Source organism: Azospirillum brasilense (genome assembly GCF_003349955.1).
Lineage (GTDB): Bacteria > Pseudomonadota > Alphaproteobacteria > Azospirillales > Azospirillaceae > Azospirillum > Azospirillum brasilense_B.
In genome coordinates this window covers 56,397-114,067 of the sequence record NZ_QLKQ01000009.1, presented here as the reverse complement: position 1 = coordinate 114,067, position 57,671 = coordinate 56,397, and the positions used below count along the sequence as shown (strand labels likewise).

46 protein-coding genes (2 of these 46 cut by a window edge) are annotated in these 57,671 nt (G+C 70.8%); 29 read left to right on the top strand and 17 right to left on the bottom strand.

Translation table 11 applies throughout. The features are described 5' to 3' along the window. The 6 genes from DXK32_RS06485 to DXK32_RS06460 all read right to left on the bottom strand — a co-directional run. Window positions 1–1,244, bottom strand: the 5' portion of a protein-coding gene (locus tag DXK32_RS06485; RefSeq protein WP_114857760.1) for a methyl-accepting chemotaxis protein. It extends 451 nt beyond the left edge of the window; only the first 1,244 of its 1,695 coding nucleotides appear in the window; its start codon is at window positions 1,242–1,244; its stop codon lies off the left edge, out of view. A 28-nt stretch (window positions 1,245–1,272) separates the two neighbouring features. After that, a complete protein-coding gene (locus tag DXK32_RS06480) occupies window positions 1,273–2,256 on the bottom strand; it encodes an ornithine cyclodeaminase family protein (protein ID WP_114857759.1) in 984 nt (327 codons plus the stop codon). Next, the gene (locus DXK32_RS06475) at window positions 2,253–3,119 is read right to left on the bottom strand and encodes an alpha/beta hydrolase (RefSeq protein ID WP_114857758.1); all 867 of its coding nucleotides are present in this window, start codon (window positions 3,117–3,119) and stop codon (window positions 2,253–2,255) included. The genes DXK32_RS06480 and DXK32_RS06475 overlap by 4 nt, the downstream gene beginning before the upstream one ends. 49 nt (window positions 3,120–3,168) lie before the next feature. Then, on the bottom strand, window positions 3,169–3,939 hold the full coding sequence (locus tag DXK32_RS06470) for an ABC transporter ATP-binding protein (RefSeq protein WP_114857757.1): 771 nt from the start codon (window positions 3,937–3,939) through the stop codon (window positions 3,169–3,171). A 287-nt stretch (window positions 3,940–4,226) separates the two neighbouring features. Further along, on the bottom strand, window positions 4,227–5,231 hold the full coding sequence (locus DXK32_RS06465) for an ABC transporter substrate-binding protein (RefSeq protein WP_114857756.1): 1,005 nt from the start codon (window positions 5,229–5,231) through the stop codon (window positions 4,227–4,229). Between the two features lie 64 nt (window positions 5,232–5,295). Next, window positions 5,296–6,117, bottom strand: coding sequence for an ABC transporter permease (locus DXK32_RS06460; protein WP_114857755.1), 822 nt, complete (start codon window positions 6,115–6,117; stop codon window positions 5,296–5,298). A 157-nt stretch (window positions 6,118–6,274) separates the two neighbouring features. Here DXK32_RS06460 and DXK32_RS06455 point away from each other — a divergent pair, with 157 nt between their 5' ends. Next, a complete protein-coding gene (locus DXK32_RS06455) occupies window positions 6,275–6,949 on the top strand; it encodes a GntR family transcriptional regulator (RefSeq protein ID WP_282184568.1) in 675 nt (224 codons plus the stop codon). 22 nt (window positions 6,950–6,971) lie between these two features. Here DXK32_RS06455 and DXK32_RS06450 read toward each other — a convergent pair whose 3' ends face one another. Continuing rightward, window positions 6,972–7,160, bottom strand: coding sequence for a hypothetical protein (locus tag DXK32_RS06450; RefSeq protein ID WP_114857753.1), 189 nt, complete (start codon window positions 7,158–7,160; stop codon window positions 6,972–6,974). Window positions 7,161–7,259: 99 nt separating this feature from the next. Between DXK32_RS06450 and DXK32_RS06445 the strand changes: the two genes are divergently transcribed. Next, window positions 7,260–7,751 carry a VOC family protein gene (locus DXK32_RS06445; protein WP_114857752.1) on the top strand — a complete coding sequence of 164 codons (492 nt, stop codon included), beginning with the start codon at window positions 7,260–7,262 and terminating at the stop codon, window positions 7,749–7,751. A 3-nt stretch (window positions 7,752–7,754) separates the two neighbouring features. On the opposite strand, the gene DXK32_RS06440 is transcribed toward DXK32_RS06445, so the two are convergent. Continuing rightward, window positions 7,755–9,170 carry an MFS transporter gene (locus DXK32_RS06440; RefSeq protein ID WP_114857751.1) on the bottom strand — a complete coding sequence of 472 codons (1,416 nt, stop codon included), beginning with the start codon at window positions 9,168–9,170 and terminating at the stop codon, window positions 7,755–7,757. 125 nt (window positions 9,171–9,295) lie between these two features. Between DXK32_RS06440 and DXK32_RS06435 the strand changes: the two genes are divergently transcribed. From DXK32_RS06435 to DXK32_RS06420, 4 genes are all read left to right on the top strand, one after another. Then, a complete protein-coding gene (locus DXK32_RS06435) occupies window positions 9,296–10,204 on the top strand; it encodes a LysR family transcriptional regulator (RefSeq protein ID WP_114857750.1) in 909 nt (302 codons plus the stop codon). 93 nt (window positions 10,205–10,297) lie between these two features. Further along, complete coding sequence (locus DXK32_RS06430; RefSeq protein WP_114857749.1) at window positions 10,298–11,869, top strand: ABC transporter substrate-binding protein; 1,572 nt, start codon at window positions 10,298–10,300, stop codon at window positions 11,867–11,869. 8 nt (window positions 11,870–11,877) lie between these two features. Further along, window positions 11,878–12,825 (top strand): ABC transporter permease, encoded by a 948-nt coding sequence (locus tag DXK32_RS06425; RefSeq protein WP_114857748.1) that lies wholly within the window; start codon window positions 11,878–11,880, stop codon window positions 12,823–12,825. Then, window positions 12,822–15,380 (top strand): ABC transporter ATP-binding protein/permease, encoded by a 2,559-nt coding sequence (locus DXK32_RS06420; protein WP_114857747.1) that lies wholly within the window; start codon window positions 12,822–12,824, stop codon window positions 15,378–15,380. The genes DXK32_RS06425 and DXK32_RS06420 overlap by 4 nt, the downstream gene beginning before the upstream one ends. 332 nt (window positions 15,381–15,712) lie before the next feature. Here DXK32_RS06420 and DXK32_RS06415 read toward each other — a convergent pair whose 3' ends face one another. After that, window positions 15,713–16,930, bottom strand: a complete 1,218-nt coding sequence (locus tag DXK32_RS06415) for an OpgC family protein (protein WP_114857746.1) — start codon at window positions 16,928–16,930, stop codon at window positions 15,713–15,715. Window positions 16,931–17,111: 181 nt separating this feature from the next. Between DXK32_RS06415 and DXK32_RS06410 the strand changes: the two genes are divergently transcribed. Beyond that, window positions 17,112–17,867 (top strand): SGNH/GDSL hydrolase family protein, encoded by a 756-nt coding sequence (locus DXK32_RS06410; protein WP_114857745.1) that lies wholly within the window; start codon window positions 17,112–17,114, stop codon window positions 17,865–17,867. A 170-nt stretch (window positions 17,868–18,037) separates the two neighbouring features. On the opposite strand, the gene DXK32_RS06405 is transcribed toward DXK32_RS06410, so the two are convergent. The 5 genes from DXK32_RS06405 to DXK32_RS06385 form a co-directional block, all read right to left on the bottom strand. Beyond that, a complete protein-coding gene (locus DXK32_RS06405) occupies window positions 18,038–18,772 on the bottom strand; it encodes an amino acid ABC transporter ATP-binding protein (RefSeq protein WP_114857744.1) in 735 nt (244 codons plus the stop codon). After that, window positions 18,750–19,409, bottom strand: coding sequence for an amino acid ABC transporter permease (locus tag DXK32_RS06400; protein WP_094305082.1), 660 nt, complete (start codon window positions 19,407–19,409; stop codon window positions 18,750–18,752). Before DXK32_RS06400 ends, DXK32_RS06405 begins: the two co-directional genes overlap by 23 nt. Then, the gene (locus DXK32_RS06395; protein ID WP_114857743.1) at window positions 19,406–20,077 is read right to left on the bottom strand and encodes an amino acid ABC transporter permease; all 672 of its coding nucleotides are present in this window, start codon (window positions 20,075–20,077) and stop codon (window positions 19,406–19,408) included. The genes DXK32_RS06400 and DXK32_RS06395 overlap by 4 nt, the downstream gene beginning before the upstream one ends. A gap of 94 nt (window positions 20,078–20,171) precedes the next feature. Next, the gene (locus DXK32_RS06390; protein WP_014197882.1) at window positions 20,172–20,963 is read right to left on the bottom strand and encodes a transporter substrate-binding domain-containing protein; all 792 of its coding nucleotides are present in this window, start codon (window positions 20,961–20,963) and stop codon (window positions 20,172–20,174) included. Between the two features lie 49 nt (window positions 20,964–21,012). Continuing rightward, the gene (locus DXK32_RS06385; protein WP_040134628.1) at window positions 21,013–21,690 is read right to left on the bottom strand and encodes a GntR family transcriptional regulator; all 678 of its coding nucleotides are present in this window, start codon (window positions 21,688–21,690) and stop codon (window positions 21,013–21,015) included. A 267-nt stretch (window positions 21,691–21,957) separates the two neighbouring features. On the opposite strand from DXK32_RS06385, the gene DXK32_RS06375 reads away from it, so the two are divergent. Genes DXK32_RS06375 through DXK32_RS06365 form a run of 3 tightly spaced genes read left to right on the top strand, consistent with a single transcriptional unit; the run spans window position 21,958 to window position 24,502 of the window. Beyond that, on the top strand, window positions 21,958–22,749 hold the full coding sequence (locus DXK32_RS06375) for an SDR family NAD(P)-dependent oxidoreductase (RefSeq protein WP_114857742.1): 792 nt from the start codon (window positions 21,958–21,960) through the stop codon (window positions 22,747–22,749). A gap of 47 nt (window positions 22,750–22,796) precedes the next feature. Then, complete coding sequence (locus DXK32_RS06370) at window positions 22,797–23,969, top strand: zinc-dependent alcohol dehydrogenase (protein ID WP_114857741.1); 1,173 nt, start codon at window positions 22,797–22,799, stop codon at window positions 23,967–23,969. Between the two features lie 14 nt (window positions 23,970–23,983). Next, on the top strand, window positions 23,984–24,502 hold the full coding sequence (locus tag DXK32_RS06365) for a cyclase dehydrase (RefSeq protein WP_114857740.1): 519 nt from the start codon (window positions 23,984–23,986) through the stop codon (window positions 24,500–24,502). Window positions 24,503–24,645: 143 nt separating this feature from the next. Here the strand turns inward: DXK32_RS06365 and DXK32_RS06360 are convergent, their stop codons facing one another. The 3 genes from DXK32_RS06360 to DXK32_RS06350 all read right to left on the bottom strand — a co-directional run bounded on the left by DXK32_RS06360 (window position 24,646) and on the right by DXK32_RS06350 (window position 28,195). Then, window positions 24,646–24,849 (bottom strand): YbdD/YjiX family protein, encoded by a 204-nt coding sequence (locus tag DXK32_RS06360; protein WP_114857739.1) that lies wholly within the window; start codon window positions 24,847–24,849, stop codon window positions 24,646–24,648. A gap of 28 nt (window positions 24,850–24,877) precedes the next feature. Beyond that, a complete protein-coding gene (locus DXK32_RS06355; RefSeq protein ID WP_114857738.1) occupies window positions 24,878–26,944 on the bottom strand; it encodes a carbon starvation CstA family protein in 2,067 nt (688 codons plus the stop codon). 189 nt (window positions 26,945–27,133) lie between these two features. Continuing rightward, window positions 27,134–28,195, bottom strand: coding sequence for a LacI family DNA-binding transcriptional regulator (locus DXK32_RS06350; RefSeq protein ID WP_114857737.1), 1,062 nt, complete (start codon window positions 28,193–28,195; stop codon window positions 27,134–27,136). 332 nt (window positions 28,196–28,527) lie between these two features. Between DXK32_RS06350 and DXK32_RS06345 the strand changes: the two genes are divergently transcribed. From DXK32_RS06345 to DXK32_RS06250, 19 genes are all read left to right on the top strand, one after another. Beyond that, window positions 28,528–29,292: an SDR family oxidoreductase gene (locus DXK32_RS06345; RefSeq protein ID WP_114857736.1), complete on the top strand. Its 765-nt coding sequence runs from the start codon at window positions 28,528–28,530 to the stop codon at window positions 29,290–29,292. A gap of 68 nt (window positions 29,293–29,360) precedes the next feature. Continuing rightward, on the top strand, window positions 29,361–30,608 hold the full coding sequence (locus tag DXK32_RS06340) for a CaiB/BaiF CoA transferase family protein (RefSeq protein WP_114857735.1): 1,248 nt from the start codon (window positions 29,361–29,363) through the stop codon (window positions 30,606–30,608). Beyond that, window positions 30,590–31,741, top strand: coding sequence for an ABC transporter substrate-binding protein (locus tag DXK32_RS06335; protein WP_114857734.1), 1,152 nt, complete (start codon window positions 30,590–30,592; stop codon window positions 31,739–31,741). Before DXK32_RS06340 ends, DXK32_RS06335 begins: the two co-directional genes overlap by 19 nt. 10 nt (window positions 31,742–31,751) lie before the next feature. Further along, window positions 31,752–32,549 (top strand): enoyl-CoA hydratase/isomerase family protein, encoded by a 798-nt coding sequence (locus DXK32_RS06330; protein WP_094304964.1) that lies wholly within the window; start codon window positions 31,752–31,754, stop codon window positions 32,547–32,549. A 17-nt stretch (window positions 32,550–32,566) separates the two neighbouring features. After that, a complete protein-coding gene (locus DXK32_RS06325; RefSeq protein ID WP_114857733.1) occupies window positions 32,567–33,751 on the top strand; it encodes a fumarylacetoacetate hydrolase family protein in 1,185 nt (394 codons plus the stop codon). Window positions 33,752–33,812: 61 nt separating this feature from the next. Next, entirely contained in the window at window positions 33,813–35,393 is a 1,581-nt protein-coding gene (locus tag DXK32_RS06320; protein ID WP_205215653.1) for an aldehyde dehydrogenase (NADP(+)), read from the top strand. Window positions 35,394–35,493: 100 nt separating this feature from the next. Next, window positions 35,494–36,759 (top strand): ABC transporter substrate-binding protein, encoded by a 1,266-nt coding sequence (locus DXK32_RS06315; protein ID WP_051658308.1) that lies wholly within the window; start codon window positions 35,494–35,496, stop codon window positions 36,757–36,759. A gap of 261 nt (window positions 36,760–37,020) precedes the next feature. After that, window positions 37,021–37,959: a carbohydrate ABC transporter permease gene (locus DXK32_RS06305; RefSeq protein WP_114857731.1), complete on the top strand. Its 939-nt coding sequence runs from the start codon at window positions 37,021–37,023 to the stop codon at window positions 37,957–37,959. Window positions 37,960–37,963: 4 nt separating this feature from the next. Further along, the gene (locus tag DXK32_RS06300; RefSeq protein ID WP_035677626.1) at window positions 37,964–38,785 is read left to right on the top strand and encodes a carbohydrate ABC transporter permease; all 822 of its coding nucleotides are present in this window, start codon (window positions 37,964–37,966) and stop codon (window positions 38,783–38,785) included. Window positions 38,786–38,846: 61 nt separating this feature from the next. Next, entirely contained in the window at window positions 38,847–40,067 is a 1,221-nt protein-coding gene (locus DXK32_RS33405; RefSeq protein WP_114857730.1) for an ABC transporter ATP-binding protein, read from the top strand. 334 nt (window positions 40,068–40,401) lie between these two features. Continuing rightward, window positions 40,402–47,691 carry a hypothetical protein gene (locus tag DXK32_RS06290; protein ID WP_114857729.1) on the top strand — a complete coding sequence of 2,430 codons (7,290 nt, stop codon included), beginning with the start codon at window positions 40,402–40,404 and terminating at the stop codon, window positions 47,689–47,691. A gap of 197 nt (window positions 47,692–47,888) precedes the next feature. Beyond that, window positions 47,889–49,238 (top strand): TolC family protein, encoded by a 1,350-nt coding sequence (locus DXK32_RS06285; protein ID WP_247877004.1) that lies wholly within the window; start codon window positions 47,889–47,891, stop codon window positions 49,236–49,238. Further along, window positions 49,235–50,917, top strand: coding sequence for an ATP-binding cassette domain-containing protein (locus DXK32_RS06280; protein ID WP_114857728.1), 1,683 nt, complete (start codon window positions 49,235–49,237; stop codon window positions 50,915–50,917). Before DXK32_RS06285 ends, DXK32_RS06280 begins: the two co-directional genes overlap by 4 nt. Then, the gene (locus DXK32_RS06275; RefSeq protein ID WP_114857727.1) at window positions 50,914–52,278 is read left to right on the top strand and encodes an HlyD family type I secretion periplasmic adaptor subunit; all 1,365 of its coding nucleotides are present in this window, start codon (window positions 50,914–50,916) and stop codon (window positions 52,276–52,278) included. Before DXK32_RS06280 ends, DXK32_RS06275 begins: the two co-directional genes overlap by 4 nt. 199 nt (window positions 52,279–52,477) lie before the next feature. Then, window positions 52,478–55,564 carry an ABC transporter substrate-binding protein gene (locus DXK32_RS06270; protein ID WP_114857726.1) on the top strand — a complete coding sequence of 1,029 codons (3,087 nt, stop codon included), beginning with the start codon at window positions 52,478–52,480 and terminating at the stop codon, window positions 55,562–55,564. 14 nt (window positions 55,565–55,578) lie between these two features. After that, complete coding sequence (locus DXK32_RS06265) at window positions 55,579–55,956, top strand: hypothetical protein (RefSeq protein WP_114857725.1); 378 nt, start codon at window positions 55,579–55,581, stop codon at window positions 55,954–55,956. A gap of 1 nt (window position 55,957) precedes the next feature. Further along, the gene (locus tag DXK32_RS06260; protein WP_114857724.1) at window positions 55,958–56,422 is read left to right on the top strand and encodes a hypothetical protein; all 465 of its coding nucleotides are present in this window, start codon (window positions 55,958–55,960) and stop codon (window positions 56,420–56,422) included. Beyond that, window positions 56,419–57,144 (top strand): hypothetical protein, encoded by a 726-nt coding sequence (locus DXK32_RS06255; RefSeq protein ID WP_114857723.1) that lies wholly within the window; start codon window positions 56,419–56,421, stop codon window positions 57,142–57,144. The genes DXK32_RS06260 and DXK32_RS06255 overlap by 4 nt, the downstream gene beginning before the upstream one ends. Continuing rightward, a protein-coding gene (locus DXK32_RS06250; protein WP_247877003.1) for a type VI secretion system protein crosses the window boundary here: on the top strand, window positions 57,132–57,671 show its 5' portion. Its footprint extends 2,736 nt past the window's final position; 540 of the gene's 3,276 nt are visible here — the first part of the coding sequence; the start codon lies at window positions 57,132–57,134; the stop codon falls past the right edge of the window. The genes DXK32_RS06255 and DXK32_RS06250 overlap by 13 nt, the downstream gene beginning before the upstream one ends.

The window sequence follows — 57,671 nt, the reverse complement described above, 5'->3', positions numbered from 1 at the left end:
AGCGCCAGCAGGTTGGTCTGGCTGGCGATGCCCTGGATGAGGTCAATCACCTCGTTGATGCGCTGGCCGGACTCGGTCAGGGCGCCGACCCGCTGCTGGGCCTGCTGGGCCTGCCGCGTCGCCTCGTCGGCGAAGCCGCGCGCCTCGTTCATCTGGCGCGACACCTCCTGCACGGTGGCGGTCATCTCCTCCGTCGCGGCGGCGACCGTCTGGACGTTGGCGGCGGTCTGCTCGGCGGCCGCACCGACGACGGTCATGCGCTCCGACGCCTGCTCGGCCCCGGCGGACAGGGAATGGGCGGTGGCCTCCAGCGCGGCGGCGGCGTCCTTCATCACGTGCAGGGCCTCGCCGACCTCGCGGTCGAAGCGCAGGATCGTCGCGCCGACCGCCTCGGCGCGGTCCAGCTTGTGCCGGGCCTCGGCCTCCTGCTCCGCCTGGATGCGCTGGCGGTCGAGCGCGTTGTCCTTGAAGACGGCGAGCGCCCGCGCGATGTCGCCGACCTCGTCGCGGCGGTCGGCGCCGGTGATGACCACCGTCAGGTCGCCGCCGGCCAGACGGCGCAGGCAGGACACCGCCTCCACGATGGGTCCGACGATGCCGCGCGCCGACAGCCAGCGCCCGATCAGCCCGCTGGCGAGGATGCCGAGCAGGGCGACCACCGCGATCAGCCAGGTGGTCCGGCCGGCCAGCGCTTCCGCCTCTTCGGAGATCCGCGCCGTCTTGGCGACGGTGAGGCCGTTGTAGTCCTGGACGGCGCGGATCAGCGCCTCCACCTGCTCCTGGCTGCCGGAGACGTTGTTCAGCACCTCGCGCCGGGCGTAGGTGATGCCCATGTCGGCGTGCTTCTTCGCCGCCGCCACCGTGGCGTCCAGGCTGCTGAGATAGGCGGCGTACTGCGTCTCGATGCCGTCCAGCAGGGGGCGCTGCTGCGCGTCGGCGGCGGAGCGGGCGTGCTCCAGGTGGGCGCGGACCTCGGCCTTGCGGTCGGCGACGACGGCCTCGATGGTGGCGACGCTGGCCGGGTTGGCGCCCATCTGGTACTCGGCGCGGCTCAGCTCGACCAGATAGCGGTTCAGCCGGGCGCCCTGCGTCGCCTCGCGCCCCGCCCCCTCGACCCGGTTCAGCTCCCCGCCGAGCGTGGCGAGGCCGTAGCCGCTGACCAGAGCGGTGGACACCGATACGGTGCCCAGCACCACGACGATGCCGAGAATCTTCCCGGCGATTCGCACATTCTTCAACTGCATGTCGGCCTCGGTCGCGCCCTCTTGCGGGTCAGCGCGCTAAATCGATGCGGTGGATGGGTAAGCCGGCATCGCCGGCGTCGGTGTTTGCGGCGCGGACGGCCCAGGCGGCGATCGCCAGATCCTGGATGCCCATGCCGGTGGAATCGAAGACGGTGATCTCGTCCGCGTCGGTGCGGCGGGGCGCCTTGCCTTCCAGCGCGTCGCACAGCGTGCCGCGGACGGACTCGCGGGTCAGGCCGAGCGCCAGCGCGTGCTGGCATTCGCCGAGCGTGGAGGCCTGCGCCCAATCGTCCACCCAGACGGAGGCGCCGAGCAGGATCATCGGGTCCAGCTCCTGCTTGCCGGCGGTGTCGGCGCCCATGGCGCAGAGGTGCGTTCCGGGGCGGACCCAGCCGGCCTGGACCACCGGCTCGCGCGCCGTGGTCAGGGTGATGAGCACGTCGGCGCCGCGCGCCGCGGTTTCGGCGTCCACGACCTCGACGGGCAGCGGACCGGCGAAGGAGGCCGCCAGTTCCTCGGCCCGCGCGCGGTCGCGGTTGGCCACCAGAATGCGGTCGAAGCTCCGCACCAGCAGCGCCGCCTCCAGATGGTGGGCCGCCTGCCCGCCGGTGCCGATCAGGGCGAGCACCCGCGCGTCGGGCCGGGCCAGCTCGCGGATGCCGATGGCGCAGGCGGCGGCGGTGCGCAGCCCGGTCAGGTGGTTGGAGCTGACCAGCGCCGTCGGGCAGCCGGTCTCCGGGTCGGTGAGCACGGTGGTCGACTGGTGGTTGGTCAGGCCGCGGGCGCGGTTGCCCGTCCAGTAGCCGCCGATCTTCAGCCCGAGCAGTCCGATGGCGAGGTCGCCGCCGGCCTTGATGCCGTAGACGTCCGGTCCCGGCAGCAGCCGCTCGCGGACCACCGGGAAATTGCGGGCCTGCCCGCGGGAGACCTCGCGGAAAGCCATCTCCATGGCGTCGATGGCGTCGGCCGGGGAGACCAGGCGACGGGCGGCGGTTTCATCGATGACGATCATTCGTTTGCTGCTCCCGCCGCTTCCAGAACCAGACGCGACAGCGCGTCCTCCGGCTTTTCCATCCGTGCCATGATCGAGAAGTGATCCTCACCGGCCAGCGTGTGATAAGAGCAGCGCGATCCGCGGCCCCGGCACAGCGTGGCGAAGTCGCGCGACTGGGCGATCCAGGCCGGCGTCTCCGCCGAACCGACGACGACCGTCAGGGCCGTGGCGGTGGACGGCGGGTGGCGCATCGGGCTGACCCCGTCGACCATCTCCGGGCGCAGCCCGATGGTCTCGTTGACGGTGATGTCCAGCACCGGCGCCAGCTCGTAGATGCCGCTGATCAGGACGGCGGCCTTGATGGCGCCATCCTCAAGCCGGTCGGCCCCGGCGTCGTCGGCCCCGGCGTCGTCGGCAAGCGCCATGGCCACCAGATGCGCCCCGGCGGAATGGCCCGACACGGTGAGGCGGTCGGGATCGCCGCCCAGCGAGGCCGCGTTGCGGTGAATCCAGCGCAGCCCCTCGCGGGTGCGCCGCGCGATCTCCGGCAGGGGCGCCGCCGGGCACAGGTCGTAGTTCATGACCACGGTCGTCACCCCGCGCGGCACGAGCGCGTCGGCGACGTAGCTGTAGTCCGCCTTGTCGCGCCCGCGCCAGTAGCCGCCATGCAGGAAGACGTGCAGCGGGGCGCCGGGTGCGGCGGCCGGAAACACGTCGAGCGTGGAGAGCGGGCTGTCGCCGTAGGCGATGTCGTACCGTCCGGCGTTCCGTTCCCGGGCGGCGCGGCTCAGCGCGGCGGCGCGCTCGGCGTGGCGGGCGAAGTCGGGGACGGAATGACGGGGGTTGTACTGCCACTCGTGATCGTCGGGGGTGACTGACACGATGGGACCTCCTGGGTTCCGGAGAAGGGGGGCGCTCAGACCAGGTCCCTCAGACCAGGTCCATGAGCTGGTTCCACAGCTGGTGCCGCTTGGCGACGTATTCCGGCGTGTCGCGCAGCGCCTCGCCCAGGCTGGCGCGCGGGCGCGGGATGTCGATGGGCACGATCTCGCGGATGCGGCCGGGGCGGGGCGACATGACCACCACCCGGTCGGCGAGGCAGACGGCCTCGTCCACGCTGTGGGTGACGAAGAGGATCGTCTTGCCCATGCGCTCGGTCAGGCCGAGCATCTCGTTCTGCAAAATCTCGCGGGTCAGCGCGTCGAGCGCGCCGAACGGCTCGTCGAGCAGCATGATCTCCGGCTCGATCGCCAGGGCGCGGGCGATGCCGACGCGCTGCTGCATGCCGCCGGAGAGCTGGTGCGGGAAGCGGTCGCCGAAGCCCTTCAGCCCGACGGTGGCGAGCACGCGCTCCGTCGTCTCGCCCTGGCGGTTCGGCGGGATGCCCTTGGCCTCCAGCGCGAAGCCGATGTTCTGGGCGGCGGTCAGCCAGGGCAGCAGGCCGTACTGCTGGAAGACGAAGCCGCGGTCGTGGCCGGGGCCGGTGACCGGCTTGCCGTCGATGAGGATCTCGCCGCTGGTCGCCGTCTCCAGCCCCTGAATGATGCGCAGCAGCGTGGTCTTGCCGCAGCCGCTGGGCCCGACGAAGGCGATGAACTCACCCTCCTCCACGTCCAGGTCGACGCCGTCGAGCGCCGTCATCGACGGCCCTCCGGACACCGGGAAGCGCTTGGTCAGGTTGCGGACGGACAGCTTGGGCATGGGACGGCACCGGGTCTTGAAGCGGGACGGCGGGCGGAATGGGGAAGGAAGCGGTCGGGACTATCGCATTCGGCCTTCGTAGCCCTCTCCCCTCCGCTCACGCGCGAACTTCGTTTGCGCTGACGCGACAGACGGACCTTCGGTCCGCCGAAAGCGGGGAGAGGGTGGCCCGAAGGACCGGTGAGGGGGATGCGCTTTGGCCGAACGTTTCAACACGTACAACCCCCTCACCCTAACCCTCTCCCCGGAGGGGAGAGGGGATACCGCAGGCGATGGCCTTAGGAGGATTACGGCTGCTTGTAGGTGCCGATCTCCGCCAGCACCTCCTGGACGATGCTGGTGTCCAGCACCTTCTCGGCCGGGTGGACGGCCTTCTGCAGACCACCTTCGACGTTCAGCTCCTGCATGTACTTGGCCTGATCGGCGGTGACGGTGCCGTTCGGGTTCCAGATGCCGCCGACCTTGTAGAACTCGTAGAATTCGGCGAGCTGCTCGTCGTTGTAGTCGAAGTGCTTCTTCGCGACGTCCAGCGCGCCCTTCTCGTTGTCGAAGATCCAGCGGGTCGCCTCCAGCTCCGCCTTGACGAAGCGCTTCAGCACGTCGCGCTTCTTGGCGATGGTCGCGTCGTTGACGTCCCAGGGGGTCATCACGTAGTTCGGCAGTTTCTTGGAGACGACGAACAGCACCTTGGCGTTCTTGTCGTGCGCGGCCTTCGGGTCGTAGTTGGAGACGGTGGCGTCGATGGTGCCGGTCAGGATGCCGTTGATGCGGGCCGAGGAGCCCTTCAGCGAGACCCACTGCACCGACTTGATCTGATCCTCGCTCATGCCGGCCTGGCGCATCAGGGCGGTGATGACGACGTGCGGCAGCGAGCCGGGGGAGGAGATGCCGACCTTCTTGCCCGGCAGGTCGGTGACGTCCTTCACGCCCGACGCGGCGTTGGCGTAGAAGGCGTAATGCAGGCCGGTGTGGACGCCGCCGATGGTCTTCAGCGTGCCGCCCTTGTCGGCCGCCGCCAGCGTCTCCGACATGCCGGCCTGGCTGACGTCCAGTTCCCCGGCGATCAGCGAGCGCACGGGGATGGAGCTGTCGGCGATGTGCACCAGCTCCACCGTCAGGCCGTTCTTCTCATAGAAGCCCTGGTCCTGCGCGACGAACTCGACGAGGTTCAGGAACATCTTGGCCGGCATGCCGATCTTCAGCGCGTCGGCGGCGAGCGCGGCGGTGCTCATCGCCACGGAGACGGCACCCGCCAGCAGGGCGGCCTTCAGCGAACGGGACATCATGCTCATGATCCCTCTTCCTTCCTCAAATCCGGTGTGGTGTGGGGCGCGTGTGGTGTTAAGGGGGGGCCGCTCAGCGGCGGCGCCAGCGGCCGAAACGCTCTTCGACCTTCTGAACGAGAACTGTCAGCGCGTTGGCGAGCAGGGCCACCACCAGGACCGGGGCGAAGGCCTTGGCCGTCTCGAACGCGTTGGTGTAGTTGATGATCAGGCCGCCGAGGCCGGAGATGGAGGTCAGGAACTCCGCCACGATCATCGCGATGATGCCGCGGCCGAGCGCGATGCGCAGCCCGCTCGCCACATAGGGCAAGGCGTAGGGCGCGATGATCTGGCGGTAGACCATGAACCGCGAGGCCATGAAGGCCTTTCCGATGTCCAGATAGTGCCGGTCGACGTTCTTCACGCCGGTGACCGTGTTGATGATCACCGGGAAGACCGCGAACAGGATGATGATCGTGATCTTGGCCAGGAAGCCGATGCCCACCCACAGCATCAGGATCGGGATCAGGGCCACCAGCGGCATGGCGTAGAGCGCGTTGATGTAGGGATCGAGAATCACCTCCACCGTGCGGTTGGTGCCCATCGCGAAGCCGATCACGATGCCGATGACCGAGGCGATGATGAAGCCCAGGACGAAGGTCGACATGCTGTCCAGCGTGGCCCAGAACAGCTCGCCGTTCAGCAGCAGCTCCCAGGTCGCCACGGCGATGTCGCTGGGCACCGCGACCAGCAGCTTGTTCGCGTCGCGCGCCGCGAATTCCCAGACGGCGAGCAACAGGACCAGCGTGCCGAATTGAAGCAACCGCTCGCGTCGCCTCTGCCGGTTGGGATCGGACGCCGCCTCAGGCTCGCCGGCGCTTTTTGAAACGGCGCTCGCTTGTGCACTCCGCTGCACGCCTGCCTCCTGTGTGCGAGGTGATGGTATGGTGTGGTGGGTGTGGCGTTTGGCCCTCTGGGCCGCCACCTTGGATCGTCGTTGATACGTATGCTAATCGAAGGTGGTAGTGTGGCGCAAGCATATCGTCATACTGTCTGACAAGAAGAGAAACTTTATGTCAAATTTGCCGATAAATATTGTCCGCGTCGCCGCTCCCCTGCGTCAGCAGGTGATCGATCTGTTGCGCGCGGCCATCGCCGACGGGCGCTATTCCCCCGGCGACCGGCTGGTCGAGCGCGAGCTGTGCGAGACGTTGCAGGTCAGCCGCCCGATCCTGCGGGAGGCCCTGCGCCAGCTGGAGGCGGAGGGGCTGGTCCACAACGTGCCCCAGCGCGGGCTGGAGGTGGTGACCCTGACGGCGGAGGATGTCCGGCAGATCTATCAGGTGCGCGGGGCGCTGGAGAGTCTGGCGGCGGCGGAGTTCATCGCCCAGGCCAGCCCGGAGCAGTGGGCGGTCCTCGCCGACGCCATGGCGGCCTTCGAGGCGGCGGCGGCGGAAGGCGTGCCGGCGCGCATCCGCACGGCGAAGACCATGGTCTACGACACGCTGATCGCCGGCTGCGGCAACCCGACGATGGCGCAGATCCTCAAGGCGCTGCACAACCGCATCCAGCTGTTGCGCGGGGTGTCGCTGGCCGAACCGGGGCGCCTGCCCAACACGATCCGCGAGATCCGCGAGATCTACGAGGCGATCACCGCCCGCGACACCGCCCGCACGCGCCAGCTCTACGACGATCACATCGCCAGCGCCGCCCGCGTGACCATGCAGGCTTTAGCCGCCGGACGCTAAGGGCGGGCGGCGACGGCGGAAATCAGGCGCCGCCGATGCCCTCGGTGAAGGTCTCGCCGGTCCTCGGGTCGATATCCTCGCCGGTTCCCGGCGTGCCGGGCGCGGCCTCGTCCCGATCATTGGGGCGGTCGCTCGCCGGTTTCCGGCTGTCGGGGTCGTAGCTGCGCGGGGGATGAACGGCGGTGTCGTCCGGCTTCTTCGGGTCGCTCATGCGCCACCTCTGCGAAAGGGATTGCAACCTTCCCGTCAACAGGGGCCGGGGCGTATCCTCACGCGCATCGGCAACGCACCGACAGGGAAGGGATACGCCATGACGACCGCCAAAAACACGATCTGCCTCTGGTACGACAAGGACGCGGAGGCCGCGGCCCGCTTCTACGCCACGGTCTTTCCCGACAGTTCGGTGGGCGCCGTTCACCGCGCGCCCGGCGACTACCCGTCCGGCAAGGCGGGCGACGTGCTGACGGTGCAGTTCACGGTCGCCGGCATCCCCTGCCTCGGCCTCAACGGCGGGCCGACGTTCAAACACACCGAAGCCTTCTCGTTCCAGATCGCCACCGACGACCAGGAGGAGACCGACCGCTATTGGAACGCCATCGTCGGCAACGGCGGGCAGGAAAGCGCCTGCGGCTGGTGCAAGGACCGCTGGGGCGTCTCCTGGCAGATCACGCCGCGCGTGCTGACCGAGGCGCTGGCGGCCGGCGGCGAGGAAGCGAGGCGCGCCTTCGAAGCGATGATGGGCATGACGAAGATCGACGTCGCCGCGATCGAGGCGGCGATCGAGGCGGCGCGGCGCGGCTGACGATCACCGGAGGGCCGGCGCCTCCACGGCCTCCGCCGCGCCTTTCGCGGGGACGCGCAGCAGGCTGGTCAGGCCGCCCGCCAGGGTGAGGGCGGCGGCCAGGCCGAGGCCGAGGCGCGGCGCCGCCTCCGGGCCGGACAGCAGCGAGAACAGCACGGTCATCAGCACCGCGCCGGCGGTCTGCCCGACCAGACGCGCGGTGCCCTGCATCCCTCCGGCGGCGCCGCTGCGCGCCTTGGGCACGGTCAGCAGCATGTTGCGGTTGTTGGGTGTCTGGAACAGCCCGAAGCCGAAGCCGCACATCACCATGAAGGCCAGCAGCGGCCGCGGGTCCCGCTCCAGCGGCCAGACCGCCGCCAGGGCGAGGCCGGCGGCGAGCAGCAGGCCGCCCACGGCGCACAGCCAGCCCGTGCCCACACGGTCGGACAGCCGGCCGGCGATGGGTGCGGCGACGGCGGTCGCCAGCGGCCACGGCACCAGGAACAGCCCCGCCGTCACGATGCCCTGGCCGAGCCCGTGCTGCAGATAGAAGGGCAGCGCCACGGCGGCGGCCATCTGGCCGGTGAAGCAGAGGACCGAGGCGATCACCGACAGGCGGAAGGAGCGCACCCTCAGCAGGTCGAGCGGGACCAGCGGCGCCTCGCGGTCCTTCTCGCGCCGCACCAGCCCGGCAAGGCAGAGCGCCGCGGCCAGCAGAAGCGCGCCGCCGCGCAGGGGCTGCGCCGCGACGGTCTCGGCCCCCATCACCAGGGCGGCGAAGAATCCGGCGTTGAGGGCGACGCTGGCCGGATCGAGGCGGCGGCTGGTTCCCGCGACCGCGGGCAGCGCGCGGGCGGTCGCCAGCACGACGAGGCCGACCGGGATGTTGACCGCGAACAGGAACGGCCAGGGGGCGACGGCGAGGATGCCCGCCCCGATCGTCGGTCCCGCCGCCGAGGCGAGCGCGATGGCCAGGGCGTTCCAGCCGATGGCGGCGCCGAGCAGCCGCTGCGGGTAGACGAAGCGCAGCAGAGCGACGCCCAGCGCCATCACCGCCGCCCCGCCCAGCCCCTGAACGAAGCGCGCGGCGATCAGCCAGGGCAGCGTCGGCGCCAGGGCGCAGCCGGCGGAGGCCACGGTGAACAGCAGCACCCCGCCGGTGAACACCCGGCGGTGCCCGAGACTCTCCCCAAGGGCGCCGACGGGCAGGAGCGCGATCACCAGCGCCAGCTGGTAGGCGGTGATGATCCAGACGGTGTCGGCGGGCGGAACCCCGAGGGTGTTCGCGACGGTCGGCAGGGCGAGGTTGGCGATGGCGGCGTCGAGCACGACGAGCACGATCGCGGCGATGACGGACGCGCCGGCCACGGCGCGGCGGGGCATGGGCAGCCCGTCGGGATGTGGGGAATCGGGTGTCCGGGCGGTGGTGGAACGGGGCATTGGCGTCTCCAACGGGGCGTCTCCAACAAGGGTTGGACCAATTTTGCTCTCCCCCAGTCATGGCGGAAGACGCCGCCTGTGCAGGTTATTCCTGCACCAGACGCCATGTGTTAGCCTTCGTCTCCATGACCGATCCCGATCTCAACCTCATCCTCGCGCTCGACGCGTTGCTCACGGAGGGCAGCGTCGTCAAGGCGGCGCGGCGGCTCGGCCTCAGCGAGTCCGCGATGAGCCGCACCCTGGCGCGCCTGCGCGCGGTCACCGGGGACCCGCTGCTCGTCCGGGCCGGGCGCGGCCTCGTCCCGACGCCGCGGGCCATCCAGTTGCGGGAGCGGGTGCCCGGCCTCGCCGAGGAGGTCCGCGCGGCGCTGCGTCCGGCGGAGGCCATCGACATCGCCCGGCTGGAGCGCGGCTTCACCCTGCGCGCCAGCGAGAGCTTCATCGAGGTCTACGGGGCCCGGCTGGTGAACCGCGTCGCCGCCGAGGCGCCCGGCGTCCTGCTGCGCTTCGCGCCAAGGGGCAACCGCGACGCGCAGGCGTTGCGCGACGGGCTGATCGACCTCGACATCGGGGTGCATTCGGAAACTACGCCGGAGCTGAAGGTGCAGAGCCTGCTCCGCGACCGGCTGGTCGCCGCCGTGCGGGAGGGCCACCCGCTGGCCCGCCAGGAGACGGTCACGCCGGACCAGTACGCCGCCTGCGGCCATGTGCTGACCTCGCGGCGCGGGCTGGTGCGCGACCGGATGGACGAGGCGCTGGCCGCCCTCGGCCTCGTGCGCAAGGTGGCGGCGGTGGTGCCGAGCTTCCCGGCGGCCCTGGCGATCGTCCGCGCCTCCGACCTCACCGCCCTGGTGTCCGAACGCCAGCTCGCCGCGGGCGTGGCCGGGGTCCGCGCCCTGCCGCTTCCCGCCGGTCTGGCGACCGTCCTGGGCGAGGTCGTGGTGACGCAGATGTGGCACCCCCGGCAGGACGCCGACCCGGCCCACCGCTGGCTGCGCGGGCGGATTCTCGCCGCCTGCCGCGAGCCGGACTGACCCGCGACACACCCTCGGCGGAGCGGAAGCGGCGCAACAACCTCCCCCTCCCGGCATTGATAAGGTCGGATCGATTTCGACGGCTGGGACGCAATGACCGGATTCCGACGCGCGCTCGCGGGCTTGCTGCTCGGCGCCTTTCTCGCCTTGCCGGGCGCGCCTCTCCGGGCGGCGCCGGTGCCGAAGGACGTGCTGGTCGTCGGTCAGATCGCCGAACCGGCGTCGCTGGACCCGGCGGTCAGCACCGCCACCAACGACTTCCGCATCCTGGTCAACCTGTATGAGGGGCTGGTCCGCTACCGGCCGGGAACCCTGGACGTCGAGCCCGCTCTGGCCGAGCGCTGGAGCGTCTCCGACGACGGGCTGACCTACCGCTTCACGCTGCGTCCAGGCATCACCTTCCACGACGGCACGCCCTGCGACGCCCAAGCGGTGAAGTTCAACTTCGACCGCATGCTGGACAAGACGCACCCCGCCGCCGACACCGGCCCCTTCCCGCTGGCCTTCTTCTTCGCGGCCATCGACCGGGTCGAGGCGCCGGACCCGCTGACCGTCCGCATCACGCTGAAGGAGCCCTTCGCGCCCTTCCTCTCGAACCTCGCCTATCCGACCGGCCTGATCGTCTCGCCCGCCGCCGTGATGAGGGAAGGCCGGGGGTTCGGCCGGCGGCCGGTCGGCACCGGCCCCTTCCGCTTCGTCGAGTGGCAGGGCAGCCGGCGCCTGACCATCGAGCGCAATCCGGACTATTGGGGCACGCCGCCCAAGCTGCGCGCGGTGATCTTCCGCCCGGTGAGCGACCCCAACACCCGTGCGATGGAGATGCTGGCCGGCGGCCTCGACGTGATGGTGGAGGTGCCGGCGGACGCGCTGTCCCAGTTCCGCGACGGCGACGGCTTTCGGGTGCACGAGCAGGCCGGGCCGCATCTCTGGTTCCTGATCCTGAACACCCGGCACGGGCCGCTGCAGGACCGGCGCGTCCGGCAGGCGGTGAACTACGCCATCGACAAGCGGGCCATCGCCGACAGCCTCCTGCAGGGCACGGCGATCCCGGCCAAGGGACCCATCGCCCCCGCCTTCGCCTGGGCCACCGACCCCGCGGTCACGGGCTACCCCTACGACCCAGACAAGGCGCGGGCGCTGCTGAAGGAAGCCGGGGCGGAGGGGGCGAAGCTCACCTTCTATGTGGCGGAGGGCGGGTCCGGGATGCTCGACCCCGTCGCCATGGGGACGGCGATCCAGGCGAACCTCGCCGCCGTGGGGCTGGCCGTCACCATCGAAACCTATGAGTGGAACAGCTTCCTGGCGCGGGTGAACGGCGGGCTGAGCGAGGCGGCGGACATGGCCGAGATGGCCTGGATGACCAACGATCCCGACACCCTGCCGTACCTGACCCTGCGCTCCGGCGCCCTGCCGGAGGCGGGCGGCTTCAACTCCGGCTACTACGCCAATCCGGAGCTTGACCGCCTCTTGGAACAAGCGCGGCGCAGCGGCGACCGGGACGAGCGGGGGTCGCTCTACCGACAGGCCGAGCGGATCATCGTGGAGGACGCGCCCTGGGCCTTCGTCGCGCACTGGAAGCAGAACGCCGTCACCACCGCGGCGGTGCGCGGCTTCGCCCTGGAGCCGTCCTTCTTCCTGCGGCTCGACCGCGTGTCCAAGGACTGAGGGGGCCGATGGGGTCCTACATCCTCGGCCGCCTCGCGGCGCTCGTCCCCGTGCTGTTCGGGCTCAGCGTGATCGTTTTCCTGATCATGGCGCTGATCCCCGGCGATCCGGCGACCGCGATTCTCGGCCCCTACGCGACGCCGGAGAACGTGGCGCGGCTCCGCCAGGACCTCGGCCTCGACCACAGCCTGCCGGTGCGCTACGCGACGTGGCTGGGCAACGTGCTGACGGGCGACCTCGGGCGCTCCTCCAGCCTCAACCGGCCGGTCCTCGACGAGGTGACGGAGCGCTTCGCCGCCACGCTGGTGCTGGCCGGCGCGGCGCTGGTGCTGGCGTCGCTGCTCGGGCTGCTGGCCGGCATCCTGTCGGCGGTGCGGCAGTTCGGCCTCGCCGACAAGCTGGTGACGCTGGCCGTCCTGGTGGGGATCTCCATGCCGACCTTCTGGCTCGGCCTGCTGCTGATTTTGGTCTTTTCGGTGCGCTGGCGCCTGCTGCCAGTGAGCGGCATGGTCTCCATCTACGGCGGCGGCGACCTGCCGGACCTGCTCTGGCATCTGGCGCTGCCCGCCGCGACGCTCGCCATCGTCGCCGCCGGGGTGATCGCCCGGCTGACGCGCTCGGCCATGCTGGAGGTGCTGCGCCAGGACTTCGTCCGCACCGCCCGCGCCAAGGGGCTGACGGAGCGCCGCGTGGTGTTCGGCCACGCGCTGCGGGCCGCCATGGTGACGGTGATCCCGGTGATCGGCATCCAGGCCGGCTTCGTCCTGGGCGGGGCGGTCTACATCGAGACGGTGTTCCAGTGGCCGGGCATCGGCCGCATGCTGGTCAACGCCATCGCGACGCGCGACGTGCTGCTGGTCCAGGGCGGCGTTCTGGTGGTCGCAGCCAGCTATGTGCTGTTCAACCTGTTGGCCGACATCCTGCAACGGCTGCTCGACCCGAGGATCGCGCCATGAAGGGCGGCTTGGCTCTCTTGCGCCGCGTGACGCGGAACCGGCTGGCGGCGCTGGGGCTTGCGCTGCTGACGCTGATCGTCCTGGCCGCGCTCGCCGCGCCCGTCCTGCCGCTGGCCGACCCGGACGCCATTGATCCCGCCCGGCGCCTGCTGCCGCCCTTCAGCGCCGGGGCGTGGCTCGGAACCGACACGCTGGGGCGCGACGTGCTGGCCCGGCTGGTCTGGGGGACGCGGCTGAGCCTGGGGGTCGGGGTCGCGGCCTCCCTCCTCGCGGCTCTGGTCGGGTCGGCCATCGGCCTCGTCGCCGGCTACGCCGGTGGGCGAACGGACGGCGTGCTGATGCGCGGCATCGACGTGCTGATGGCCTTTCCCTACCTGCTGCTGGCGCTCGCCATCGTGGCGGCGCTGGGGCCGGGGCTGCTCAACGCGCTGTACGCCGTGGTGGTCGCCAACATACCCTTCTTCGCGCGCAACGTCCGCGGCGCCACCGTCGGCCTGCGCCATCGGGAGTTCGTCGACGCGGCGCGCCTGTCCGGCATGGGCGAGGCGCGCATCCTGCTGGGCGAGGTGCTGCCCAACGTCCTGCCGGTGATCGTCATCACCGCCTCGACCACCGTGGGCTGGATGATCCTGGAGACCGCCGGCCTGTCCTTCCTGGGGCTGGGGTCGCAGCCGCCGCAGGCCGATCTCGGCTCGATGCTGAGCGAGGGGCGCAAGGCGCTGATCACCGCGCCGCACGTCGCGGCGGTGCCGGGGCTGGTCGTCTTCCTGATCGTGATGAGCATGAACCTGATCGGCGACGGGCTGCGCGACGCGCTCGACCCGCGCCTGCGCTCCGGCATCCCCGGCGCGCCGGGCGCCGCCACGCGGGTGGCGCGGGCCGCCGAAGACGACACGGGAAACGCGGCGCCGGACTCCGGCGCGTTGCTGCAGGTCACCGGCCTGCGCACAGCCTTCGACACGGTGGATGGGCCAGTGGACGCGGTAAAGGGCGTCAGCCTGCGCGTCGCCCCCGGCGAATGCCTGGGCATCATCGGCGAGTCCGGGTCCGGCAAGTCGGTCACGGCGCTGTCCATCGCGCGCCTCGTCGCCTCGCCGCCGGGGGTGGTGCGCGGCGGCGCGGTGCGGTTCGGCGGGGACGATCTGCTGGCGCTGCCGGTCGGGGCGTTGCAACGGCTGCGCGGCGGGCGGATCGCCTACGTCTTCCAGGACCCGCTGACGACGCTCCATCCGCTGATGCCGGTCGGCGCGCAGGTGGCCGAGGCGCTGCGCGCCCATCGCCCGGTGCCGCGAGCCGAGGCCGAGCGGCGGGTTGTGGAGCTGTTCGCCGCGGTGAAGCTGCCCGATCCGGCCAGCCTCGCCCACGCCCACCCGCACGAGCTGTCGGGCGGGCAGCGCCAGCGCGTCGGCATCGCCATGGCGCTCGCCAACGACCCCGAGCTGATCATCGCCGACGAGCCGACCACCGCGCTCGACGTCACCGTCCAGGCCGAGATCCTGGACCTGCTGGACGATCTGCGCCGACGACGCCGTCTCGCCCTCGTCTTCATCAGCCACGATTTCGGAGTCATCGCCCGCCTCTGCGACCGGGTGGCCGTGATGTTCCAGGGGGAAATCGTCGAGGAGGGCGACACCCGCAGCGTCCTCACCCGCCCGCGCCACGATTACACCCGGCGCCTGCTCGCCGCCGTACCGGTCCTCGGGCGGTCCCGGCGCCCGGAGCAGCCGCCGCCGCGGTCATCGTCCGGGGCGGGCTGGGCGGTCGAGGTCCGCAGTCTGGTCAAGACCTATGCCGCGCGCCGTTCCCTGTTCGGCCGCTCCCTGTTCGGGCGGTCGCGCCCGGCGGTCACGGCCTTGAAATCCGTGTCGCTGCGGGTGGCGTTCGGGGAGACGCTGGGGATCGTCGGTGAGTCCGGCAGCGGCAAGTCGACGCTCGCCCGCAGCCTCGTCGGGCTGAGCCGTCCGACCGGCGGGACCGTCCTGCTCGACGGGCGGCCCCTCGCCGAGCTGGCCGTCGGCGGGCCGCGGGCGCTGGGTCGGACGGTGCAGTATGTCTTCCAGGACCCGCTGTCCTCGCTCAACCCGCGCAAGACGGTCCGGCGGACCCTGTCGGCGCCGCTGCGCTTCCTGGCCGGCGTGCCGTCCGGGGAGCGGGAGGACCGGCTGGCCGAGCTGGTGCGGTCGGTCGACCTCGATCCCGCCATTCTGGACCGCTACCCGCACGAGCTGTCGGGCGGGCAAGCGCAGCGCGTCGCCATCGCGCGGGCGCTCGCCGCCGGAGCGAAGATCATCGTTCTCGACGAGGCGGTCTCCGCCCTGGACGTGTCGGTGCGGGCGCAGGTCCTGCGCCTCCTGGCGGCGCTGAAGGAGCGGCACGGTCTGACCTACCTGTTCATCAGCCATGACCTCGCCGTGGTCGAAGCCGTCGCCGACCGGGTCATGGTGATGGCCGCCGGCGACATCGTCGAGGAGGGGCCGAGCGACCGTCTGTTTGCGGCACCGGAACATCCCTACACGCGCCGGCTGCTCGCCGCCGTGCCGTCGCTTCCATCCTGACGGGGACGCAGGGGATGCGCCGTGATGCATGGATGGTCCGCTGGCCGCGCGGCGGTTGAACATCGGACAGACGCTTGGCCTCGCTGTCGCCCGGCCCGGCGCGCTCCGTCAGCTCGAAATGGGCGTGGATGACGCAGGCGTCGATCGCCCGGCGGATCGCCGGTTCCCCACAGCCGCTCCTACACCACGTCGCGGGACACGACCGTAAGTCAGCGGCTCCGCTCGCCGGTATCAAACAACCACACCCGTTGATCGAACGGTGCGGAGACGGCTTGGTTTCGTGGCTCGGGTGTCCTGGCTCGGGTCGTCAAGCGGCAGCCCGCGCACTCGCCTCAGGTCGTCGCGCGCCGGTCCGCTCCGGCCGCCGTGGCGCGGCGGACCTTCCCACCCCCCGATGCCGGCACGGCGACGCGCCGGTGCAGCCACGCCGGAAGCGCCAGACTGGCGACCGCCAGGACCGTGATGGCCGTCTTGCCCAGGGCGCCCACCGGCCGCACCGCCTCGTCGATCAGCACGATCCCGTAGGCGAGCACGACGTGGTAGGCGTAGACCTGCAGCGAATGGCCGCCGAGATAGCGCAGGAAGCGCAACAGGAAGAGCCGTTGCAGGGCCTGCCCCGCCCAGCGCGCGGCGGGGGACGCGGCCTCGACGCCGGCGGACAGCAGCCACGTCACCAGGAAGGCCAGCGCCGCGAAGTTCACCAGGAAGATCAGGCTGAACTCGGTGCGGTCGTGCAGGCTCCAGAAACGCGCCGCCATGTCCTCCGGCACGAGGTCGAAGGTGAAGGCCAGCCGCCACGCCATGAAGGCGAGCACCACATACAGCGCGATCCGGGCGAGCAGCGTGCGGTCCGGGGACAGCCAGGGGCGCAGGTCGATCCGCTCCGCCGCCATCAGCGTGCCGATCACCAGCCCGGTGACGAACACGATCTGCCACGCCAGCGGGTTGAAGTGCCCGCGCAGCGCGAAGTCCGGAATGACCGAGCCGGCCAGCGCCTCCAGCGACGCGGCCAGCGGCAGATGCAGGCCGAACTGCACCGCCGCCCACAGGGCGAAGCTCCCCGCGATGACCTCCCCGCCCTTGCCGGCGAGCGTCAGGCGGATCAGCAGCGGCGACGCCGCGAGGTACAGCATGTATTGCGGCAGGATGTCCATCAGCGCCGGCTGGTGCAGCAGCAGCAGGACCGCCGGCAGCGCCGGGCCGAGCGCGCTGCCCAGTTGCGACTCCCAGCCGCTGCGCGCGCCGGGGATCAGCAGCGCCATCGCGACGACGGCGGCGAAGACCGCCACTGTGTACAGGTAAAGCTGCCAGACGCGGGCGCGCAGGCGCTTGCCGGCCTCCTCGTCCCGCCCGGCGGCGTAGAGCCGTCCGTAATAAAGCCCGACGATCAACCCGGAGATGAGAATGAAGCCTTGCGCGTCCTCGACGAAGGCGAGTTGGTTGTGATTGACCAGGGCAACCGGATTTCCCCCGTCGAACCAGATGTGGTTCACCAGCATGAACACGAGGAAATAGCCGCGCAGGCCATCCAGAAGATGGTGCCTGGTCATAACGCGCCCCCCACCCGTTCGTCCGTATTCCGAATACAGACGAGCCCGGCAAAGCATCCCTTTTGACGAGCAACGAATTGGGGTTAGCCGCTCCCCCGCTTAGCGATGCGTTAACCATGATCGCCTGACCATGGCTCTCAGACAGCGTGCCTCGACGAGGCGAACCAGGGGAGCGTGGCTCATGACGGGACGGGTGCTTGGCGGACTGATGGCCGCTTGGGTGTTGTGGAGCGGTGCCGCCGCCGCGTCGGCGCTGTGCCCGGTCCCGCCCGGTGCCGATCCGGCCACCGCCGGACTGACGCACAGCCGGGCCGCCCTGGCCGCCGGGCAGCCGCTGACGGTCGTCGCGATGGGGTCGTCCAGCACGGAGGGCGTCGGGGCCACCGCCATCACCGCCACCTACCCCGCCCAGCTCGACGCCATTCTGGAGCAGCGTCACGCCACCTCGGCCATCCAGGTCCTGAACAAGGGCATCGGCGGCGAGACGGCGGGGGCCAACCTCGTCCGCTTCGACAAGGACGTGCTGGCCGCCAAGCCGGACCTCGTGGTCTGGCAGGTCGGGACCAACGACAGCTTCCAGAAGGTGCCGCTCGACGCCTTCGCCGCCACCCTGCGCGACGGCATCGCCCGCATCCGCAAGACCGGCGCCGACGTCATCCTGATGAACCCGCAGTCCTTCCCCGGCGAGGCCAAGGTCGAGTCCTACCCCGCCTACGCGTCCACCGTGGTGGCGCTCGGCCGCGAACTCGACGTGCCGGTGCTCGACCGCTACCGCATCATGGCCTGGTGGCTGGAAAGCCGCCACTTCGCCGCCGATCAGGTGCTGAGCACCGACGGCCTGCACCTGAAGGACCTCAGCTACCGCTGTCTGGCGGAGTTCGTCGCCGACATGATCGACACCCCGCGTGTGGTGAGCGAGAAGACCGCAGCGCGCTGAGCCGATTAAAGAGTCCCTCTCCCGCCCCGGGAGAGGGTGCCCGCGAAGCGGGCGGGTGAGGGTCGTGCAAGGATTAAGAGGCTGATTCTTGGTGTTACCCTCACCCTTCCCACGCCTGCGGCGCGGGCCCCTTCCCTCTCCCGGGGCGGGAGAGGGATATCCTTCACCCGTCAGACGACCAGTTGCGCCCCCAGGAACTGCCGGAGCTCCGGGGTCCGGGGGTTGCCGAAGACCTCCTCGGGCGGGCCGATCTCGTGCACGCGGCCCTGGTGCATGAAGACGACCCGGTCGCAGACCTCGCGGGCGAAGCGCATCTCGTGGGTCACCATCATCAGCGTCATGCCGTCGGCGGCCAGTTCCTTCACCACGGCCAGCACCTCGTTCACCAGCTCCGGGTCGAGGGCCGAGGTGATCTCGTCGCACAGCAGGGCCATCGGCTGCATCGACAGCGCCCGCGCGATGGCGACGCGCTGCTGCTGCCCGCCGGAGAGCTGGTCGGGGTAGGCGTCGAACTTGTGGCCCAAGCCCACCCGCTCCAGCATGCGGCGGGCCATCGCCTCCGCCTCGCGCGCGGGGGTCTTCTTGACGACCATCTGCGACAGCATGACGTTGCGCCCCGCCGACAGGTGCGGGAACAGGTTGAACTGCTGGAAGATCATGCCGACCTTCAGCCGCAACGCCTTCAGGTGAAGCTCATCGTCGATGAGCTGGGCGCCGGCCACCATGATCGAGCCGTCGTCGATCATCTCCAGCCCGTTGACGCAGCGCAGAAGCGTGCTCTTGCCCGAACCGCTCTTGCCGATGATGGCGACGACCTCGCCGCGCTCGACGTCCAGGTTGATCCCCTTCAGGACTTCGACGTCGCCGAAGCGCTTCTTCACCTCAGTGATTGCGATGAGCGACATTGAGCTTCCTTTCCAGAATCTGGCTGCTCTTGGACAGGGGCCAGCACAGCGCGAAATAGATCAGGGCGACCAGCCCGTAGACGGTGAAGGGTTCGAAGGTCGCGTTGGTGACGACCGTGCCGGCCTTGGACAGCTCCACGAAGCCGATGATCGAGGTCAGCGCCGTGCCCTTCACCACCTGCACGGAGAAGCCGACGGTGGGCGGGACGGCGACCCGCACCGCCTGGGGCAGGATCACGTAGCGCATCTGCTGGACGTAGCCCATGCCAAGGCTGGCCGACGCCTCCCACTGGCCGCGGGCCACCGATTCCACGCAGCCGCGCCAGATCTCCACCAGGAAGGCCGCCGTCCACAGGATCAGCGCCAGCCCGGCGGCCAGCCAGGCCGGCACGTCGATGCCGAACAGGCCGAGCCCGAAGAAGGCCAGGAAGAGCTGCATCAGCAGCGGCGTGCCCTGGAACAGCTCGACATAGCCCTGGACGAACATCCGTCCGGCCCGCGCCTTGCCGATCCGCAGGTAGAGCAGCGCCATCCCCAACAGCCCGCCGCCGATGAAGGAGACGAGCGAGAGGACCACCGTCCAGCGCGCCGCCAGCAGCAGGTTGCGCAGGATGTCCCACAGGGTGAAGGTCATCATCGCGCGGCCCTCCGCGGGAACAGCCTGTTTCCGACGCCGCGCAGCGCCTGCCGCAGAGCCAGCGCCAGCAACAGGTAGAGGCCGGTGGTCAGGAAATAGCTCTCGAAGGCGCGGAAGGTCCGCGACTGGATGAAGTTTGCGGCGAAGGTGATGTCCTCCGCCGCGATCTGCGACACCACCGACGAGCCGAGCATGACGATGACGATCTGCGACGACAGCGCCGGCCAGATCCGTTGCAGCGCCGGAATCAGCACGACGTGGCGGAAGGTCTCGAATCGCGTCATGGCGAGGCTGGCCCCGGCCTCAAACTGGCCGCGCGGGGTGGCCTCGATGCCGGCGCGGATGATCTCGCCGCTGTAGGCGCCGAGGTTGATGACCATCGCCAGAACCGCCGCCTGGAACTCGGTCATCTGCACGCCGAGCGACGGCAGGCCGAAGAAGATGAAGAAGAGCTGGATCAGGAAGGGCGTGTTGCGGATCAGCTCGACATAGGCGACGACCGGCGGGCGCAGCCAGCGCGGGCCGAGCGACCGCGTCCAGGCGCAGGCGATGCCCAGCGCCACCCCGAACAGCGTGCCGATCAGGGTCAGTTCGACCGTCGTCACCAGCCCCTTCAGAATGACGGGCCAGTATTCGGCGATCCACGAATAATCGAAGCGGTAGGTCATGCGGCCCTCCGGTCAGCCCCCCGTGCGCCGGGCCGCCGTGGCGGCCGAAGCCACCCGCGACGCCCCGGCCCCATCGTCCTTAGAGGTCCCTGGGTCAAAGGTCCTTCGGCAGGTCGGCGGACAGCCACTTCTGCGCGATGGCGTTCAGCGAGCCGTCGGCCTTGGCCGCCGCCAGGATGCCGTTCAGCTTCTCCAGCAGGGCCGGCTGCTCCTTGCTCAGGCCGATGTAGCAGGGGGAGTTCTTGATGAGGAACTTCAGCTCCGGCCGCTTCGGCGGGTTGCGGGCGAGGATCGCCGCCGCCACGACGTTTCCGGTCGCCACCACCTCGACCTGACCGGACAGGAAGGCGGAGATGGTGCCGTTGTTGTCCTCGTAGCGCTTGATGACCGCGTCGGCCGGGGCGATCTTGGTCAGCTCCAGATCCTCGATGGCGCCGCGGGTCACGCCGACGGTCTTGCCGGCCAGATCCTCCGGCTTCGCGGCGGTGACGCCGGCCGGGGCGAAGACGCCGTTGAAGAAGGGCGCGTAGGCGTCGGTGAAGTCGATGACCTTCTCGCGCTCGGCGTTCTTGCCGAGGCTGGAGATCACCAGATCGACCTTGTTGGTCTGCAGGAAGGGGATGCGGTTGGCGCTGGTGACCGGCACCAACTCCACCTTCACGCCCATCTTGGCGCCGATCAGCTTGGCCACGTCGATGTCGTAGCCGAGCGGGGCCATGTCCGGGCCGACCGAGCCGAAGGGCGGGAAGTCCTGCGGAACGGCGACGCGCAGCGTGCCGCGCTTGGTGATGTCCTGAAGGGCGTCGGCCCGCGCGGCCGGGGCCTGGGCGATGGACAGGCCGGCGACGGCGGCGACGGCCAGGGCGAGCAGGGTCCTGCGCTTCATGTCTCTAACTCCTCCGGTTTTGCTGGATGGAATGGTTTGCGTGAAAGGGTCAGGCGGGGGCGCCGGGCGAGAGGATCTCGCGCAGGCCGGCCAGGGGATCGGGGGCGGCGGCGAGGTCGAGGCCGTCCTCGACCCGCCGGATGTGCTCGTCCATCAGCCGCGCCGCCCCGGCGTAGTCGCCGTCGGCCAGCAGCGTCACGATGCCGGCGTGGTCGTCGCTGGACGCCGCGGCGTCCTGGTCGGACTGGTAGAGCATCGAGACCAGCGTCGTGCGCGCGGTCAGGTCGCGCAGGATGTCGGTCAGGAAGGCGTTGCCGAAGGCGTGGGCGAGGTGGATGTGGAAGTCGCCGAGCAGGCAGGTGCGCGACCCGACATGGCCGGTGTGCAGCGCCTCGCGCTCCTCCTCGACATGGGCGCGCAGGTGGGCGACGGCGTCCCCCGGAAGCGTGTGCAGATCGCGCAGCATCCCGGTCTCGATCACCCGCCGCGCCTGGAAGGCGGCCCGCGCCTCCGTCGCCGAGGGCTCGACGACGAACCAGCCGCGCCGGGCGCTGACATGGACGATGCCACGCGTCTCCAGCCGCATCATCGCCTCGCGCACGCGGGTGCGGGACACGCCGTAGACCTCGGCCAGCTTCGCCTCGCCCAGCCGGGTGCCGGGCCGAAGGCGGCCGCCCAGGATGGCGGAGATCACGCTGTCTTCGATGCTGTCGGGAAGCTGGGTCATCAGGCTGCCGCACCAATCTTGTATACAAGACTGTTGAGCAAGCGGCGTGCCAACCGGAACGGCGCGGAAACGCTGGGGCCTGACCCTTAGCGCGATCAAAAATTGGGCACGAGGCCGACCTGATTAAGACTTATGCACTTTTCCGCGGCATCGCTTCGCTGCGCTTGCCCCGAATGGCAAAGGACGGCGGCGAAAAAGGCGGAACCAACGGCTGTCGGTGCCAGTTGGGTTGAGGGACTCTCCCGCTTCGCAAAGAGGACCGTTCCCATGGCTCGTGCAGCCACCCATTCCCTTGCCATCGTCACCGGGGCGTCCACCGGCATCGGGCTCGAACTCGCCAAGGAATGCGCCCGGAACGGCTTCGACCTCCTGATTGCCGCCGACGATCCGGCCATCGAGGAGGCCGCCAAGGAGCTGCGCGCGCTCGGCGTCACGGTGGAGACGGTTCAGGCGGACCTCGCCACCCTCGACGGCGTCGACACGCTCTGCGCGGCGGTGAAGGGCCGGCCGGTCGACGCCCTGCTCGCCAACGCCGGCCACGGGCTGGGCCACGGCTTCCTCGATCAGGATTTCCAGGAGGCCCGGCACGTCATCGACACCAACATCACCGGCACGCTGTACCTGATCCAGAAGGTCGGGCGCGGCATGCGCGACCGCAAGCAGGGCCGCATCCTGATCACCGGTTCGATCGCCGGCTTCATGCCCGGCACTTATCAGGCGGTCTACAACGGCACGAAGGCCTTCATCGATTCCTTCTCCTTCGCGCTGCGCCACGAGATCAAGGACTCCGGGGTGACGGTCACCTGCCTGATGCCCGGCGCCACCGACACCGAGTTCTTCGAGCGCGCCGGCATGGAGGACACCCGGATCGGCCAAGGCAAGAAGGACGACCCGGCGATGGTCGCCAAGGTCGGCTTCGACGCGATGATGCGCGGCGACGGCGACGTGGTGGCTGGCTGGAAGAACAAGCTGCAGACCGCCGTGGCCGCCGTGACGCCTTCCGGCGTGCTGGCCGAGCAGCACCGCAAGCAGGCCGAGCCCGGCTCGGGCCATCACTGATCGACGGTCTGCCGCCCCATCCCCACCCCCCCACGGAGGAGCTTCCCATGAAAGCCCTGGTCTGGCACGGCACCGCGGACATCCGTTACGACACCGTCCCCGACCCGGAGATCGAGCAGCCCCGCGACGCCATCGTCAAGGTCACGTCCTGCGCCATCTGCGGTTCGGATCTGCATCTCTACGACCACTTCATGCCCGGCATGGAGAAGGGCGACATCATGGGCCACGAGTTCATGGGCGAGGTCGTCGATGTCGGGGCCGAGGCCAAGAGCGCCCTGAAGGTCGGCGACCGCGTCGTCGTGCCCTTCACCATCTGGTGCGGCGAGTGCGACCAGTGCCGCCGCGGCAACTATTCGGTCTGTGAACGCTCCAACCGCAACAAGGCGATGGCCGACAAGCTGTTCGGCCACACCACCGCCGGGCTGTTCGGCTACACCCACCTGACCGGCGGCTATCCGGGCGGGCAGGCGGAGTATGTGCGCGTCCCCTTCGCCGACCGCACCCACGTGAAGATCCCGGACGGGCTGACCGACGAGCAGGTGCTGTTCCTCGGCGACATCTTCCCCACCGGCTGGCAGGCGGCGGCGCAGTGCGACATCCAGCCGACCGACACGGTGGCGATCTGGGGTTGCGGCCCGGTCGGGCAGATGACGATCCGCAGCGCCGTCCTCCTGGGCGCCAAGCAGGTCATCGCCATCGACCGCGTGCCCGAGCGCCTGTCCATGGCCAAGGCCGGCGGCGCCATCACCATCAACTTCGAAGAGGAAAGCGTCGTCGAGCGGCTGAACGAGCTGACCGGCGGCAAGGGTCCGGAGAAGTGCATCGACGCCGTCGGCATGGAGGCGCACGCCACCGCCACGCTCGATTCCATGTACGACCGCGCCAAGCAGGCGCTGGCCCTGGAATCCGACCGCGCCCATGTGCTGCGCGAGATGATGTATGTCTGCCGCCCCGCCGGCACGCTGTCGATCCCCGGCGTCTATGGCGGGCTGATTGACAAGGTCCCCTTCGGCATGTCGATGAACAAGGGCCTGACCTGGCGGATGGGCCAGACCCACGTCAACCGCTGGACCGACGACCTGCTGCGCCGCATCCAGGAGGGCCAGATCGACCCGTCCTTCGTCATCACCCACACCGTGGGGCTGGCCGACGGGCCGGGCATGTACCAGACCTTCCGCGACAAGCGGGACGGCTGCATCAAGGTCGTGCTCAAGCCGTAACAGGGAGGGGCGTCATGGCGTATTACCGACGGAACTCGTCCGCGGACCGGTTGGCCCGCGGTTTGGGCTGGTTCAGCATCGGGCTGGGCGTGGCCGAATTGGTGGCCGGGCGCCGGATTGCCCGCTGGATGGGGATGGAGGAGCAGGCCGGGCTGATCCGCGCCTATGGCGCCCGCGAGGTGGCGACCGGCGTCGGCCTGCTGGCGCTGGGCGACGCCCGCCCCTGGATGTGGGGACGGATCGCCGGGGACGCGCTGGACCTCGCCACGCTGGCGTCGGCGCATCACGACGGCAACCCGCGCCGGGAGAACGTCGCCACGGCGCTGGGCGCGGTCGCGGCGGTGACGGCGCTCGACGTGCTGTGCACGGCGATGCTGCACCGGGAGGAGGCGACGGCCTGGACGCCGCACCCCGACTACAGCGACCGCAGCGGCCTGCCGCGCCCGCCCGTCGCCATGCGCGGCGCCGCCAAGGACGCTCCGATCCCCGCCGACATGCGGACCCCGGACATCCTGCGCTTCGAGCCGGCTTGAGCGGCTCGGTCATAGCCCTCTCCCCCCTGGGAAGAGGGTGGCCCGAAGGGCCGGTGAGGGGGTTGCGCGTGGCTGGTGCGTCCGGCAATAGCGCAACCCCCTCACCTAACCCTCTCCCCAGGGGGGAGAGGGGACAACACCCCTCAGCAACACCCCGCCTTGCCGGCGCCGTAACGGGCTTGCAGGCGGTTGTCGAGGAATTCGGTGTAGGTCATCGCCGGCTGGTCGGGGTGCCGGGTCCGCATGTGCTCCAGATAGGTGTCGTAATCCGGCACCCCGACCATGAGCTTGGCCGTCTGCTCGAAGTAACCGCGGAACCGGCTGAGGTTGCTTTTCAAGCCGCTCATCGGTCGTCCTTTTTCCAAGATGCAGCGTTCAATCCCCGGCCCGCGCGGTGGCGCCACCCGTCGGGATTTCCCGTGTCGTCGGGCGGTCGCTGCGCAATGCCTTCAGGCAGGACAGGACACCGAAGACCAGCACCGCCAGCACCACCAGAACGAACAGCGAGGCCAGGGCCGCGTCCAGGTAATCGTTGAAGATCACCTGCCGCATCTGCTCCATCGAGGTCGCCGGGGCGAGCAGCCGGCCCTCGTTGGCGGCGGTGCTGAAGCGCTCGGCGTGGGCGAGGAAGCCGATCGCCGGGTTGCTGTGGAAGACCTTCTGCACGCCCGCGGTCAGGGTGCAGATCAGCAGCCATGCCGCCGGCACCATGGTCACCCAGGCGTAGCGCTCCCGCTTCATCCGGAACAGCACCACCGTGGCCAGGATCAGGGCGATCCCCGCCAGCATCTGGTTGGAGATGCCGAACAGCGGCCAGAAGGTGTTGATGCCGCCCAACGGATCGACCACCCCCTGATAGAGGATGTAGCCCCAGGCGGCGACGCACAGGCCGGTGGCGATCAGGTTGCCGGCCCAGGACGCCGTGCGCTGCAGCGGCTTGAAGAAGACGCCCAGCAGGTCCTGCAGCATGAACCGCCCGGCGCGGGTGCCGGCGTCGACGGCGGTCAGGATGAACAGCGCCTCGAACAGGATGGCGAAATGGTACCAGAAGGCCATCATGCCCTTGCCGCCGAACAGCTCGGAGAAGATCTGCGCCATGCCGACCGCCAGGGTCGGCGCGCCGCCGGCCCGCGACAGGATGCTCACCTCGCCGACGTCCTGCGCCGTCCGGGTGATCATCTCCGGCGTGATGACGAAGCCCCAGCTGTTGATGACCTGGGCCGCCGACTCCGCCGTGGTGCCGAGCAGCGCGGGCGGGCTGTTCATGGCGAAATAGATGCCCGGCTCGATGCAGGAGGCGGCGACCAGCGCCATGACGGCGACGAAGGACTCCGTCAGCATGCCACCGTAGCCGATGAAGCGGGTGTGGAGTTCGTTCTCCACCATCTTCGGCGTGGTGCCCGACGAGATCAGGGCGTGGAAGCCCGACACCGCGCCGCAGGCGATGGTGATGAACAGGAACGGGAACAGGCTGCCCGACCACACCGGGCCGGTGCCATCGATGAAGCGGGTGACGCTGGGCATCTTCATCGGCGGCGCGACGAGCAGGATGCACAGCGCCAGCATCACGATGGTGCCGACCTTGAGGAAGGTCGACAGATAATCGCGCGGCGCCAGAAGCAGCCACACCGGCAGCACCGACGCCACGAAGCCGTAGCCGATCAGGATCCAGGTGATCTGGATGCCGGTCAGCGTGAAGACCGGCGCCCAGGTCTCGCTCTGCGCGACCTGCCCGCCGAGCAGGATGGCGGCGATCAGCAGGAAGAAGCCGATGATGGAGATTTCGCCGATCCGGCCGGGGCGGATGAAGCGCATGTAGACGCCCATGAACAGGGCGATCGGGACGGTGGCGGCGACCGTGAAGAAGCCCCACGGGCTGTTGGTCAGCGCCTTGACCACGACCAGGGCCAGCACCGCCAGGATGATGACCATGATCATGAAGGTGCCGAACAGGGCGATGACGCCGGGGATGTCCCCCAGCTCGGCCTTGATCAGTTCGCCGAGCGACCGCCCGTCGCGGCGCATCGAGACGAACAGGATCATGAAATCCTGCACCGCCCCGGCGACCACCACGCCGGCGAGAATCCACAGCATGCCCGGCAGATAGCCCATCTGGGCCGCCAGCACCGGGCCAACCAGCGGGCCAGCGCCGGCGATGGCCGCGAAATGGTGGCCGAACAGGACGTACTGGTTGGTCGGGACGTAATCCAACCCGTCGTTGTGGCGCACCGCCGGCGTCGGGCGCGCCGGGTCCAGCCGCATGACGCGGGTGGCGATGAACAGGCTGTAATAGCGGTAGGAGACCAGATACGTACAGACGGCGGCCACGACCAGCCAGAGGGCGTTGATGGTCTCGCCGCGCGCCAGCGCGACCGTGCCGAGCGCGAAGGCGCCCAGCACGGCGAGGACCAGCCACGGCGCGTGATTGAGGATGCGGGGCATGCGTACTCCTCCCAAACGATTCGCAATCGTTGAAAAGCACGATGAACCTGATGAAAACGGTGGAGAATCATCCTCCCATCACGCCCGGACGGGAAGCGCAAACTGGCGGGTCGCGACAAAATGGGGCAAAAATAAGGCTTACCCTCGATTTGAGGGAGCGGGCGCGCCCAGCCCGCCGGCCCCGTCGGTTCAGGCGCTGCCCCGCACCAGAAGCTCGAACCCCACGTCCTGGGTGCGGTTCTCCACCTCGCCGCCCTGCATCCGCCGCAGCAGGAGGTTGGCGGATTCCATGCCGATCCTGCGGCTGGCGATGGCGATGGTGGTCAGGCCCGGCGTCAGTTGCCCGGCGATGTCGTAATTGCCGAACCCGGTGATCGCCAGATCCTTCGGCACCGAGATGCCCAGGCCGCTGCAGGCCAGCAGGGCGCCGGAGGCCAGCACGTCGCTGACGAACACCACGGCGTCGGTGTCGGGGTGCTGCTCCCGCACCAGTTTCAGCAGCTCCACGCCGGTCGCCATCACCATCGGCCCGCTGGTGACCGTGACGACGCGCGGCGTCATGCCCGGAAAATGACGCTCGTGGGCGTCCTGGAAGCCCTTCAGACGCTCCTTGGCGCGGTGGTCGCCCGGCTTCATGACGCCCGTGAAGGCCAGCCGGCGATAGCCGCGCCCCACCAGATGGTCGACCACGCTCATCAGGGCGGCGTGGTTGGAGAAGCCGACCAGCATGTCGACGGGGCGGTTCGTCCAGCTCCAGCTTTCGACCACCGGGACCCCGGTGCGCTTCAGCAGGGCGGTGGTCTCCTGGGTGTGGCGGGTGCCGATGATGAAGAAGCCGTCGGGGCGCCGCCCGCTGAAGCTGCGGACCAGCGACTCCTCGCGCCCCGCCATGTAGTCGGTGTGGCCGAGGAAGACCTGATAGCCCTCCGGCAGCAGGACGTCGGTCAGCCCCTGGATGGTTTCCGCGAAGATCGAGGCGGAGATGGTCGGGATGATCGCCGCCACCGTCATGCTGCGGTTGGAGGCGAGGTGGCTCGCCGCCAGATTCTGCACATAGCGGGTTTCGCGCACCGCCTCCTCGATGCGGGCGAGCGTGTCCGGGCCGACGCTGCGCGGATCGCGGAGCGCGCGCGAGACCGTCTGCGTGGAGACGCCCGCGGCCTGCGCCACATCGGCCATCGTCACCGCGCGGGTCGCGGAGCGCCGCCGTGACTCCGCCTTCCTGAGCGAAAGCTGTCCTTCGTCCGACACCTGGGATGACCTCTTATCCTGCCTCCGCCGGCCCGCCTTCGCGCACCGACCGGTCGCCTTCTTGTGCATGGCCGCGCCCGCCGTTGCAAGCCGGGTGCGGCCCCGTTTCCACAATCCATAGCGCATTTCATATTAGCGGTCACGTGAACGCTAACGTTATCGCTCACCAAATATGCTTGATTGCCCCAACCAATCATGTTACCGGTCACGTTAGCGGTCACTCGGAACGAACGCGAAGGCGGACGATCCGGGGGCGCTGGGAGGGACACCGCGGCGGCCCGATGGCCGGACGGCGGGCAAGCGACAAAGACAAGCAACGAAGCGGGCAAGACATGAGCGTTCTTGCGGACAGCGTCGCCTGGATCACCGGCGGCGGCAGCGGAATCGGGGAGGCCGGCGCGCGGGCGCTGGCGCAGGGCGGCGCCACCGTCGTCCTGTCCGGACGGCGCGAGGACGCGCTCGACCGCGTGGCGGAGTCCATCCGCACCGCCGGCGGCAGGGCCGAGACCGCGGTGCTCGACGTGGCCGACGAGGCGGCGGTGCGGCGCGTGGCGGCGGCGATCCTCGACCGCCACGGGCGAATCGACACGCTGGTCGCCAGCGCCGGGATGAACCTGCCCAACCGCAGCTTCCGCGAGGTCGGGGCGGAGGGCTGGCGGCGGCTGGTCGACGTCAACCTCAACGGCACCATGCACGCCATCCAGGCGGTGCTGCCCGCCATGCGGGAGCGCCGGTCCGGCACCGTCATCATCGTGTCCTCCTGGGTCGGTCGGCACGCGCTCGTCCTCGGCGGACCCGGCTACAACGCGACGAAGCAGGCGCTGGTGACGCTGAGCCACAGCCTGAACATGGAGGAATGGCGCAACGGCCTGCGCTCCTGCGTGGTCATGCCCGGCGAGGTGGCAACCGACCTGCTGGGCCAGCGCCCCTCCCCGCCCCCGGCTGAGGAGATGGCGCGCCTGCTCCAGCCCGAAGACCTGGGCCGCACCATCCGCTTCGTGGCCGAGATGCCGCCCCACGTCTGCGTCAACGAAATCCTCATCAGCCCCGTCTGGAACCGCGCCTTCTTCACCGAAGCCCCGGCGACCAACGGCTGACCACCCATCCTTTCCGCCCCATCCTTCCGCCATGGCCGGCGGACCCACGGCAACAAGATCCGGACATCATGGACAAGAAACGCAACATCCTCAGCGGTTACCGTGTGCTCGACTGCTCCATCGCCATGGCCGGCCCGCTGGCGGCGCAGCGCCTGGGTGACCTCGGCGCCGACGTGGTGAAGGTGGAGCCGGTGACCGGCGAGTGGCAGCGCCACACCGCGGCGGGCGGCATCACCGGCAACAAAGTGAACGTCTCCTTCCTGTCGCTGAACCGGAACAAGCGCTCGCTCGCCGTCGACCTGAAGAACACCGAGGGCAAGGCCCTGCTGATGGAGCTGGTCAAGACCGCCGACGTCTTCCTCCAGAACTACCGGCCCGGCGTCGCCAAGCGGCTGGGCGTGGACTATGAATCGCTCTCCGCGGTCAACCCGCGCCTGATCTACCTGTCGATCTCCGGCTATGGCGAGACCGGCCCCTACGTCCAGCGCCCGGGCCAGGACCTGCTGTTGCAGGGCATGTCCGGCGCCATGCTGTCGGCCGGCCGCGAGGGCGAGGCCCCGACCCCCGCCGGCCAGTACTTGGTGGACGCGATCACCGGCTACACCGCCTTCGAGGGCGTGCTGGCCGCCCTGCTCCACCGCGAGCGCACCGGCGAGGGCCAGCTCGTCCAGGTCAACATGCTGGACGCCATCACGACGATCCAGATGCAGGAGCTGTCGGTCTTCACGGTCGGCGGCAAGCCGCAGACCCGCTCCGCCGAGCCGCACGCCCACGTCTACATCCGCGCGCCCTACGGCGCCTTCGCCACCAGCGACGGCTTCATCATCGTGGCCTTCCCGCCGCTGAAGCTGCTGGGCGAGCTGATCGGCGAGCCGTCCTTCCTCGACATGGAGGACGAGACCGACAGCTGGTCGCGCCGCGACGAGATCTTCGCCAAGACCCGCGCCCGGCTGACCGCCAAAACCTCCGCCGAGTGGCTGGAGCTGTTCAACGCCGCCGGGGTCTGGGCCGGGCCGGTCTACGGCTACGCCGACCTCGTGAACGACCCGCAGATCAAGCACAACGGCACCTTCGTCGAGTACGACCACCCGACCGAGGGCCGCGTCAAGACGCCGGGCTTCCCGATCAAGTTCTCCAAGACCCCGTCGGAGGTCGAGCGCGGCGCGCCCCTGGCCGGCGAGCACACCCGCGAGGTGCTGGAGGCCGCCGGCTTCACCGCCGAGGCCATCGACCGCCTGCTGGCCGCCGGCGTCGTCGCCGCCACCGAGCCGGAGGCGGAGGAAGAGGAGGTTCGGGCATGCGCTACCGCGCGCTGACCTGGGACCACCCGCGCGGCTACAACGCCTTGGCGGCCGCCGCCGCCGGGCTGGACGAGGCGCGCGACGGGCTTGCGATCGACTGGGACAAGCAGCCGCTCGAAGGCTTCGAGGCCCATCCGATCGGCGACCTCTGCGCCCGCTACGACCTGATCGTCCTCGACCACCCGCATGTCGGCGAGGCGGTCGCGGAGCGCGGCCTGATCCCGCTGGAGGAACTGTTCACCGCCGCGGACATCGCCGGCTGGCAGCGCGACAGCATCGGGCCGAGCCTCGCCAGCTACCGCTTCGCCGACCGGCATTGGGCGCTGCCGCTCGACGCGGCGACGCAGGTGATGGCCTGCCGCGCCGACCTTCTGGACGGGCCGGTCCCCGTCACCTGGGCGGAGGTGGCGAGCCTGTCCGAGCGGGCGCCGGTCGCCCTGTCGCTGGCCGGACCCCACGCCTGCCTGACCTTCCTGTCCATGGCGGCCGCCTTCGGCGATCCGCCCGCGGTGGCCGATCCCGACCGGCTGGTCTCGACGGAGGTGGGGACGCGGGTGCTCGACCTCATGGCGACGCTGGCCGGGCGGATGCCGGCGGCGGTGCGCGGGCTGAACCCCATCGGGCTGCTCGGCCACATGGCCCGCACGGATGAGGTCGCGCTCTGCCCGCTGGTCTACGGCTACGTCAACTACGCCGCCCCGACCGCCTCGGGCGAGAAGCCGGTCACCTTCGCCGACGCGCCGCGCGCCACGGCGGACGGGCGTCCCGGTTCGACGCTGGGCGGCACCGGCATCGGCGTCTCCGTGCGCTGCGAGGTGACGCCCGCCCTGCTCGACCATCTGCGCTGGCTGCTCGGCGCCGAGGCGCAGCGGAGCTTCATCCCGGCCCACGACGGCCAGCCGAGCCGCCGCGACGCCTGGGCGGACGCGGCGGTGAACGAACGCTGGGGCGGCTTCTACCGCAACACCGCCGCGACGCTGGAGGCCGCCTATGTCCGCCCGCGCCACGCCGGCTACATCGCTTTCCAGGCCGACGCCGCCGCGATGATCCGCGACGCGCTGGCCGACGGCACGCCGCACGCCGCCTTGCTCGACCGCCTGCAACACCGCTACGCCGCCAGCCGTCCGGCTGCTGGCGCCGAACGATAAGGCCCATCCCATGGACTCGCTCAACACCCCCGATCCGGCGCTTGGCAAGGTCACCGTCACGGTGGACGGCTTCGTCGCCACCATCACGCTCGACCGCCCGCAGAAGCTGAACGCGGTGACCCCGGAGATGGCCGCGGAGCTGGTCGCCGCCGTCGCCCGCTGCAACGCCGACGACGACATCCGCTGCGTCGTGCTGACCGGCGCCGGGCCGCGCGCCTTCTGCTGCGGCTCCGACATCCGCGAGTTGGACCGCTACGACACCGCCTGGAACTTCCGCAACCGCGAGGACTATTGCGACGCCATCCGGTCTTTGCGCAAGCCCAGCATCGCCGCGGTCAACGGCTACGCCTTCGGCGGCGGGCTGGAAACGGCGATGAGCTGCGACATCCGCATCGCGTCGGAGAACGCGCAGTTCGGTGCGCCGGAGATCAAGCTCGGCTGGATCGGCGGCGGCGGCGTGGCGGCCTTCCTCTCGCACTCCATCGGCACCTCCAACGCCGCGATGATGATCCTGACCGGCGACCCGATCCCGGCGGACAAGGCGCTGGCCTGGGGTCTCGTCAGCGAGGTGGTGCCCGCCGACCGACTGCTCGCCCGCGCGCAGGAGATCGCCGCCATCGTCGCCAGCCGCGCCCCCATCGCGGCGGAGACGGCGAAGCTGAACCTGAAGGCCGCCCACACCATGCCGGTGGAAAAGGCCATCGAGTACGAGCGCGACCTGCAGACCATCTGCTTCGCCACGGCGGACGCCGCCGAGGGGCGCGCCGCCTTCAAGGAAAAGCGCAGCCCGGTCTTCCGGCGCAAGTAAGACGAGGAGCGGACACCATGAGCAAGCGACCCCTTCCCCTCGACCCCGCCGCCGCCCTGCCGGCGGACGAGGGCGCGCTCCTGGTCGGGCGCGCCTGGCGTCCCGGCGTCGGCCCCTCGGTCATCGCCGTGCGCGGCCGGGACGTGTTCGACATCACCAGCCGCGACGCGCCCACCGTGCGCGATCTGGTGGAGACCGGCGCCGCCGCGGCCATCGCCCGCGACCTGCCCGGCGAGTGGATCGGCACCGCCGCCGCCATCCTCGCCAACTCCGACGAGGACCGGCGCGACCCGGAGCGGCCCTGGCTGCTGGCCCCCATCGACCTCCAGGCGGTGAAGGCGTCCGGCGTGACCTTCGTCGTCAGCCTGCTGGAGCGCGTCATCGAGGAGCAGGCGCGCGGCGCCCCGGAAAAGGCGCTGGCGATCCGCGCCGACATCGACGCGCTGATCGGGCGCGACCTGTCCAGCCTGAAGCCCGGCTCGCCGGAGGCCATGGAGGTCAAGAAGGCGCTGATCGCCCGCGGGGTGTGGTCGCAATACCTTGAGGTCGGCATCGGCCCCGACGCCGAGATCTTCACCAAGGGCCAGCCGATGTCGGCGGTCGGCACCGGCGCCCACGTCGGCATCCCGCCCTATTCGGTGTGGAACAACCCGGAGCCGGAAATCGCCGTCCTGGCTTCCAGCCGCGGGGACATCGTCGGCGCCACGCTCGGCAACGACATGAACCTGCGCGACGTCGAGGGGCGCTCCGCCCTGCTGCTCGGCAAGGCCAAGGACAACAACGCCAGCGGCTCCATCGGCCCGTTCATCCGCCTGTTCGACGACCGCTTCACCCTCGACGGCGTGCGCAGCGCCGAGCTTGGGCTGGTGGTCGAGGGCAGCGACGGCTTCCGGCTGGAGGGCTCCAGCTCCATGTCGCAGATCAGCCGCGACCCGGTGGAGCTGGTCGAGGCCACCATCGGCGAGAACCACCAGTATCCGGACGGCTTCGTCCTGCTGCTCGGCACCATGTTCGCGCCGGTCGAGGACCGCGACCGTCCGGGCGAGGGCTTCACCCACAAGCTGGACGACGTGGTGACCATCACCGCCCCGGCGCTGGGCAGCCTGACCAACCGGGTCCGCCATTGCGCCGACTGCGCGCCCTGGGACTTCGGCGCCGCCGCGCTGATGCGGAACCTCGCGGGCCGCGGCCTGCTCGGCTGATGCCGCCCCGAGACTGAAAGCACCGAGACCAAGAGCACCGAGACCAGGAAAGGACCTGCCCGTGACCCTCACCGGCATGATGCTGATCGGCGCCGAGAGCCACCGCGGCCGCAACGGCGAGATCCACGCCATCGACCCGTCCACCGGGGCGACGCTGGAGCCCGCCTTCGGCGGCGGCGGGGCGGCGGAGGTGGACCGCGCCTGCCAGCTCGCCTGGGACGCCTTCGACCGCTTCCGCGAGACCGCGCCGGAGGACCGCGCCGTCTTCCTGGAGGCGGTCGCCCGCAACATCCTCGACCTCGGCGACGCGTTGATCGTCCGCGCCATGGCCGAAAGCGGCCTGCCGCGCGCCCGGCTGGAGGGGGAGCGGGGCCGCACCGTCGGCCAGCTCCGCCTGTTCGCCGCGGTGGTGCGGGAGGGAAGCTGGATCGGCGCCCGCATCGACCCGGCCCTGCCGGAGCGGGCGCCCCTGCCCCGCCCCGACCTGCGCCAGCGCCGCATCCCGCTCGGCCCCGTCGCGGTGTTCGGCGCCAGCAATTTCCCGCTGGCCTTCTCGGTGGCCGGGGGCGACACCGCCTCGGCCTTCGCCGCCGGCTGTCCGGTGGTGGTCAAGGCCCACTCCGCCCATCCCGGCACGTCGGAGCTGGTCGGCCGCGCCGTCCAGGCGGCCGTCGCCGAATGCGGGCTGCCGGAGGGCGTCTTCTCGCTGATCTTCGGCGCCGGCTCGTCGGTGGGCACGGCGCTGGTCGCCGACCCGCGCATCAAGGCGGTCGGCTTCACCGGGTCGCGCCGCGGCGGCGTGGCGCTGATGGAGGTGGCGGCCAGGCGTCCGGAGCCGATCCCCGTCTACGCCGAGATGAGCAGCATCAACCCGGTTTTCCTGCTGCCGGCGGCGCTCGCCGCGCGGGCGGAGGCGCTGGGCAAGAGCTTCGTCGCCTCGCTGACCATGGGCGCCGGGCAGTTCTGCACCAACCCCGGAATCCTGCTGGCGGTGGACGGGCCGGACCTCGACCGCTTCGTGGCGTCCGCCGTGGACGCGCTGGGCGGCAGCGCGGCGCCGACCATGCTGACGCCGGGCATCCACGCCGCCTTCGACGCCGGGGTGGCCGCCCTGGCCGGCAACGCCCTCGTGGCGACGCTGGCCCGCGGGCTGGACGGCGATGGCCCCAACCGGTGCCGGGCGGCGCTGTTCGCCACGACCGCCGACGCCTTCCTCGACGACCCGGCCCTGCGGGAGGAGGTGTTCGGCGCCGCCTCTCTGCTCATCCGCTGCCCGGATCTGGAATCCCTGCGCGTGGTGGCGGAGCGGCTGGACGGCCAGCTCACCGCGACCCTGCACATGGACGCGGCCGACACCGGGGCGGCGGCGGTCCTGCTGCCGACGCTGGAGCGCAAGGCCGGCCGCATCCTGGCCAACGGCTGGCCGACCGGCGTCGAGGTCTGCCACGCCATGGTGCATGGCGGCCCCTTCCCGGCCACGTCGGACGGCCGCACCACCTCGGTCGGCACGGCGGCCATCGAGCGGTTCCTGCGGCCCGTCTGCTACCAGGACATCCCCGCCGACCTGCTGCCGCAAGCCCTGCGCGACGGCAACCCGCTGGGGCTGTGGCGCCGGTTCGACGGAGCGTTGGGCCGGCACTGAACCCCGACCACCGGTCCGCATACTCTGGTATGGTTCCAGGATTGCGGGCTAAACCAACCAAAAAAGACAGTAAACGAACAAATTCAGAGGAGGACGCAGCATGAAGCCGTTTCTGAGCGCAATCACGGGCATCACCCCCCTTCTGGCCGGCGGGCTCGCCGCCGCCCTGGCGCTGGGCACCGCCTCGGTCGCCCTGGCCCAGTCTTCGGGAAAGACGGTGGTGACCTTCGCTGCGTCCCACTTCGCCGAGGTCGGCCGCGGCGACCGGCTGAAGGCCTGGGTCGAAAAGTTCAACCAGTCCCAGCCCGACATCGAGGTGAAGCCGGTCACCATCCCCTTCTCCTCCTTCGCCACCACCATCTTCACGCAGATGGGCGGCAACGGCGGCCCCGACGTGATCCGCTTCGACCTGCCGGAGTTCTACGCGGCGGTGGCCGCCAAGTCGGTCCTGCCGATCGACGACATCGTGAAGGACGGCGCCCACAACTTCACCGCCGCCGACCAGTACATGAAGGTGGAGGGCAAGCGCTACGGCTTCGCCTTTGACACCGCCAACTACGCGATGGTCTACAACGCCGCGCTGCTGCCCAACGGCACGCCGCCCAAGACCTTCGAGGAGTTCGTGAAGCTCGGCAAGGAGGCGACGAAGGACGGCAACTACGGCTTCGCCTTCCGCGCCACGATGGCCGAGCGCGGCGGCGTCTGGTACGACCTGACCAACTTCGTCTACGGCTTCGGCGGGCGCTGGTCCAAGCCGGACGGCACGCCGACCTTCAACAGCCCGGAGGTCGTGGCGGGTGTCGCCGCCTACAAGACCGTCTATGACGCCGGCATGATCCCCAAGGGCACCGACGCCGCCACCTACCGGCGAATGTTCTGGGAAGGCAAGGTCGCCATGGAGATCGACAACGGCGGTGTCGCCACCATCCTGACCTCGCAGGGCAAGGCGCACCCCATCGCTGCCGCCCCGTCGCCCTTCCCGCACAAGGAGCAGGGCATGATCCTGGCTCCGGTGACCATCAACGCCAACACCAAGGTGAAGGACGCCGCCGGCAAGTTCCTGCAATGGGCGCTCCAGCCCCAGCAGCAGCAGGAACTCCAGACCCTGCTCGGCGCCGCCAACGTCGCGACGACGGTGGAGCGCACGCCGGAGGAGCTTCAGGCCATGCCCTGGCTGAAGGTCTACGACGCGCAGACCCCGAACAGCGTGCCGGCCCTGCCGCAGGGGCTTGAGACCAAGGCGCCGGAGATCCAGCAGATCATCGTCCAGCAGCTCCTCAAGGTGCTCCAGGGCGGCGTCGCCCCGCAGACCGCCATGGACGAGGCGCAGCGCCTGATCACCGCCCGCGTGCTCGCCCAGAAGTAACGCCCGCACAATTCCAGGGCGATTGCCTTCGTCCATCCTTAACCCTCTCCCCCCTGCTCACGCGCAAACGAAGTTTGCGCGTGAGCAGGGGGACCTCCGGTCCGCCGAAAGCGGGGAGAGGGTGGCCCGAAGGGCCGGTGAGGGGGTTGCGCTTTTGTCGAGCCTACCGACACGCGCAACCCCCTCACCCTACCCCTCTCCCCGGAGGGGAGAGGGAATGTCGGAAGCGATCGCCTTGGTTCCAACTCCGGATACCGCATCATGATGAGCAGGACCGTGAGCCAGCCCAGGGCCGCCGCGCGGCGCGCGCCGATCGACCATGGCCGCTGGGTTCCCGCGCTCTTCGTCGCCCCGGTGGCGCTCTATCTCCTGGTCTTCCAGGGCTACCCGCTGGTGCAGGAATTCCTGCTCAGCGTCACCTCCACCTCGCTGCTCTCACCCGGCCAGCAGACCTACGTCGGGCTGGACAATTACCGCGAACTCGTCTTCGACCCGGAGTTCCATCAGGTCCTGCGCGTCACCGCGGTCTACACGGTGGTCTGCGTGGTCGCCTCCATCGGGCTCGGCCTGCTGGCGGCGCTGCTGCTCGACGGCACCTTCCGGGGGCGCGGCATCGCCCGCGCGCTGGTCACCATTCCGTGGGCCGCCCCGCCGGTCGCCGCGGCGCTGATCTTCGTGTGGATGTTCAACGCTCAGTACGGCCTGTTCAGCCACCTCGCCCAGTTCTTCGGCTTCGCCGACGGCGGGGTGAACTGGCTGGACGAGCCGTCCTTCGCCCTGCCGGCCATCCTTATCACCACGATCTGGCAGATCTTCCCCTTCTCCTCCGTCGTCATCCTGGCCGCCCTCCAGGGCGTGCCGTCGGAACTGCGCGAGGCGGCGGTGATCGACGGGGCCGACCGGCTGAGCATCTTCCGCGCCGTCACCTGGCCGACCATCCGCCCGTCGGTGGCCCTGCTGACCCTGCTCATCACCGTGTGGTCGCTGCGCCGCTTCGACGTGATCTGGCTGATGACCCAGGGCGGTCCGCTGGGCGAGACCAACACGCTGGTCATCGACCTGTACCGCCGCGCCTTCGTCTATCTCGACCTCGGCCGGGCGGCGGCGGTCGGCATCATCGGGCTGGTCGTCGCGATCCTGGTGACGCTGGTCTATTTCTGGCTGACGACGCGGGCGGAAAAGGCCGCCGGAAAGCGGTGATGTCATGAAACACAATTCCACGGCCCGCACGCTCGCCGTCCTGGTCCTCCTCGGGGTGGCGGCCTTCCCGCTCTACTGGATGCTGGTGACCTCGCTCACCCCGTCGGAGCGGCTGTTCGACGACACGCCGAACCTGCTGCCGACGCTGTCGCAGATCGGCACCTACGCCGCCGCCTTCACCGAGACCTCGCTGCGCCAATGGCTGGTCAACAGCCTGATCGTCGCGGTCGGCACGACGGTGCTGAGCATCCTGCTGTCGGTGCTGCCGGCCTACGCGCTGTCGCGCCTGACCTTCAACGGCAAGCTGCTGCTCGGCTTCGCGCTGTTCATGACGCAGATGCTGCCGGAAGCGATGCTGGTGGTGCCGCTCTACGACATCTTCACCAAGCTGTCGCTGCTCAACACGCTGCTCGGCCTGATCCTGGCCAACACGGCCTTCACGGTGCCGGTGGTGACCTGGATCCTGAAGGGCGCCATCGACGGCGTGCCGTCGGAGATCGAGGAGGCCGCGAGGGTGGACGGCTGCTCCCGCCTCGGCATCGTGCTGGCGGTGGTGGTTCCGCTGATCGCACCGACGCTGGCGGCCGCCGCGGTGATCGCCTTCTTCCACGGCTGGAACGAGTATGTCTTCGCCCAGACCTTCATCAGCGACGACGCCCTGCGCACCGCCTCGGTCGGCCTCGCCAGCTTCGTGGGCGAGCTGAGCACGCCGGTGCACACGGTCATGGCGGTCGGCTTCATCTACACGCTGCCGGCGGTCGTCTTCTACCTGTTCGTCCAACGCTACGTGGTCGCCGGCATGACGACCGGCGGCGTCAAGGGCTGACCGTGGGCCGATCCCGCCCCCCTTGCACCGACACGCCCGAGAGATAAAAGGGAAAAGCCCAATGGCTATCAAACTGCAGAACGTCACGAAGTCCTTCGGTTCGCTGACCGTGATCGACAACGTGAGCCTGGAGGCCGGCGACGACGAGTTCCTGGTTCTGCTCGGCCCGTCGGGCTGCGGCAAGTCCACCATCCTGCGCATGATCGCGGGGCTCGAGACGGTGACCAGCGGCGAGATCCATCTCGGCGGCAAGCGGGTGGACGAGCTGCCGCCCAGCGACCGCGACATGGCCTTCGTCTTCCAGTCCTACGCGCTCTACCCGCACATGACGGTGCGCCGGAACATCGCCTTCCCGCTGATCATGCGGCAGTTCCGCTGGTGGTTCCACATCCCCTTCATCGGCGACTATTTCAAGCGCCGCATCGAGAACTCGCCGGAGGTGCGCGAGCTGGTGGAGCGCACCGCCGACACGCTGGCCCTGACCAAGGTGCTCGACCGCCACCCGCGCACCCTGTCGGGCGGCCAGCGCCAGCGCGTGGCGCTCGGCCGCGCCATGGTGCGCGAGCCGTCGGCCTTCCTGATGGACGAGCCGCTGTCGAACCTCGACGCCAAGCTGCGCACCGCCATGCGGGCGGAGATCACCCAGCTCCACCAGCGGGTCGGCGGCAACTTCGTCTACGTCACCCACGACCAGATCGAGGCGATGACCATGGGCACCCGCATCGCGCTGATGCGCGACGGGCACCTCCAGCAGTACGGCACCCCGCGCGAGATCTACGAGAAGCCGGCCAACACCTACGTCGCCCGCTTCATCGGCACGCCGCCGATGAACCTGATCGACGCCGAGGTCGAGGGCATGACCGTGCGCATCGGCAACAGCGTCCTGCCGCTGCCCGACAAGGCGGAGAGGCCGGGCGGCAGCAGCCGCATGAGGGTCTGGCTGGGCCTGCGCCCCGGCGCGCTGGCCGTCGTGCCGCCGGGCCAGGGCAAGAGCCTGCCGGGCACCGTCACCCTGGTCGAGCATGTGGGGGCGGAATCGCTGATCTCGGTCAAGCTGTCCGGCGTCCACACCGCCCACGACGACGACGGCGGCCTGACCGACGAGGTGATGGTCTCCGTCCCCGGCTACAGCGAGTTGCGCGTCGGCGAGGCGGTCGGCATCGACTGCCTGCTGAAGGACTTTTCCCTGTTCGAGAAGGACAGCGGGCTCCGCGTCGGCGGGCGGGCCGCGGAGGACTTCCTGGCCGGCGGGCGCGTCGGCACCATCCGGACGGCCTCCTGACGCGATCCGTACGGACGGCGCCGCCTCTGCATCCCCAGGTGGATCGACAGAGGCGGCGCCGCTCCCGAACACCACTTTTCAGAAAGGTGCTTTCGCGTCTTTCACAACCAAAGCCTCAAATGTGTCAATAATCGACAATTTTCTTCTGCATGAGCCAAAATTCATGCAGTAACCATCCCCACCCTGCGGGGATTTCGTCGTTGTATAGCCACCAATCCAAGCGGAATTAATTTCCAGTCGGCCAAAAGGCCGGCAGCGTTCAGAGTTTCTTCAACAAATCACTTTGTTATTGGCCTTCCCGATACGCGACCGCCGCGATGGCGAGAGGGCCACTATGCCGGACACCCTGGACGCCACCGCCCCGCTCCTGACCATCCCCGATGCCCTGGCGTCCGAAGCGGCGGCGGTGCTGCTGGGCGGCGATCCCGGCGCGCTCAAGGCCGTGCAGGAGAAGCTGGCGGCGGCGCTGACCGGACAGGGCCTGCCGGACGGCGCCGCGGGCAGCGTGGCGGACGGCTGGATGCGCGACGTCGTGGCGGGGGTCGGCGCCAGCGCCACGCCCGACGACGCCATCGCCCAGGCGAGCCGGATCGCCGCCGGCACCGCGGCGCGCATGGCGCAAGCCGCCCAGGAAACCGCGGCGCTGACCGGGGAGCAGCGCTTGGCCGTCGCCCTGGCCCAGGGACAGGGAATTGGGCCGGGCGGCGCGAACGATTCCAAGACGGCGTCCGACCTGTCGGCGGCGCTGTTCAGCGGGGTGATGGACCCGGCGGCCCGCCCGGCGGGCGCCGCCGACCCGCTCGCCGCCCTGTCGCAGGCCCTGACCGCCCCCCCCACCGCCCCGGCGATGCCGGACGCCGTTCCCGTTTCGCCGTCCGACAAGCTCGCCGCGGCGCTCGCCTCCGGCGTGGGGGTGCAGGACGCGGTGACGGCGCTCGGCCCCGGATCGGGCGGTCACTTCGCCGAAGCGCTGGAACACGCCCTGTCCAGCGGCGCCGACGCCGCCGGCGCCATTGCCGAAGCGCAGGCGTTGAGCGCCGCCGGCGCGGTCCAGACCGATTCCGTCGCGGTCGAACAGACCGACGGCGCGCGCCTGCTCGGCGCGCTGGCCGCCGGAAAGACGGACGGTGCGGGCGGCGCGCTGGCCGGCAACCCCGCTTTCACCAGCGTCCTGAACGACGCGCTGGCGCAGGGCGCGCAACCCGACGCGGCGCTCGGCGCCTCGGCGCGGGCGCAGACGGACATGGCGGCCCGGCAGGAGGCCGCCGCCGTTCCGGCGAAGCCGGCGGACGCGCTGGTCGCCTCGCTGTCGTCCGGCCAGAATGTGGCGGCGACCGTCAAGACCTTCGCCGCCGCCGCCGGGCTCGACGGCGCGGCGGCCGGCGGCTTCGGCGAGGCGCTGGGGCGGGCCCTGTCCAGCGGGCAGGAGATGTCCGGCGCGCTGGGCTCGGCGCAGCAGACCGTGTCCACCGCGCTGGCCCTGTCCGCCGAAACCGCGAAGGGCGTCAAGAGCGACGGGCTGATCGCGGCGCTGGCCAGCGGGCAGAACGTCCAGCAGGCGGTGCAGGCGCTCGGCGGCTCCGGCGCCGCCTTCAACACGGCACTCGGGCAGGCATTGGCGGACGGGCGTGCCCCCGGATCGGCGCTCGCCGCCGCCCGTCAGACCGCGGAGACGGTGCAGCAGAACGCCCAGGGCAGCGAAGTTCCCGTTTCCCCCGAGAACAAGGCGCTGGCCGATCTCGCCAACCCGCCGCCCGCGGGAGAGGCGGCCAAGGACGGCGCCAAGGGAGACGGTGACAAGGGCGGTGGGGAGAAGGCCGCCGAGCAGAAGGCCGCCGAGCAGGTCGCCGAAGCCCCGGCCGAGGGCAAGGAGGGCGGCAAGGACGAGGGCGGCGAGAAGGACGGCGCCAAAGAGGAAGGCGCCAAGGAGGACGGGGCCAAGGAGGACGCGAAGGGCGAAGCCGCCGACGCCGCCACCGACGCCTCCTCGGCGGAGGGCGAGGCGTCTCCGGCCGCCGCCAAATCCACCATGGGAAGCGAACCGGCGCTGAAGCCGATCAGCTTCGACGCGGCCGGAACCGCCAAGAGCGCCGACACCGCCGCGCCGAGCGTTACCGCCCCCACGCCCACCACCAGCGCTCCGCCCGCCGCCCCGGCGGTCACCAAGGCGCTGACCAGCGATCCCTTCGCCGTCGCCGCGCAGATCCAGCAGCAGGTGGCCCGCGCCATCGAGGCGGCCGCCGCCACCCTGCCCGCGACGGTGCCGCCGGTGGCGGCCCCCACCCTCTCGACCGCCTTCGACGCGGCGGCCTTCGCGAAGGCCCTGGCGATCGCCGAGGGCACCGCGGCCCCGGCCGGCTTCGCCGTCTTCCACCTGATCGAGGCGATGTTCCGGCCCGGCGAGGCCGGCAGCCGCGTGATCGGCGTCGCCGTGGTGGCGAACCCGGACTCCCCGTCCGGCGTCTGGCAGTACAGCGTGGACGGGAGTGTGTGGCTGGCGGTGGGCGCGGTTGGCGACGGCTCGGCGCTCGTGCTTCCGGACAGCGCCCTGCTGCGCTTCCTGCCGGCCGCCAACTGGAACGGCACCGCGCCGTCGCTCGGGCTGCGGGCGGTGAACGGCGAATGGGCCGAGGGCTTCAGCGGCGCCGAGCACCGGCTGTTCACGCTGACCGGCGTCGGCGGCACCACCCCGCTGTCGGGGGACGTCGCCCCCTTGACGCTGGAGGTGACCCCGGTCAACGGCGCCCCGGTGGCGACCGGCGCACACGCGGTCCTGGCTCCCATCGCGGAAGACAGCGCCGATCCGGCGGGCGCCAGCGTCGCGTCGCTGTTCGGCGGTCTGTTCTCCGACCCCACCGACGCGGTGTTCGGCTCCGCCGGCAACGGCTTCGCCGGTGTGGCGGTGGTCGGCAACGCGGCGACCGCCGCGCAAGGCGTCTGGCAATATTGGACCGGTTCCGCCTGGACCGCCGTGGGCGAGGTCGCGGAGGGAACGGCGCTGATCCTCGCCGCCGACGCCAAGCTTCGCTTCCTGCCGGCGGCCGACTGGAACGGCACCACCCCGGCCCTGACCGTCCGGCTGATCGAGGACGGCGGCGCGCCCGTCGTCACCGGTGGCCGCGTCGACCTGACGACCGGCGTCGGCGGCAGCACGGTCTACAGCGCCGGCACCGTCGCCCTGACCGGGACCATCACCCCGGTCAACGACGCGCCGGTCGCCACCGGAACGACGACGCTTCTGCCGGCGGTCGCCGAAGACGCCGCCGATCCGTCCGGCGCCACCGTCTCCACCCTGTTCGCCCACCTGTTCTCCGACCCGGCGGACGCCGTGGCGGGCGGCTCCGCCGCGAACGGCTTCGCCGGCGTGGCGGTGATCGCCAACGGTGCGGACACCGCCCAAGGGCAATGGCAATACTGGACCGGCACGGCCTGGACCGCCGTGGGAACGGTGTCGAACGGCGACGCCCTGCTGCTGTCCGCCGGCACCACGCTGCGCTTCCTGCCCGCCGCCGACTGGAACGGCGTGCCGCCGAGCCTGATGGTTCGCCTGATCGACGATTCGCAAGGGCCGGTCACCAGCGGCGAGCGGGCGGACGTGACGGGCGCCGGCGGCGACAGCCGCTACAGCCTGGGCACCATCGCCCTCAACACAGCGGTCGGCGCGGTCAACGACGCCCCCGTGGCGACGGGCAGCACGGCCACCCTGCCGACCATCGCCGAGGACACGACCAACCCGGCGGGCTCCACCGTCTCCGCCCTGTTCGGTCCCCTGTTCTCCGACCCGGCGGACGCCGTGGCGGGCGGCTCCGCCGCGAACGGCTTCGCCGGCGTGGTGGTGGTCGGCAACGCCGCCACCGTGGCGCAAGGAACGTGGCAGTACTGGACGGGCATCGCCTGGGCCGGCATCGGCTCGGCGAGCGACGCCAACGGGCTGCTGCTGGCCGCCGACACGGCGCTGCGCTTCGTTCCCGCCGCCAACTGGAACGGCACCACGCCCGCCCTGACGGTCCGGCTGGTCGAGGACGGCGGCGCGCCGCTGGTCACCGGCAACCGCGTCGACCTGACCGGCGGAGTCGGCGGCAGCACTGTCTACAGCGCCGGGACCGTCGCGCTGACCGGAACCGTCACCCCGGTCAACGACGCGCCGGTCGCCACCGGAACGACCGCCACCCTGCCGACCATCGCCGAGGACACCGCCAACCCGGCGGGCGCCACGGTCACCAGCCTGTTCGCCCACCTGTTCTCCGACGCGACGGACGCGGTGGGCGGCGGTTCCGCCGCCAACGGTTTCGCCGGGATCGCCATCGTCGGCAACGCGGCGACCACGCAAGGCGTCTGGCAATACTGGACCGGCACGGGCTGGACCGCCGTGGGGGCGGCCTCGGACGGCAACGCCCTGCTGCTGGCCGCCACCACGGCGTTGCGCTTCGTTCCCGCCGCCAACTGGAACGGCGCCACCCCGGCTTTGACCGTCCGGCTGATCGACGACTCCCAAGGGGTCGTGACCAGCGGCGGGCGGGTCGCCCTGGCGAGCGTGGGCGGCGACAGCCGCTACAGCGCCGGCACCGTCGCCCTGACCACCTCAGTCACCCCCGTCAACGACGCCCCCGTGGCGACGGGCACGGCGGCCACGCTGCCGGCCATCGCCGAAGACACCGCCAACCCCACGGGCACCACCGTCGCCAGCCTGTTCGGTCCCCTGTTTTCCGACGCCGCCGACGCGGTGAGCGGCGGGTCGGCGGCCGACACGCTGGCCGGCGTGGTGGTGGTCGGCAACGCCGCCACCCTGGCGCAAGGGGCGTGGCAGTACTGGACCGGGGCGGCCTGGGCCGACATCGGCGCGGTCAGCGGCGGCAACGGCCTGCTGCTGGCGGCGAACACGGCGCTGCGCTTCGTTCCCGCCGCCAATTGGAACGGCACCACGCCCGCCCTGACCGTCCGTCTGGTCGACACGTCGCACGGCCCGATCGCCAGCGGCGCGCGGGTCGACGCGACCAACGTCGGCGGCAGCACCGCCTACAGCGCCGGCACCATCGCCCTGACCGGCACCGTCCTTCCGGTCAACGACGCCCCGGTGGCGACGGGCACGACGGCGACCCTGCCGACCATCGCCGAGGACACCGTCAATCCGGCGGGCACCAGCGTCACCGCCCTGTTCGGTCCCCTGTTCTCCGACCCGGCGGACGCGGTGGCGGGCGGCTCCGCCGCCAACGGCTTCGCCGGCGTCGCCATCGTCGGCAACGCGGCGACCGCCGGGCAAGGCGTCTGGCAATACTGGTCGGGCTTCGCCTGGATCACCGTCGGCGCGGTCGCGGAAGGCTCGGCCCTGGTCGTCGCCGCCAACGCGATGCTGCGCTTCCTTCCCGCCGCCGACTGGAACGGCACCACCCCGGCCCTGACCGTCCGGCTGATCGAGGACGGCGGCGCCCCCGTCGTCACCGGCGGCCGCGTCGACCTGACGGCCGGCGTCGGCGGCAGCACCGTCTACAGCGCCGACACCATCGCCCTGACCGGAACCGTCACCCCGGTCAACGACGCGCCGCAGATCACCGCCGGCACGACGGCGCTGGCGACGATGAAGGGCGTGGCGGTGGCGGTCACCGGCCTGTCGGTGTCCGACGTCGACGCCGGCACGCTGCCGATGCTGGTCACGCTGACCGCCGGCCACGGCACGCTGACTCTGGCCAGCGCCGGGTGGGACGCCGTCATCACCGGCAACGGAACGGACACCGTCACCATCCGCGCGACGCTCGCCACCATCAACGGGCTGCTCGGCGCCGCCAACGGGCTTCTCTACACGGCCAGTTTCTACACCGGGGCCGACGCCATCCGGATCGTCGTGAACGATCTCGGCAACGGCGGGGCCGGCGGGCCGCTGACCGCGACCGTCACCATCGGCGTCACCGTGGCGCCGCCGAACGCCTCCCCCGTCCTGATCGACACCAACCTCGACGTGGCCGTGGCGGCGGAGGCCCTGGCCGCCCCCACCGCGGGCACGGTCGGCTTCGCGGTGTCCAAGCTGGTCGGGCTGAACGGCAGCGGCCCCGCCAACGTCATCGACACGGACGCCGGGGCCGTCGTCGGCATCGCCCTGACCGGCACCAACGAGAGCTATGGCCGCTGGTGGTTCTCCACCGACAACGGCGCGACCTGGAACCTCGTCGGCGCGGTCAACGACAGCGATTCCGCCCTTCTGCTGCGCGCCACCGACCGGCTCTACTTCCAGCCCAACGCCGCGGTGCCGGCCACCGTCAACGGCGCCCTGACCATCCGGGCCTGGGACCAGACCACCGGCAGCGCCGGCTCCAAGACCGCCGTCACCCTCGGCGACGGCAGCGCCTTCTCCACCGCGACGGACACCGTCACCCTGCATCCCGGCGTGCTGATCCCCAACGGCACCTTCGACAAGGGGCTGGCCGGCTGGAGCTACACCGGCGGCGCCACGGTGGACGCCACCGGCGACGGGCACGAGGGCACCCTGACCTCCGCGGCCGGCCGGACGCCGACCCAGCTCGAGGACTTCCTCGGCCTTGCCCACGGCTCCATCGCCACGGCGACCGGGACCATCCCGTCCTTCGGCAACGCGATGAAGCTGGCCACCACCGTCACGGTGACGAAGGACACGACGCTGACCTTCGACTGGACCTTCATCTTCTCCGACCCCGGCTATCACGACTTCGCCTTCGTCAGCGTCAACGGCGTGGTCACGCTGCTCGCCAAGGACGCGAGCGCCAGCGGAAAATTCAGCGTCGTGATCCCGGCCAACACCACCCTGTCGCTGGGCTTCGGCACCTCCGACACCAGCGACAACAGCGTCAACCCGATCCTGCGCATCGACAACGTCAAGCTGACCACCGTCGCCAGCGACCCCATCGTGCTGGACATGGCCGGCGACGGTCTGGCCCTGCGGACGCTGACCGACGGCGTCCTGTTCGACGTCAGCGGCGACGGCGTGGCCGACCGCACCGGCTGGGTCGGCAAGGGCAACGCCCTGCTGGTGCGCGACGACAACCACAACGGGCAAATCGACGACGGGCGCGAGCTGGTGTCGGAGCATTTCGGAGCTGGTTTCAACAGCAGCCTGGAGGCGCTCGCCTCGCTCGACAGCAACCACGACGGGCGCATCGACGCTGCGGACCAGAGCTTCGCCACGCTCCAGGTCTGGCAGGACGCCAACGGCGACGGGGTGAGCCAGCCGGGCGAGCTGCGCACGCTGGCCGACGCCGGCATCCTGTCCATCGCCTCTACGGCCACCCCGACCAACACGACCCTGGCCGGCAACCACATCCTCGGCACCACCAGCATGACCATGGCCGACGGCAGCAGCCGCGTGGTGGCCGGCGTCGCCTTCGACGCGCAGGCCACCGTCGCGGCTCAGCTGCACAGCCAGCCGCTGGCCGCGTCGCCAGCGCCATCGCCATCTTCATCGCCTCAGGCCGATCACGGACGCTTCGACTACGCGGCGCTGCTCTCCTCCGGCCTGGGCCTGCCGGACACTGTTCCGGTTGTGCAAAACGGGGTGGATGCACACGCGGGGGATTGGGCGATGGCCGCTCACAGCGCAGACACACACCACGCCACAACCCATGCATCGATGATTGTGCCGGTCGCAGAAAATTCATGAGCGATTGACAGAATTCGTCGCATTTTTAGGTATTTGGATACTGTTTTGTCCTAAATGAGTATGAGAGTTCTCGACTAAGATCATCATCGCTGTAAGCCGAACGGCTTAGACATGCGGCGATCTCCAGGACCCTCATGCACAAGTTTTGTCTTATCGCCACGGTTGCGCTCCCGCTCCTGACCGGCGCGCCACAACCTTTGATTGCGTCGCCGCGCGACGATGTGGTGGCGCTGATCGGCAAGGCGACGGAGAGCCACGACCGCCTGCGCGGGGCGGAGGCTGCCGCCGACGGGGCGCGCAACGCCCTGCGGGTCAGCCATGGCGGCTGGTTCCCGACGCTGAGCCTGTCGGCCAACGGCGGGCGCGAGAGCACCACCAAGCCGGCCGGCCTGCCCAACACCGACATGAACGCCTCGCAGTTCTCGGCGCGGGCGACGCAGCTGATCTGGGACTTCGACGCGACCAACGCCGACATCCGGCGCGCCCAGGTGACGCTGGTCCGCGCCGACATCGCGGTGGAGCGCACCCGGCAGGAGCTGCTGGTGGAGGGCCTCACCGCCTACGCCGGCCTCGTCCGCGCCCATCAGCTGCTCGCCTTCGCCCGCCAGTCCGAGGACAACATCCGCCGCCAGACCGGGCTGGAGGAGGTGCGGCTTCAGGAGGGCTTCGGCTTCTCCACCGACGTTCTCCAGGCCAAGAGCCAGCTCGCCGGCGCCCAGGCCCGCCGCGTCGCGGCGGAGGAGGCGACGCAGAACGCGCAAAGCCGCTTCCAGGCCTTCTTCGGCCATGTCCCCTTCCAGGTCAGCAATGCCCAGGTCCTGGCGATGACCCGCGCCGGCCTGCCCGTCTCGCTGGACGCGGCGGTGGAGGAGGCGCGCCGCCACAACCCGCGTCTCCAGGAATTGGCCCTGACCACCGCGGCGGCTCAGGAGGCGGTGACCGCGGTGCGCGGCCGCACCCTCTACCCGCGGATCGACGGCTTCGTGGAGCGCAACGTCAAGCGCGACGTCGCCGGCCAGTCCGGGCGGCAGAACGAGCTGCTGTTCAAGCTCCAGGTCACCTTCTCGCTGAACACCGGCCTGACCGCGCTCAACAGCATCCGTCTGGCCGAGGCCGACCTGCGGGCCGCCGACGCCACCTGGGCCGACCAGGAGCGCACGGTGCTTGAGACCGTCCGCAACAGCTGGAACCGGCTGGAAAGCGCCCGCGCCCAGGTGCAGCTTCTCAACGACCAGGCGAGCCTCGCCGCCGGCTTCCTCGACGTGGCGCGGTCGGAGCGCGAGCTGGGCACCCGGTCTCTGATCGACATCCTGTCGGGCGAGACGACGCTGATCAACGCGCGCAGCGACGCCGCGGCGGCGGAAACGGAGCTGGTGCTGGCCGGCTACCGCCTGCTCGCTGCCATGGGCCGGCTGAACGCCACCGACATCCAGACCAAGCCGATGCCGAAGCTGACCGCGCCGGGCCGCGGCGCCTTCCGCGACCAGGGCGGACGCGATCCGGCCCAACGTGATCCCGGCCGGCGCGGCACGGGAGAGCAGCGATGAACGGCGGCGCCATCGGGCTTCTGGTGCTGCGGCTGCGCGCCAACCTGCGGCTGACCGCCCGCGTCTTCGCGGCGTCGCTGGCGGCGAACCTGCTCGGGCTGGCCTCGTCCTTCTACACGATGCTGGTGCTGAACCGGTACGTGACGCACGGCGTCGACTCCACGCTGGCGGCGTTGACCGTCGGCGTCGTCCTGTCCATCGCCTTCGAGCACCTGTTCCGTCACGTCCGGCTGGGCATCGCCGGGCGCATCGGGCGGGCCGAGCACGAGCGGCTGACCACCGGGGCCTTCGGCATCCTGATGACCGCGCGCAGCGGCGCCGGATCGGCGGAGGGCGACGCGGCCCGGCGCGAGGCGCTGCGGGCGCCGGAGCAGATCGATTCCGCGCTCGGCTCCGCCAACCTCGCGACGCTGTTCGACCTGCCCTTCGCGCTCGGCTTCATCCTCGTGGTGGCGCTGATCTCCTGGCCGCTGGCGGCGATCTGCCTCGTCTTCACGCTGCTGGCCATCGCCGCCGGGCTGCTGGCCCAGGCCGACATGCGGGCGGTCGGGCGCGACCTCGCCCAGGCCGGCGCCGACGCCCAGGGGCTGGTCACCACCGCCATCGTCGGACGCGACGCGGTCGCCCTGTTCGGCGGCGCCAAGCCGCTGCTCGGCGACTGGCAGCGCGCCGCCAAGGCCCTGCGCGTGGTCCGCGAGCGCATGTCGATGCGCCAGGGCCGCGCCCAGTCGGCGGCACAAAGCCTCCAGGCGCTCCAGGGCGTGGCGGTGATCGCCACCGGCGCCGTCCTGGTGGTGCGCGGCGAGCTGGACGTCGGGTCGCTGATCGGCATCAACCTGCTGGTCGGCCGCGCGCTGGCCCCCTTCACCCGGCTGGCCCAGATCGGCGAGTCCCTGGCGATGGCCCGGCAGGCGCAGGCGCGGCTGGAGCAGTTCGCCCGCACCGCGGTCGAGCCGACCGGCGGCACCAGCCTGCCCCGCTACGCCGGCACGCTGGAGCTGCGCGACCTGACCTTCACCCCGCCGGGCGGCGTCACGCCGCTGCTGCGCCGGCTCAGCCTGTCGGTGCCCGCCGGCAACATCCTGGTGCTGAAGGGGCGCAACGGCTCCGGCAAATCGACGCTGATCCGCCTGATCGCCGGTCTGGCCGACCCGCAGGAGGGCGCGGTGCTGGCCGACGGGGTGGACATCCGCAAATTCGCCCCCTCCTGGTGGCGCCAGCAGATCGGGCTGCTGCCGCAGGAGCCGGTGTTCCTCAACCGGACGATCCGCGAGAACCTGCTGCTCGCCAACCCGCGCCTGTCGGAGACGGAGCTTCACGCCGTCCTGCACCGCGCCGGGGCCGACCGCACGGTGGCCGACTGCGCCCAGGGGCTCGACACGCCGCTGCGCAACTTCGGCCACGAGCTGCCGACCGGCCACCGCCGCCGGCTGGCGCTGGCCCGCGCCCTGGCGGTCGGCGGGCGCCTGATCCTGCTCGACGAGCCGACCGACGGGCTGGACTCGGACGGCACCGCCACCGTCTACCGCACGCTGATCGAGCTGGCGCGGAGCGGCCACACGGTGATCATCGCCTCCCACGACCCGCGCATCCTCCAGGGCGCCTCGCTGGTGCTCGACCTCGATCAACCGAACAGCACGGTGGCCGCCCGCGAAGCGGCGGGGCTGGTGACGCCATGAAGCCGCTTCCCCTGCTCACCCGCAAACCCGCCGCCGGCCCCGCCCTGTCCGGCCCGACGGCCATTCCCACTCCCCTGCTGGGAACGGAACCCGCGGACACGGAAAGCCGCTTCGGCGATGGCCTGTTCGCGGTCAGCATCGCTGCCTTCCTCGCCGCGCTCGGCTGGGCGGCCATCGCCGAGCTGAACGTGTCCAGCAGCGCGCCCGGCGACGTGGTGCCGCTGTCCTACAACCAGTCGGTCCAGCATTTCGAGGGCGGCATCGTCCGCGACATCCTGGTGCAGGAAGGCGATTCGGTCACCGCCGGCCAGACGCTGGTCGAGCTGGACCAGACGAAGATCCGCGCCGACCTGGAGGAGCTGAAGCTGCGCCTCGGCTCGCTGTCCGCCGACACCGCGCGGCTGGAGGCGGAGGTCGGACGCCGCGAGGCCATAACCTTCCCCGAACGGCTGCTGCGCGAGCGGCCCGATCTGGTGGCGCAGACCCGCGACCTGTTCCGTGCCCGCCGCGACCGGCTGGCTTCCGACCTCGACATCCAGCGCCAGGACATCGCCCAGCGCGAGCAGCAGGTGGCCGCCGTGCGGGCGCGCATCGGCGGCTCCCAGGTGGCGCAGGGGCTGATCCGCGAGCAGCTCTCCATCAGCGAGACCCTGCTGAAGCGCGAGATCACCAACCGCATGAAGCACTTGGAGCTTCTGCGCGACGACGCCCGCGTCAGCAGCGCCATCGCCGAGGACCGCGCCACGCTGGCCCAGGCCGAGGCGGCGCTGGCCGAGGCGCGCAGCAAGCTGGTGTGGATCGGCCGCAAGTACGAGGAGGAGAGCCGCAACGCCCTCGACGAGGCCCGCCGCAACCACGACGAGCTGTCGCAACGCCTGACCCGCTATCAGGACAGCCTGGACCGCAGCAGCCTGCGGGCCCCCATGGACGGCATCGTCAAGACGCTGGCCGTCTCGACCAAGGGCGCGGTGGTCAAGGCCGGCGAGACGGTGGTGGAGCTGGTGCCGCGCGACGGCAAGCTGGTGGTGGACGCCCGCCTGCCGGTGCAGGACATCGGCTATGTCCGCCCCGACCAGCCGGTGGTGGTGACGCTGGCCGGCGGCGACGCCTCGCGCTTCGGCCACATCGAGGGGCGGGTGCGGACGATCAGTCCCGACACGCTGCTCGATGCCAACAAGCAATCCTACTACAAGGTCCGCGTCGAGCTGCCGGTGACCCGTTTCGATTACGGCGGCAAGACCTACGAGCTGTTCCCCGGCGTGCGCGTGACCTGCAGCATCCTGACCGGGCGGCGCACCATCCTCGACTATGTGTTCTCGCCGGTCCTCAACGGCCTCCAGCACGCGATGCAGGAGCAATGAGGATGCGCGCGCCGATCGCTGTTTCCCCTCTCCCCTCTGGGGAGAGGGTTAGGGTGAGGGGGTTGCGCGTGGCGCCGCGTTCGGCAAAAGCGCATCCCCCTCACCCACCCGCTTCGCGGGCACCCTCTCCCCAGAGGGGAGAGGGTTACATCCCCCTCGCCCTGCTCCACCCCGACACGGACCGCCCGAGGCCCACCCCATGCTGAGCTCGCTCCAGCCCCGCTCCCGGCCGCCGCTGCGCTGGTCGCACCTGACCAAGAAGGCGCGCTTCGCGCTGATCCTGGCGGCGGCGATGCTCGTCACGGTCCTGGTCTCCCTGGTCGTCCGCGCCGGCTTCCTCGGCGACAGCGCGCGCGAGCCGCTGACCGTCGCCGTCGTCGGGCCGCTCAGCGGGCCGGACGCGGCGCTGGGGCTGGCCCTGCGCAAGGGGGCGGCGCTGCGCGCCGACACCATCAACGCGGCGGGCGGCATCGCCGGACGCCCGGTGGTGGTCAAGCCCTTCGACGACGAAGGCGACAAGGGCAAGTCGCTGGAGATCGCCCGGCGCATCTCCAACGATCCCTCGGTCCTCGCGGTGATCGGCCACACGCCCGACGCCGCCGACAGCGCGACGGCGATCTACGCCCAGCGGCAGATCCCGCTGATCGCCCCGCGCCCGCTGGTCCGCCCGGCGGACGCCGCGCCCAGCCCCTGGCTGTTCAGCATCACGCTGGACCGCACGCACGAGACGCGCTTCCTCGCCAACTACGTGCGCAACGTGGTCGGCGAGCCGACCGTCGCCATCGTCCGCGAGGACAGCGAGCAGGCGGCATCGCAGGCCGGGCAGTTCGACGCGATCCTCCAGCGCTTCGGCACCAAGCTGGTCGGCCAGTGGACCTTCGCGCCGGGCCGCGGCGGTGCGTCCGCCCTGCCGGCGCTGGCCCAGGCGGTGAAGGAGAAGATGCCGACCGGCGCCGTCGTCGTCATCGGGTCGGCGGTGGACAGCGCGCGGGTGGTGGTGGCGCTGCGCGACGCCGGGGTGCGCAACCTGATCGCCGGCAGCTCGGAGATGGCCTCCTCGGCCTTCCGCACCGAGATCGTCGCCCAGGCCCAGGCCAACCCCAAGGCGCTGACCCCGGAAGCCTACGGCCACGGCCTGCTGGTGTCCTCGCCCGTGCTGTTCGACACGGCGAACGAGCGGGCGCAACGCTTCTACGGCCAGTATGTGAAGCGCTTCAACGCGGTGCCCGACTGGGCGGCGGCGCTGGGCGCCGATGGCGTGGACCTGATCGCCGGAGCCATCGCCAAAACGAACACCGCCACCGGCAAGCCGGACGGCGGGGCGCTGCGCCGCGCCATCGCCGACCACGACCGCGCCGAAACCGCCTTCCAGGGCACGGTCGGCACCTGGACCTTCGACAATCGCGGCCAGGCGACCCTGCCGGTGATGATGGCCTCCTACAACGGCCTGAACCCGGTGGCGGCGCTGACCCAGCTCCAGCCGATCCGCGAGGCCGGAGTCTCCAACTTCCTGGAGGAGGTCACCAAGGGCCGGGCGCTCTACGTCAACGACCGCTTCATGTACAAGACGGACGTCATCTACACCGGCGTCCAGCTTCACGAGATCCGGGACCTCAATCCGGACGCCAACGAGGCAACGCTGAACCTGACGATCTGGTTCCGCTACCGCGGCGCCTTCAACCCGGCGGACGTCGTCTTCACCAACGCGGTCAAGCCGGTCGAGCTGGGCAAGCCCTACCGCGAGGAGCGCGGCGAGGTCACCACCTACGTCGCCTACCGGATCGAGGGGCGCTTCGCCCTGAACGTCTTCGACCAGCGCCCGCCCTACGGCAGCCAGACGGTCGGCGTCAGCTTCCGCCACCGGACGCAGAACCGGAACACGGTGATGTTCGTCACCGACGTGCTCGGCATGGCCCTGGTCGACACCAACGACTTCGTGGAGAAGCTGAAGGCGATGGCCGCCGCGGAGACCGCGTCCGCCGCCGACCCCGGCCTCGCCGACCGCTTCCGCCGCGCGCTGGAGGGCGAGAGCGAAAGCTCCACCCTGCTCGACCAGCTCCGCGCCAAGCGGGTGCTGGCCCCGTCGCCCGGCTGGCGGCTGGCGCGCGCCTGGATCTCGCAGGACGTCGCCTCGGTCGGCAGCGAGGGCGATCCCAACTATGTCGGTTTCGGGCGGCCGCAGCCGGACTTCTCGCGCGTCGATTTCGGCGTGGTCGCGGCGCCGGACTCCCCGGCGGCGCGCGACTTCATCCACCGCGACTTCTTCGTCTACATCGCCATCTTCAGCGCCGTGCTGGCGGTCTTCGCCGCCGTCATGGACCGCCGCGACCGCGGCCAGTTCTGGAAGATCCAGACTCTGTTCATGCGCATCCTGTCCTGGCCGCTGCTGCTGATGTCCGTCGGCAACATCGTGCTGGACCAGGCGGTGGCGACGCTGCCAGCCAGCGGCATCGCCATGGTGGTGAACGGCGTCAACGTGCTGTGGTGGATCGTGCCGGCCATCCTGGTCGACCGCACGCTGGAACGCTTCGTCTGGACCCCGCTGGAAATCCGCACCCAGCGCAAGATCCCCGGCATCGTCCGCCGCTTCTCCACCCTGATCGTCTTCGGCTTCGCCGGCTGCGGCATCATCGCCTTCGTGCTGAAGCAGCCGATCACCAGCCTGCTCGCCGCCTCCGGCCTCGTCGGCATGGTCATCGGCCTCGCCATCCAGGCCAACATCGCCAACGTCTTCTCCGGCATCGTCCTGAACATCGAGCGGCCGTTCCAGATCGGCGACAGCATCCAGATCACCGATCTGGTGCGCGGCGTCGTGGTGGACATGACGTGGCGCACGGTGCGCATCCGCAACATCGCCGGCTTCATCGTCGCCATGCCCAACGCCAAGGTGTCGGAGGCGACCGTCATCAACTTCAGCGCGGTCGACCGGGTGTCGATGAAGCTGGAATACTACGCCGACGCCCGCCACGACCCCGGCCGGATGGGCGGCCTGCTGACCACCGCCCTGCAAAACGCCGACAAGGTGATGCCCAGCGCCACCGGCGCCCCGGCCTTCGTCCGCTACGACGGCATCCGCGGCGTCAACGGCCAATGGCTGTGCAAGTACAACCTGTTCTTCTGGGTCGAGGACTACGACGCCAGCTTCGTCGTGCCGGAGCTGGTCTGGCGCTCCGTCTACCGCACGCTGGCCGAGGCCGGCATCGAGCCGACCCCGCCCGACCTGATGGAGGCCGCCGGCCCCGCCGCGGTCGCCACCAACGCCCAGCGCCAGGCGATCCCGGTATGAGCAGGAACACCCACATGATGCGAACTTTGATCGCCGCAACGGCCCTGCTGCCGGTCCTGCTCGCCGGGACGGGTTGCGCGCCGCTCGGCGGCGACCGCCCCGGCGCGATCCTGGAGAAGGTGGCCGACGGCGACTACGACGTCGGCATCCGCTACCCCGCCAAGCGCGCCCGCTACGTGATGATCGTGGAAGAGGACGAGGACGGCTTCGTCGTGACCAACCGCCCCGCCGGTGCCCGCGAGGTGGACACCACCCCGGCTCCGGTGGTGGCGCAGCCGCAGCGCAACGACCGCGTCCTCGCCCCCTGCGCCGAGGCGACCGGCAACTGGTACCGCCATACCCCGGCGGGCTACGTCTGCGTCAGCCAGTCGGCGCCCGGCGGCGGGGGCTGACATGAAGCGCCTCGCGATCATCCTCTCCTTGACGCTCGCCGGCTGCGCCGCCGCTGCGCCCACACCCGGTGCGGGGCGCGCCGACGCCCCCGTCCTGCGCATCGTCGCCGAACCCGACGCCAACGGGCGCCGCCCGGTCGCGGTCGATGTGGTGCGGGTGGCCGACCCGGCGCTGGCCGGACGGCTGGCCGGGCTCGACGCCGCGGGCTGGTTCCGCGACCGCGAGGCGCTGAGCGCCGAGGCCGGCAACCGCATCGCCATCGCCTCCTGGGAGATGGTCCCGGGCCAGAGCGTGCTCCTGCACAGCCTGCCCCCTTTCGCCACCCCCCCGACCCAAACCCTCGTCTACGCGCGGTACGGCGCGCCCGGCGTCCACCGGCACACGCTGGACGGCGCCGGCGCCCTGGACGTGCAGCTGGGACGGGACAGCTTCACCGTGGCCCCGCTGACGGAGGGAACGCCGTGACCGCCCAACCCGCCCTGGCGCAAGCCAACCCGGCGAAGGCGCCCCCCGTGGGGGCCAAGCCCGCCGGCACGCTGGCCCTGTTCCGCGCCTTCCAGGAGGATCTGCTCGCCGGCTGCGCCGACGCGCAGGCCCCGGCGGGGACGGTGGCCGACCGGCTGACCGCCACGCTCCATGGCATGAGCGGCGCCGCCGTCTCCCAGGGGCCGGGCGCGCACGGCACCGTGGTCAAGGCGGTCTTCGCCATGGCCATGCTGGCCGACCGCGCGCTGGCCCAGACGCGGCCCGCCGACGCCGTGGTCTCCAGCCGCCTGTTCGGCGCGAACGCCACCCTGCAAACCCTGTTCGTCCAGGCCGACGACCTGATCCGCCAGGGCGCCAAGGCCGACCGTGGGCTGGCCGCCGTCTATCTCGCCGCGCTGGCGCTGGGCTTTCCCGACGACGCCCAGGCGACCGCCCGCCGCCCCGCCCTGCACCGCATCGTCGTCGGCGAGCGCGCCGCGGCCAGCCACCCCAGCCCGCGCGCCTGCGAGCCGACGGACGGCGCCGTGCCCGGCTACCTTGCGCCGTCCGCGCGGCGCTGGTGGTGGGCGGTCGGTGGAACCGCCGTGCTGTTCCTCGTAATCTCGCACCTGCTGTGGGCCGGCGCCGTCGGCGGCATCCAACGCGATCTGAGCGGCGCCCGCGCCGCGGTCGAGGACATGGGGCTGTCATGGTCCTACTGATGCTCACGCTGGAGCTGGTGCTCTCCACCATCGGCTCCGCCATCGTCACTCTGCTGTCCTTCGCCGTCACGTTGGCGCCCTACGCGCTGCTGGCGCTGCCGCTCTACATCTTCTACCGCCTCGGCCGGATGGTCTGGCCGAAGCTGCGCGGCTGGCGGCGCAAGCCCGCCGCCAAGGCTGCCGGGCGGAAGGCTCCCGTGCGCCGGGCCGCCCCGCCGGCACCGCTGCGCGTCCGCGCCGAGGCGCCACCGCCGACGAAGGCCGCCGCCAACACGCCCCCCAACGCCCGCATCTACGGCGAGGGGCTGGACATCCTGACGCGGCAGATGCGCGGTCCCCTGCGCCGCGGCGACATCCCGTGGTTCCTCGCCTTCGGCGTTGGCGGCCCGGCCCTGCTCGCCACCGACCCCACCCATGTCCGCTGGCCCGAGGACGGCAACGGCGAGAACGGCTGCTGGTGGTTCTGCGAAGGGGCGGCGATCCTGCACGCCGGCGCCGATTCCGCCGACGGCTCCCGGCTGGGGGCG

Bases quoted from the DNA above. Each gene is read 5' to 3' on its own strand.
- DXK32_RS06480 (WP_114857759.1), bottom strand. From the start codon at position 2,256: ATGATCGTCATCGATGAAACCGCCGCCCGTCGCCTGGTCTCCCCGGCC.
- DXK32_RS06410 (WP_114857745.1), top strand. From the start codon at position 17,112: ATGACGGGACGGGTGCTTGGCGGACTGATGGCCGCTTGGGTGTTGTGG.
- DXK32_RS06355 (WP_114857738.1), bottom strand. From the start codon at position 26,944: ATGCCCCGCATCCTCAATCACGCGCCGTGGCTGGTCCTCGCCGTGCTG.
- DXK32_RS06430 (WP_114857749.1), top strand. From the start codon at position 10,298: ATGACCGGATTCCGACGCGCGCTCGCGGGCTTGCTGCTCGGCGCCTTT.
- DXK32_RS06395 (WP_114857743.1), bottom strand. From the start codon at position 20,077: ATGACCTACCGCTTCGATTATTCGTGGATCGCCGAATACTGGCCCGTC.
- DXK32_RS06365 (WP_114857740.1), top strand. From the start codon at position 23,984: ATGGCGTATTACCGACGGAACTCGTCCGCGGACCGGTTGGCCCGCGGT.
- DXK32_RS06400 (WP_094305082.1), bottom strand. From the start codon at position 19,409: ATGATGACCTTCACCCTGTGGGACATCCTGCGCAACCTGCTGCTGGCG.
- DXK32_RS06370 (WP_114857741.1), top strand. From the start codon at position 22,797: ATGAAAGCCCTGGTCTGGCACGGCACCGCGGACATCCGTTACGACACC.
- DXK32_RS06440 (WP_114857751.1), bottom strand. From the start codon at position 9,170: ATGCCCCGTTCCACCACCGCCCGGACACCCGATTCCCCACATCCCGAC.
- DXK32_RS06405 (WP_114857744.1), bottom strand. From the start codon at position 18,772: ATGTCGCTCATCGCAATCACTGAGGTGAAGAAGCGCTTCGGCGACGTC.
- DXK32_RS06315 (WP_051658308.1), top strand. From the start codon at position 35,494: ATGAAGCCGTTTCTGAGCGCAATCACGGGCATCACCCCCCTTCTGGCC.
- DXK32_RS06465 (WP_114857756.1), bottom strand. From the start codon at position 5,231: ATGAGCATGATGTCCCGTTCGCTGAAGGCCGCCCTGCTGGCGGGTGCC.
- DXK32_RS06305 (WP_114857731.1), top strand. From the start codon at position 37,021: ATGATGAGCAGGACCGTGAGCCAGCCCAGGGCCGCCGCGCGGCGCGCG.
- DXK32_RS33405 (WP_114857730.1), top strand. From the start codon at position 38,847: ATGGCTATCAAACTGCAGAACGTCACGAAGTCCTTCGGTTCGCTGACC.
- DXK32_RS06275 (WP_114857727.1), top strand. From the start codon at position 50,914: ATGAAGCCGCTTCCCCTGCTCACCCGCAAACCCGCCGCCGGCCCCGCC.
- DXK32_RS06445 (WP_114857752.1), top strand. From the start codon at position 7,260: ATGACGACCGCCAAAAACACGATCTGCCTCTGGTACGACAAGGACGCG.
- DXK32_RS06450 (WP_114857753.1), bottom strand. From the start codon at position 7,160: ATGAGCGACCCGAAGAAGCCGGACGACACCGCCGTTCATCCCCCGCGC.
- DXK32_RS06330 (WP_094304964.1), top strand. From the start codon at position 31,752: ATGGACTCGCTCAACACCCCCGATCCGGCGCTTGGCAAGGTCACCGTC.
- DXK32_RS06360 (WP_114857739.1), bottom strand. From the start codon at position 24,849: ATGAGCGGCTTGAAAAGCAACCTCAGCCGGTTCCGCGGTTACTTCGAG.
- DXK32_RS06340 (WP_114857735.1), top strand. From the start codon at position 29,361: ATGGACAAGAAACGCAACATCCTCAGCGGTTACCGTGTGCTCGACTGC.
- DXK32_RS06385 (WP_040134628.1), bottom strand. From the start codon at position 21,690: ATGACCCAGCTTCCCGACAGCATCGAAGACAGCGTGATCTCCGCCATC.
- DXK32_RS06390 (WP_014197882.1), bottom strand. From the start codon at position 20,963: ATGAAGCGCAGGACCCTGCTCGCCCTGGCCGTCGCCGCCGTCGCCGGC.
- DXK32_RS06290 (WP_114857729.1), top strand. From the start codon at position 40,402: ATGCCGGACACCCTGGACGCCACCGCCCCGCTCCTGACCATCCCCGAT.
- DXK32_RS06470 (WP_114857757.1), bottom strand. From the start codon at position 3,939: ATGCCCAAGCTGTCCGTCCGCAACCTGACCAAGCGCTTCCCGGTGTCC.
- DXK32_RS06300 (WP_035677626.1), top strand. From the start codon at position 37,964: ATGAAACACAATTCCACGGCCCGCACGCTCGCCGTCCTGGTCCTCCTC.
- DXK32_RS06425 (WP_114857748.1), top strand. From the start codon at position 11,878: ATGGGGTCCTACATCCTCGGCCGCCTCGCGGCGCTCGTCCCCGTGCTG.
- DXK32_RS06260 (WP_114857724.1), top strand. From the start codon at position 55,958: ATGAAGCGCCTCGCGATCATCCTCTCCTTGACGCTCGCCGGCTGCGCC.
- DXK32_RS06415 (WP_114857746.1), bottom strand. From the start codon at position 16,930: ATGACCAGGCACCATCTTCTGGATGGCCTGCGCGGCTATTTCCTCGTG.
- DXK32_RS06345 (WP_114857736.1), top strand. From the start codon at position 28,528: ATGAGCGTTCTTGCGGACAGCGTCGCCTGGATCACCGGCGGCGGCAGC.
- DXK32_RS06455 (WP_282184568.1), top strand. From the start codon at position 6,275: ATGTCAAATTTGCCGATAAATATTGTCCGCGTCGCCGCTCCCCTGCGT.
- DXK32_RS06325 (WP_114857733.1), top strand. From the start codon at position 32,567: ATGAGCAAGCGACCCCTTCCCCTCGACCCCGCCGCCGCCCTGCCGGCG.
- DXK32_RS06335 (WP_114857734.1), top strand. From the start codon at position 30,590: ATGCGCTACCGCGCGCTGACCTGGGACCACCCGCGCGGCTACAACGCC.
- DXK32_RS06280 (WP_114857728.1), top strand. From the start codon at position 49,235: ATGAACGGCGGCGCCATCGGGCTTCTGGTGCTGCGGCTGCGCGCCAAC.
- DXK32_RS06265 (WP_114857725.1), top strand. From the start codon at position 55,579: ATGATGCGAACTTTGATCGCCGCAACGGCCCTGCTGCCGGTCCTGCTC.
- DXK32_RS06420 (WP_114857747.1), top strand. From the start codon at position 12,822: ATGAAGGGCGGCTTGGCTCTCTTGCGCCGCGTGACGCGGAACCGGCTG.
- DXK32_RS06435 (WP_114857750.1), top strand. From the start codon at position 9,296: ATGACCGATCCCGATCTCAACCTCATCCTCGCGCTCGACGCGTTGCTC.
- DXK32_RS06270 (WP_114857726.1), top strand. From the start codon at position 52,478: ATGCTGAGCTCGCTCCAGCCCCGCTCCCGGCCGCCGCTGCGCTGGTCG.
- DXK32_RS06375 (WP_114857742.1), top strand. From the start codon at position 21,958: ATGGCTCGTGCAGCCACCCATTCCCTTGCCATCGTCACCGGGGCGTCC.